At 56.0% G+C, this 57,402-nt stretch carries 52 protein-coding genes, 1 tRNA gene and 1 CRISPR repeat array (1 of these 54 only partly in view); of the genes, 21 read left to right on the top strand and 32 right to left on the bottom strand.

Annotated features, from left to right (window positions below):
- The 10 genes from QZ292_RS00605 to QZ292_RS00560 all read right to left on the bottom strand — a co-directional run.
- Positions 1-1,682: the 5' portion of a hypothetical protein gene (locus QZ292_RS00605; RefSeq protein WP_294596312.1), read on the bottom strand. The gene continues 1,060 nt to the left of window position 1, outside the view; 1,682 of the gene's 2,742 nt are visible here — the first part of the coding sequence; its start codon is at positions 1,680-1,682; its stop codon lies beyond the left edge, outside the window.
- Positions 1,675-2,583 (bottom strand): hypothetical protein, encoded by a 909-nt coding sequence (locus tag QZ292_RS00600; protein WP_294596308.1) that lies wholly within the window; start codon positions 2,581-2,583, stop codon positions 1,675-1,677. Before QZ292_RS00600 ends, QZ292_RS00605 begins: the two co-directional genes overlap by 8 nt.
- Positions 2,573-7,519, bottom strand: coding sequence for a phage tail tape measure protein (locus QZ292_RS00595; protein ID WP_294596305.1), 4,947 nt, complete (start codon positions 7,517-7,519; stop codon positions 2,573-2,575). The genes QZ292_RS00600 and QZ292_RS00595 overlap by 11 nt, the downstream gene beginning before the upstream one ends.
- Before the next feature lie 209 nt (positions 7,520-7,728).
- On the bottom strand, positions 7,729-8,064 hold the full coding sequence (locus QZ292_RS00590) for a hypothetical protein (protein WP_294596302.1): 336 nt from the start codon (positions 8,062-8,064) through the stop codon (positions 7,729-7,731).
- Positions 8,065-8,214: 150 nt separating this feature from the next.
- A complete protein-coding gene (locus QZ292_RS00585) occupies positions 8,215-8,802 on the bottom strand; it encodes a hypothetical protein (protein WP_294596299.1) in 588 nt (195 codons plus the stop codon).
- Between the two features lies 1 nt (position 8,803).
- Positions 8,804-9,298 (bottom strand): hypothetical protein, encoded by a 495-nt coding sequence (locus tag QZ292_RS00580; RefSeq protein ID WP_294596297.1) that lies wholly within the window; start codon positions 9,296-9,298, stop codon positions 8,804-8,806.
- Positions 9,298-9,597: a structural protein P5 gene (locus QZ292_RS00575; RefSeq protein ID WP_363324061.1), complete on the bottom strand. Its 300-nt coding sequence runs from the start codon at positions 9,595-9,597 to the stop codon at positions 9,298-9,300. Before QZ292_RS00575 ends, QZ292_RS00580 begins: the two co-directional genes overlap by 1 nt.
- Before the next feature lie 13 nt (positions 9,598-9,610).
- Entirely contained in the window at positions 9,611-10,000 is a 390-nt protein-coding gene (locus QZ292_RS00570; protein WP_294596293.1) for a hypothetical protein, read from the bottom strand.
- A 4-nt stretch (positions 10,001-10,004) separates the two neighbouring features.
- A complete protein-coding gene (locus QZ292_RS00565) occupies positions 10,005-11,039 on the bottom strand; it encodes a carbohydrate-binding protein (protein ID WP_294596290.1) in 1,035 nt (344 codons plus the stop codon).
- Between the two features lie 21 nt (positions 11,040-11,060).
- Positions 11,061-12,164 (bottom strand): head maturation protease, ClpP-related, encoded by a 1,104-nt coding sequence (locus tag QZ292_RS00560; RefSeq protein ID WP_294596289.1) that lies wholly within the window; start codon positions 12,162-12,164, stop codon positions 11,061-11,063.
- 119 nt (positions 12,165-12,283) lie between these two features.
- Between QZ292_RS00560 and QZ292_RS00555 the strand changes: the two genes are divergently transcribed.
- The 6 genes from QZ292_RS00555 to QZ292_RS00530 all read left to right on the top strand — a co-directional run bounded on the left by QZ292_RS00555 (position 12,284) and on the right by QZ292_RS00530 (position 18,292).
- Entirely contained in the window at positions 12,284-12,724 is a 441-nt protein-coding gene (locus tag QZ292_RS00555; protein WP_294596287.1) for a helix-turn-helix domain-containing protein, read from the top strand.
- Positions 12,721-14,247, top strand: a complete 1,527-nt coding sequence (locus QZ292_RS00550; RefSeq protein WP_294596285.1) for a hypothetical protein — start codon at positions 12,721-12,723, stop codon at positions 14,245-14,247. The genes QZ292_RS00555 and QZ292_RS00550 overlap by 4 nt, the downstream gene beginning before the upstream one ends.
- A gap of 2 nt (positions 14,248-14,249) precedes the next feature.
- Positions 14,250-14,663, top strand: a complete 414-nt coding sequence (locus QZ292_RS00545; protein WP_294596283.1) for a phage protein Gp36 family protein — start codon at positions 14,250-14,252, stop codon at positions 14,661-14,663.
- A gap of 20 nt (positions 14,664-14,683) precedes the next feature.
- Positions 14,684-17,185, top strand: coding sequence for a DUF935 family protein (locus tag QZ292_RS00540; RefSeq protein ID WP_294596282.1), 2,502 nt, complete (start codon positions 14,684-14,686; stop codon positions 17,183-17,185).
- A gap of 80 nt (positions 17,186-17,265) precedes the next feature.
- The gene (locus tag QZ292_RS00535; protein WP_294596279.1) at positions 17,266-17,835 is read left to right on the top strand and encodes a phage virion morphogenesis protein; all 570 of its coding nucleotides are present in this window, start codon (positions 17,266-17,268) and stop codon (positions 17,833-17,835) included.
- 13 nt (positions 17,836-17,848) lie between these two features.
- The gene (locus QZ292_RS00530; RefSeq protein WP_294596277.1) at positions 17,849-18,292 is read left to right on the top strand and encodes a hypothetical protein; all 444 of its coding nucleotides are present in this window, start codon (positions 17,849-17,851) and stop codon (positions 18,290-18,292) included.
- A gap of 1 nt (position 18,293) precedes the next feature.
- Here QZ292_RS00530 and QZ292_RS00525 read toward each other — a convergent pair whose 3' ends face one another.
- From QZ292_RS00525 to QZ292_RS00475, 12 genes are all read right to left on the bottom strand, one after another.
- Positions 18,294-18,596, bottom strand: a complete 303-nt coding sequence (locus tag QZ292_RS00525) for a hypothetical protein (protein ID WP_294596274.1) — start codon at positions 18,594-18,596, stop codon at positions 18,294-18,296.
- Positions 18,597-18,926: 330 nt separating this feature from the next.
- Positions 18,927-19,427, bottom strand: a complete 501-nt coding sequence (locus tag QZ292_RS00520; RefSeq protein ID WP_294596271.1) for a hypothetical protein — start codon at positions 19,425-19,427, stop codon at positions 18,927-18,929.
- Positions 19,428-19,439: 12 nt separating this feature from the next.
- The gene (locus QZ292_RS00515; protein ID WP_294596370.1) at positions 19,440-19,874 is read right to left on the bottom strand and encodes a hypothetical protein; all 435 of its coding nucleotides are present in this window, start codon (positions 19,872-19,874) and stop codon (positions 19,440-19,442) included.
- 82 nt (positions 19,875-19,956) lie between these two features.
- Positions 19,957-20,442: a DNA N-6-adenine-methyltransferase gene (locus QZ292_RS00510; RefSeq protein ID WP_294596268.1), complete on the bottom strand. Its 486-nt coding sequence runs from the start codon at positions 20,440-20,442 to the stop codon at positions 19,957-19,959.
- A 128-nt stretch (positions 20,443-20,570) separates the two neighbouring features.
- A complete protein-coding gene (locus tag QZ292_RS00505; RefSeq protein ID WP_294596266.1) occupies positions 20,571-20,750 on the bottom strand; it encodes a hypothetical protein in 180 nt (59 codons plus the stop codon).
- 9 nt (positions 20,751-20,759) lie between these two features.
- Positions 20,760-20,933, bottom strand: coding sequence for an SEC-C metal-binding domain-containing protein (locus tag QZ292_RS10370; RefSeq protein WP_363324062.1), 174 nt, complete (start codon positions 20,931-20,933; stop codon positions 20,760-20,762).
- Entirely contained in the window at positions 20,934-21,326 is a 393-nt protein-coding gene (locus QZ292_RS00500; protein WP_294596263.1) for a hypothetical protein, read from the bottom strand. It abuts the gene before it with no gap.
- 229 nt (positions 21,327-21,555) lie between these two features.
- A complete protein-coding gene (locus QZ292_RS00495) occupies positions 21,556-22,131 on the bottom strand; it encodes a hypothetical protein (RefSeq protein ID WP_294596261.1) in 576 nt (191 codons plus the stop codon).
- 19 nt (positions 22,132-22,150) lie between these two features.
- On the bottom strand, positions 22,151-23,038 hold the full coding sequence (locus QZ292_RS00490) for an ATP-binding protein (RefSeq protein WP_294596258.1): 888 nt from the start codon (positions 23,036-23,038) through the stop codon (positions 22,151-22,153).
- 18 nt (positions 23,039-23,056) lie between these two features.
- The gene (locus QZ292_RS00485; protein ID WP_294596255.1) at positions 23,057-25,006 is read right to left on the bottom strand and encodes a Mu transposase C-terminal domain-containing protein; all 1,950 of its coding nucleotides are present in this window, start codon (positions 25,004-25,006) and stop codon (positions 23,057-23,059) included.
- Positions 25,007-25,077: 71 nt separating this feature from the next.
- Positions 25,078-25,278: a hypothetical protein gene (locus QZ292_RS00480; RefSeq protein WP_294596252.1), complete on the bottom strand. Its 201-nt coding sequence runs from the start codon at positions 25,276-25,278 to the stop codon at positions 25,078-25,080.
- Positions 25,279-25,291: 13 nt separating this feature from the next.
- Positions 25,292-25,504 (bottom strand): hypothetical protein, encoded by a 213-nt coding sequence (locus tag QZ292_RS00475; protein ID WP_294596249.1) that lies wholly within the window; start codon positions 25,502-25,504, stop codon positions 25,292-25,294.
- A 120-nt stretch (positions 25,505-25,624) separates the two neighbouring features.
- On the opposite strand from QZ292_RS00475, the gene QZ292_RS00470 reads away from it, so the two are divergent.
- The 7 genes from QZ292_RS00470 to cas2 all read left to right on the top strand — a co-directional run bounded on the left by QZ292_RS00470 (position 25,625) and on the right by cas2 (position 32,972).
- Positions 25,625-26,413, top strand: a complete 789-nt coding sequence (locus QZ292_RS00470; protein WP_294596246.1) for a S24 family peptidase — start codon at positions 25,625-25,627, stop codon at positions 26,411-26,413.
- A 654-nt stretch (positions 26,414-27,067) separates the two neighbouring features.
- Complete coding sequence (cas3, locus tag QZ292_RS00465; protein WP_294596242.1) at positions 27,068-28,717, top strand: CRISPR-associated helicase Cas3'; 1,650 nt, start codon at positions 27,068-27,070, stop codon at positions 28,715-28,717.
- A gap of 9 nt (positions 28,718-28,726) precedes the next feature.
- Positions 28,727-30,010 (top strand): hypothetical protein, encoded by a 1,284-nt coding sequence (locus tag QZ292_RS00460; RefSeq protein ID WP_294596239.1) that lies wholly within the window; start codon positions 28,727-28,729, stop codon positions 30,008-30,010.
- A gap of 32 nt (positions 30,011-30,042) precedes the next feature.
- Positions 30,043-31,110 carry a CRISPR-associated protein Cas7 gene (locus QZ292_RS00455; RefSeq protein ID WP_294596236.1) on the top strand — a complete coding sequence of 356 codons (1,068 nt, stop codon included), beginning with the start codon at positions 30,043-30,045 and terminating at the stop codon, positions 31,108-31,110.
- 25 nt (positions 31,111-31,135) lie between these two features.
- Entirely contained in the window at positions 31,136-31,687 is a 552-nt protein-coding gene (locus QZ292_RS00450; RefSeq protein ID WP_294596233.1) for a CRISPR-associated protein Cas4, read from the top strand.
- On the top strand, positions 31,684-32,700 hold the full coding sequence (cas1b, locus tag QZ292_RS00445; protein ID WP_294596231.1) for a type I-B CRISPR-associated endonuclease Cas1b: 1,017 nt from the start codon (positions 31,684-31,686) through the stop codon (positions 32,698-32,700). The genes QZ292_RS00450 and cas1b overlap by 4 nt, the downstream gene beginning before the upstream one ends.
- 8 nt (positions 32,701-32,708) lie before the next feature.
- Entirely contained in the window at positions 32,709-32,972 is a 264-nt protein-coding gene (gene cas2, locus QZ292_RS00440; RefSeq protein WP_294596229.1) for a CRISPR-associated endonuclease Cas2, read from the top strand.
- Between the two features lie 210 nt (positions 32,973-33,182).
- Positions 33,183-36,354: a CRISPR direct-repeat array (repeat unit 30 nt; unit sequence CTCCCAATCCTACAATAGTTGAATTGAAAT).
- A gap of 139 nt (positions 36,355-36,493) precedes the next feature.
- Here the strand turns inward: cas2 and QZ292_RS00435 are convergent.
- Positions 36,494-37,828: a DcaP family trimeric outer membrane transporter gene (locus tag QZ292_RS00435; RefSeq protein WP_294596226.1), complete on the bottom strand. Its 1,335-nt coding sequence runs from the start codon at positions 37,826-37,828 to the stop codon at positions 36,494-36,496.
- 162 nt (positions 37,829-37,990) lie between these two features.
- Between QZ292_RS00435 and QZ292_RS00430 the strand changes: the two genes are divergently transcribed.
- Positions 37,991-38,884 carry an RluA family pseudouridine synthase gene (locus QZ292_RS00430; RefSeq protein ID WP_294596223.1) on the top strand — a complete coding sequence of 298 codons (894 nt, stop codon included), beginning with the start codon at positions 37,991-37,993 and terminating at the stop codon, positions 38,882-38,884.
- Positions 38,885-38,971: 87 nt separating this feature from the next.
- Here QZ292_RS00430 and QZ292_RS00425 read toward each other — a convergent pair whose 3' ends face one another.
- The gene (locus QZ292_RS00425) at positions 38,972-40,099 is read right to left on the bottom strand and encodes a DUF4861 family protein (RefSeq protein ID WP_294596220.1); all 1,128 of its coding nucleotides are present in this window, start codon (positions 40,097-40,099) and stop codon (positions 38,972-38,974) included.
- A gap of 255 nt (positions 40,100-40,354) precedes the next feature.
- On the opposite strand from QZ292_RS00425, the gene QZ292_RS00420 reads away from it, so the two are divergent.
- Genes QZ292_RS00420 through QZ292_RS00410 form a run of 3 tightly spaced genes read left to right on the top strand, consistent with a single transcriptional unit; the run spans position 40,355 to position 44,783 of the window.
- Entirely contained in the window at positions 40,355-41,560 is a 1,206-nt protein-coding gene (locus QZ292_RS00420) for a glycoside hydrolase family 88 protein (protein WP_294596367.1), read from the top strand.
- Positions 41,561-41,573: 13 nt separating this feature from the next.
- On the top strand, positions 41,574-43,520 hold the full coding sequence (locus tag QZ292_RS00415; protein WP_294596217.1) for a heparinase II/III family protein: 1,947 nt from the start codon (positions 41,574-41,576) through the stop codon (positions 43,518-43,520).
- Positions 43,521-43,538: 18 nt separating this feature from the next.
- Positions 43,539-44,783 carry a DUF2264 domain-containing protein gene (locus QZ292_RS00410; RefSeq protein ID WP_294596214.1) on the top strand — a complete coding sequence of 415 codons (1,245 nt, stop codon included), beginning with the start codon at positions 43,539-43,541 and terminating at the stop codon, positions 44,781-44,783.
- 69 nt (positions 44,784-44,852) lie between these two features.
- Here the strand turns inward: QZ292_RS00410 and QZ292_RS00405 are convergent, their stop codons facing one another.
- Genes QZ292_RS00405 through QZ292_RS00395 form a run of 3 tightly spaced genes read right to left on the bottom strand, consistent with a single transcriptional unit; the run spans position 44,853 to position 46,777 of the window.
- Entirely contained in the window at positions 44,853-45,299 is a 447-nt protein-coding gene (locus QZ292_RS00405) for a PepSY-like domain-containing protein (RefSeq protein WP_294596210.1), read from the bottom strand.
- A 51-nt stretch (positions 45,300-45,350) separates the two neighbouring features.
- Positions 45,351-45,878, bottom strand: coding sequence for a hypothetical protein (locus tag QZ292_RS00400; RefSeq protein WP_294596207.1), 528 nt, complete (start codon positions 45,876-45,878; stop codon positions 45,351-45,353).
- Positions 45,875-46,777: a helix-turn-helix domain-containing protein gene (locus tag QZ292_RS00395; RefSeq protein ID WP_294596204.1), complete on the bottom strand. Its 903-nt coding sequence runs from the start codon at positions 46,775-46,777 to the stop codon at positions 45,875-45,877. The genes QZ292_RS00400 and QZ292_RS00395 overlap by 4 nt, the downstream gene beginning before the upstream one ends.
- 182 nt (positions 46,778-46,959) lie before the next feature.
- On the opposite strand from QZ292_RS00395, the gene QZ292_RS00390 reads away from it, so the two are divergent.
- The 3 genes from QZ292_RS00390 (at position 46,960) to QZ292_RS00380 (ending at position 50,240) form a co-directional block, all read left to right on the top strand.
- Positions 46,960-47,772, top strand: a complete 813-nt coding sequence (locus QZ292_RS00390; protein ID WP_363324059.1) for a carboxymuconolactone decarboxylase family protein — start codon at positions 46,960-46,962, stop codon at positions 47,770-47,772.
- Positions 47,773-47,814: 42 nt separating this feature from the next.
- Positions 47,815-48,270, top strand: coding sequence for a flavodoxin (locus tag QZ292_RS00385; protein ID WP_294596364.1), 456 nt, complete (start codon positions 47,815-47,817; stop codon positions 48,268-48,270).
- A gap of 176 nt (positions 48,271-48,446) precedes the next feature.
- Entirely contained in the window at positions 48,447-50,240 is a 1,794-nt protein-coding gene (locus tag QZ292_RS00380) for a DUF262 domain-containing HNH endonuclease family protein (protein WP_294596198.1), read from the top strand.
- A gap of 102 nt (positions 50,241-50,342) precedes the next feature.
- Here QZ292_RS00380 and htpG read toward each other — a convergent pair whose 3' ends face one another.
- The 4 genes from htpG to QZ292_RS00360 form a co-directional block, all read right to left on the bottom strand.
- On the bottom strand, positions 50,343-52,418 hold the full coding sequence (gene htpG / locus QZ292_RS00375; protein WP_294596196.1) for a molecular chaperone HtpG: 2,076 nt from the start codon (positions 52,416-52,418) through the stop codon (positions 50,343-50,345).
- Between the two features lie 115 nt (positions 52,419-52,533).
- Positions 52,534-53,535, bottom strand: a complete 1,002-nt coding sequence (locus QZ292_RS00370; RefSeq protein ID WP_294596193.1) for an adenosine kinase — start codon at positions 53,533-53,535, stop codon at positions 52,534-52,536.
- 56 nt (positions 53,536-53,591) lie between these two features.
- The gene (locus tag QZ292_RS00365; protein WP_294596191.1) at positions 53,592-56,075 is read right to left on the bottom strand and encodes an alpha-N-acetylglucosaminidase; all 2,484 of its coding nucleotides are present in this window, start codon (positions 56,073-56,075) and stop codon (positions 53,592-53,594) included.
- A 13-nt stretch (positions 56,076-56,088) separates the two neighbouring features.
- A complete protein-coding gene (locus QZ292_RS00360) occupies positions 56,089-56,691 on the bottom strand; it encodes a M15 family metallopeptidase (RefSeq protein ID WP_294596189.1) in 603 nt (200 codons plus the stop codon).
- A 109-nt stretch (positions 56,692-56,800) separates the two neighbouring features.
- Here QZ292_RS00360 and QZ292_RS00355 point away from each other — a divergent pair.
- Positions 56,801-56,875 (top strand) — tRNA-Pro (locus tag QZ292_RS00355).
- A gap of 141 nt (positions 56,876-57,016) precedes the next feature.
- Here the strand turns inward: QZ292_RS00355 and QZ292_RS00350 are convergent.
- The coding region (locus tag QZ292_RS00350) for a hypothetical protein (protein ID WP_294596187.1) at positions 57,017-57,402 on the bottom strand (386 nt) is incomplete at its 5' end.

Here is a 57,402-nt window from a genome sequence, read left to right as displayed (position 1 = left end):
TACAGGTAGTAGGGCAAGTCGCTTTCGAGCGTCAGGTTCACCCCGCCGAGCTGCCAGACCCCCTCCGTAGCCCCTTTGTACACCGCGTGCTGCAATGTTCCTCCGGTCGCACTGAATAGATTACGCGTGTTGTTCTGGTTCACCGCGAAGGTGGAGGTGAGGGCGAACTGTCCGGCTAAGTTGCCCACCAGCAGCAGTTCGGTCCGCAGGGCGTCGATCAGCCGGGCCAGCTCTTCGGCGTCGCGCCACGCCCGGCGGGAAAAGGTCCGGGACTCGCGGTGGACGTTGTTCACCTCGTGGGTCACGTCCCGGATGTCGTTCTCGATCTTCTCGGCATAGGAGGAATAGAGCACGGTGTCGGACAGGGTGATCTCCAGCCGGTGCGGGTCGTAGAGCGGGTAGGTGATCTGCGTTACACGGATCGAAGTCCCGGCGGCTTGTGGAGTCCCACAGACCACAACGCTGTCGCCCGGATGGAGCTGGATGCCGTGCTGCCGCACATAGCGCGGGTCTACGGCGAGCGTATAAGCGTACCGCTTCTCGCACCGTCGTTCCAGCTCTTTCTGCGTGGCTTCCCGCAACTCCTCTTCGGCCGCTTGGACATACGCCTCTGGCATAATGATATTTAGCAGCACGTACCCGTCACCCGCGTGCGGCTGGCGGGTGGCCGAAGGGAGCGAATAACCGTTGTCTTCTGAGACGTTGAACTGCAATAAGCCCGTTGTATGGTCGTAATGGGAAATCGTGAACCCCTCGCCGGTCAGTTCGCCGGAAGTGAACTTGATTTGCGCTTCGTCTTCGCTCAGACAGTCGTTCAGGTCGAACGGCAGGGAGACCTGCACAGACCATCCGGTCGCTTTGTTCACGTCGTCCGGTACGGTCACGGAAGTTAGGGTTGCATCCTTCAGACGCGGAAAAATCTCCTCAAACGTCGCTATATCTTCGCGAATGCCGTACTTATCGGTGTTCTTCTCCAGGTATCGGTCGGCGAAAACAAGGGTGTCCGGCATCGGAGTATCGGTTTCTCGATAGCGCGGCGGGAGGTTCTGGGCGGCACCGCGACCGTACAGGCGTGTCGCGACGCTGGCGTTGGTCACGCCGGCCTTGTCCAGGGAGTAGAGCCCCTGGCCGCAGCCGTAGGCAAAACGATAGGAGGTATCCACGCCGATGCGGCGCTGGACGTTGATCGTCTTGTTCTCGACCTCCCACTGCATCTTGAACGCTTCGCATATCTGTGTCAGCGCGTCGAGGCAGTAAGTGTCGGCAAATTCGAGCAGCTGCGAACCGTTCTCGTCGATCGTACCCAGCTTGAACTCCGGGTCGATCGCCTGAACGGACTTCAACAGGGCCTCCAGATGTTCCCGCACGCTGCCGAAGTAGGCGAACGAGGTCGCCCCCTCGTCCTTGTGCAGGATGTGGCTGAGGCGGTGGTAGGGGGCGTAGAAACGGAGGTTATAGGTGTAAACGCCGGCGGTGTGCTTGTAATCGGGCTCCTCGAAGAGCGAATAACGGACCTCCTGCCATTCGACATAGTCGCCGGCCCGCAGGTCAAGCGGCGAGGCGACGGCCACGTCGTAGGTGATTGTCTGTTCGGCCATCAGTTTTTGCGACAGCTCCAGTTTCGTACCGGCCGGGAGGTGGTACAACTCGGCTCCGGCACGCCATATCGTTAGGTTATCCATGTTCAACTTCGGTTAATTTGACGTTCAATTTTGCATAGATGCGTTCGCGTTTCTGGATTCCGGTCAGCGTGAAACCATTACGGGCAAAACAATCTATCTCCCGGCCGTGGCGATGCAACGTTCGTAGGCCTGCGGAGCCGAACAGCCAGTATAACGACCGGACGCGGCGGTCGAAATCGCTCATGTCGTCGGCGACCAGTACGCCGGCGAGGGTTAGTTCGCGCGCTTCGCGACCCCCTGGGGCGACGATCGTTGCTCCGCGGGCCGGCTGCGTTACTCGGAGTGATCGCACGGTCGGTACGACTCCTTCGCCGGTCATCCCGCTCGGTATGAAGCCAAAGGACTCCCAGGACCAGAGGTCGATCTGCGGTTCGACGGCCCGCCCCTCCTCGACGGCATACCAAGGGGCCTCGTCCAACCAGGTTCCGAGCGTGTTCCATACGCCGGTGGCCAGTATCCACTGCACGGGTGGGCGGCCCGAAAGGTCCGGCGCCGGTTCGGTGAACGAGAGCGTGATCCGGGCCACCCGGCCGCCACGGATGTCCGCCTTCATCTCGGCGCTGCGGCTGACCGTACGTACGGCCCAGTCGCAGCGGAGCTCGAACGTGGCGGGCAACGATTCGACGAAGGCGCGGAAGGCCTCCAGCCGATTCCAAAATACCGTCCGATCCGATGCAGATATACTGCCGACCAACTTGATGGTACGTGCCTCGAAAAGCATATCCGCTTCTTCGACATAAGGCTCGATACCGTTCGTCTCCTGCCAGGTGTACGAGGTGTCGCCGCTGCGGGCGGGCATATCCCACGCGCCGGAAAGGGCGAGATTGCTGCCTGTCGCATGACCCGGTACGAATCCGAACGCCGAAAGAGGCTCTCCGTTCAGGTAATACTCACTTGGCATAGATACCCCCTCCCTTTTTGATGCTCTGCAACTCGTCGATCACGTCGTCCAGTTTCGCGGCCAGCGGCTGGGTGTGCTCGGCTGTGCGACGGGTATTCTCTTCGATCGCTGCTTGGTAACGCAATATCTCGGCCACGTCGGCGAGACTGTCGCGCAGAGTCTGCAATTGGTCTGCCGTCATGCCACGAATCTCGGCTACCTTATCATAGGTCACGCGAAACAGCCCTTCCAGTTTGGTGGCGGTCTCCTCCGTGATCTTCTCGCTGATCTCGCCCCGCAATCCGTCGGCCGTTGCGACAGCGGGATCGATACCAGCCATCTCGTACGCCGCTTTCCGCCGATCTTGTGCATCCCGGTAGATGTCCTCGTATTCCTTACGGAGGGCTTCTCGTTCGGAATCGGACAGCGTGCCGTCTTCCATGGCTGCACTGAGGTTTTCGTACCACTTTTTCAGTCGTCCGTCCAATCCGGAAGCGATCACCCGGTTGATGGCGTGCATCATGGTGGTTTGGAAGTTCCCGGCGACATCGTCGAACGTGGCGTCCAGGTCGTCCAAAAAATCCAGCAGTTCGTCGCGGGCATCGTCGAGCGTGAATCCGGTCAGAGCTTCCGCTGTCGCTTCGCCTAATTCGTTCATTTTTTCCTCACACTCGATGAGCGTATCGAGATACTTTCGTGTATCTTCATCGAGCTTGGCCCACACTTCGGGTAGTTCATGCTTGAAACGCTCGATCTCCGAGGCCTCCAAGTCGAAGAGGCCCTCCATTCGACCCGAACCGCGCAACTGGTTCCAGTCGAATCCAGCGGCTTCGATTTCATCTTTGTAGCCGCGGAGTTTCTTCTCGGTTTTATACCCATAACTATGCTTGTTTTTTGCTCTCGATGCGAGATAAGCCTTACCGAGATTTCGGGTCGCCTCTTCCTGTTTCTTGATTGCTTCGACACCGGCCTCGGAAGCCATCAGCGCCTGCACGCCCGTCATCACCTCCAGCAGTTCTTTCTGTTTGTCGATTAGGTCGTCCGTGGCATCCATATAAGCCTCATAAGACTTTATCGTCTCTTCCGACAGTTCGTGGTCTTTCGTGAAGAGTTGGGCAATCTTGGTGGCGAGTTGCAGTGCGGCGCTGATGACGGCCAGGATAACCGAGGCACTTTCGACGCCTTTGATAGCTGTTGTCGCAGCGGTCGATGTACTCTCCACGGCATCCGCAGAACTCGTCGCAGCCGTCATGATGCTGTCGATCAGGCTCAGCGTACAGGTCGCAATCTCTCCAGCCAGTTTGACGGCTTCTCCGGCCGTCCCGCCGATTGCCTCGCCGATTTCGTCGAACTCGCCGCAGACCCCTTTCAACACTTTTTGCAACTCTGCCCATTTTTTGATGGTGCCCGACGATGGCGGAGTGGTTGCGTCTTTGGTATTGTTGTTCCCTTGCCGACGTTTCAGGGCATTCTGGGCGGCGTCCAGTTTTTTCTGCTGTTCGGCACGTTTGGCCGGGTCGCCGTCCTTTCCCAGTTTATTCAGTTCGCTCTGAGCGGTCTCGATCAGCGTGAGGAGTTCGTCTGTACTCTTATAGATCAACGAATCGACAAAGGCGGTAAAAGAGTCTTTCGTGATACCTAAGCGATCTTCCAACTCTTGCAGTTCGGTATCCCGGATACGCCTCCGCTGTTCCACCTCGTCCTCTGCATCTCCATGCGGTTTCGACTTGCGTAAACGGGCGACTTCAGCCTCGAACTCCTCTTCGATCCGGGTCCTCTCCTCCAGGTAGGCACGATAACGTTCGACCTCGGCATCAAGTTCTGCTTTGGCTTCGGCATCGTCTATCCGAATGCTCAAATCGACATATTGCATCCCGTCGATATTGCCCGCCAGCAAATCTTCCCAAGCCTTGTCGCGCATATCCTGGTAAGTTTTTTCGCGCGCTTTTGCTTTTCGTTGCTCTTCCGTCAGGAACACATCGGACAACTGGCGATACTCTTCAGCCGTTTGTCGAGCATACTCCTGCTCGATTTTGGCCCGATCGGCGATGCGTTTCTGCTCGGCTGCGGCAGCCAGCGAGTCATAGGCTTCGAGTTGGCTGTCGGTCGCTCCCTTGCTTTGAGCCGAGGCCTTGTCTTTGGCGATTTTGGCCTGCGTCTGCCGATATTCGAGGTCGATTTCGGCCAGGCGCTTGGCTTTGCCGTCGCGCATGGCGGCGATACGTTGTGCCTGGGCGTCGATCTCTGCCTGCGTTATCGCTTGTCCCAGTTCCTGCTGTTTTTTGAGTGTCTCCGAAGTCTGCTTGGAAGTAGTACCGGTGTAAGTCTCAAGTTGGTCTTGCAGTGCTTTCAGGCGCGTTGCCGCTTGAGTGATCTGGGCTTCCGAAGCTGTCGAATCGGCACCCCGGAGTTTTTGCAATTCGGCCTGTGCCTCCTCGATTTCAGCCCGCAACGTGGCCACACGGGTCGATACTGTTTCTGCCTGCTCGGCCGTATCGCTGGTAGCCGATGCGGTCGTAGCCGTAAAAACTTCGTCCGCAATCTGCTTAACTCCGGAAAGTTCGTCCAGGGCAGACAGATAATCATCGAAATAACTTTTGTCGGCAAGTAGACCATGATATACTGTGCGGAAAGGAAGTCCGTAGTTTTCCAGTATTTCCCCCACGTCTATCCGCCGATCTCGTTTCGATTTCGTCGTATCCGACATGGCCTTAGTGACTTCGGCCATGATAGAATTGACCTGATCCGGAAATTGCTTCAGAAAATCATCGCTGTACGCCTTGGTTACGTTTTCACGCAATCCTTCCAGGGCCTTTCCCATAGCTCCGGCCGCGCGGTTCGAGGCGTCTTCGACGAACGAGGCTTTCGCACGTGCCGTAGCACTCTCGATAGCGGCATTTTTGATAGCTACGTAGGCTCCCTCAACGTCTTTCAACTGGCGTACCTCTTCGCCGAGGCTATTCAAATACGATCCGTATCCGCGAAGGATCGCATCTTTTGCATCGGCGTATTCCTGGGTCCCCTTCTCCGCTTTTCGCAGCGCGTCGAACAGTTCGTCTATCTTGGCTATTTCGCGACTCATTTCAGCCTGGTGCTTGGCCAATGCGTCGCTGAGAGCCGATACGCCGGATGCCGCCTCTTCCGTGTCGTCGCCGAAGAGCGACATGGCTGCGGCTGCGGTAGTGACGACCGTAATGATCGCTCCGATCGGGTTGGATAAAAATGCGGCTTTTAAGGACTTGAACGCACGGGTCAGTCGTGTCGTTGCAACCGTAAAGAGATTTTTTGATCGTGTGGCTGCCTTGTCGGTTGCCTCGGCTACGCGAGTTTGCAGGGTGTTGGCTGCCGTAGCTGCCGTTGCCGCTTTCGTCCGTGCGACGGAGTAGGTTTGAGCGGCGGATTTTTTGGCAATCGCGGCTTCGTGGCGCTCCTGCTGAGCTGTGGCCAGCTTCTGCTGGGCCGCTTCGATTCGTGCGGCATCTCCGGATGCCTTAGCGGCTGCCAGTTCGGCTTCCGCATTGACGACCGCTTGCTTGGAAGCTAACGACCGTTTCAAGGCGGCCTGGTAGGACTGCGAAGCGGCTGCCTTTTCCGCCGCTGCCAGCTGCGCAGTGGTGCGAATCGCCTGTACCTCGGCGGCGATCTTCTCCCGTACGGCTGCCGACTGTTCTTTGGTCAGGCGGGACAAGTTCGTAATGCCGAGAGCCCGCTGCTGCTCTTTCGTCAGCAAAGTTGCCAGTTGGCGCGACTCTTCGTCGTATCGGGTGTTCTCCAGGGCACGCTTGGCGGCTGCAACCAGCAACAGCTGGGTCCGGTAAGTACCATAAGCAACGGACAGCGTCGTTACGGTGGCGATCAGGGCGCTGGCTGTGCCGTTGTCGAATGCTTCGTTCAACACACTCGCCACGTTCCCGACCAGTTGTAATGCACCGTCGCCGATTTCGGCAAAGGCTTTTAGCAGATTGTTTTTCAACAGGTCGATTTGCCGTTGCGGATCGGCCATCTGTTGGGTAAAAGCCCGTTCCGTCGCCCCGGCCGAACGAGTCATCTCGTCGAGATGGGCCGCTGCCGCTTCGGCGTTGATTCCGGTCAATCCGAGTACGCCGTTCACGGCCTCGATCTCCGGCACGAGCGCCCGCAGCTTCGATTCACTCCCGTCAGCCTTTTGGGCGATCAAGTCCATCGCTTCCTGAAAAGTGCGACCGGAATAAGCGCCGTCGCCCAGGACTTTCGACCCGGCGACGATAGCCTGTCGGATGCGCGTAACGGCTTGCGCCGTCGGAACCCCCGACTTCGTCAGTGTAGCGATCGCGGCCAGCACCTGATCCATCTCGACACCATAGGCGGCGGCCGTTGGGGTTACCTGGGCAATATACGCAGCCAGTTCGCCGAACGTTGTCTTCCCCAGCCGGACGGTGGTAAACATCATGTCGGACACTGCTCCAGCCTCTGCCGCATCTTTCTGATAAGCGTTCAGAATGGAGGTAATCCCGTCTGCTGCGGTGGCTGTGTCCGACACGCCGGCAATGGCGGCTTTGGCCGATTGCTCCAGAATGGTCATGCCGTCCGCTCCGTCGTGTCCGGCACTGACGATCTGATAGAGTGCCGAAGCGGCATCTCTGGCCATGATCGGAACCGTACCGGTCAGGGCCAATATCTTGGCCTTGTAGTCGTCCAAATGCGATTCGACTTCGTCCGATAGCGTAACTACCTCGGTCATCTTGCTGTTGAAATCACGCGCAAAGGTGTACACCTCGCGTCCGGCAGCAGCTAATGCCGTGACGATTCCCACCTGGCCGACCGTTTTCGTCAGGCGCTGGAAGTCGCTGTCGAGTTGCGATACGGCGGCCGAAGAGGTGTGTTCGGTGCCGCGGATCGCCGCGTCGATGCGGGCGGATTCGCGGGCGAACTCGTCCGAATTGAGCAAGTAACGTATATCGACTGTTTCGTCTGCCATGGGGGTTTACAAAGAGTTTGCGAGGTCTCGTAAATCATCGTCCGTAGCCTCTTCGGTCCGTTCGTCCCGGCGACCGGAAATATATTGAGGCGCATCGGCGAGCATCATACGGACGTTGATCCACGCGACCCGATACATGATATAATGATACGTCCAGCCGGTTTTCTCAGCGAGCATCGCCAGGATGCCCCACGGGCTATGCAGACCGGTTATTCGGCCTGCGTACTCGCCGCGGTCGTCGGGCTCAGATTGTCGGCCTTTAGCATCAATCTGATAGTACTGATAAAATCCGCTGCACCGGAGGTCAGGGTGAAGACCATCCACGCCTGGGCGAATTGCGTCGGTGTCAGAATCCGACCCAACCACCACGCATACAGCCGTGCCGGTATCCACCGGGGCGCGGCAACAACGGCCAGTACGCGCAGTGCCGCAGTGCCATGTTGCCGGACGATCCGAAAAGCACCTTCGAGCGTCACACCCTCCAAGATGGCCGAATCGAGCCCCATGGCGACGATCTTCCGGCTGATGCGTATCAGATCGGCCAAAACGGGCTGGCGTAAGACTATATCCCATTTGCGGAGGCCGAAAAGACGCAAAAAAAGAGGTGCGCGCACGCTTCGCACTCGCACCCCTCTTTCCAATAGTGCATCGGCGGCCCGCAGCTTCGTTTGCTGCTCATTCATTGCCAGCCTCCGTTAATATTGGTCCTCGTTGTCAAAAGACTGTTCCGTCTCGGCGTCGGGCTCTGGTTCCGGATTCGGCACCGTCGGCACGACGGACGTATCCGTGACGGTCATCTTTCGCATCCCGGCCACTTTCGGCGTCAGCACCGTCAGGGTGTGTTCCAGCAGCCCGTAGCCGTCTTTCTTGATTGCCCAGTTGATGCGGGTGGACATTTTGGCCCGGCCGATCTGTACGGAGAGTCCCGATTTCGTCGTGAAACGCACGGCGACCTCTTTTGCCGTGAAACTGTCCGGCGCAGCCCATTCGCTGCCGTCCTCAGACAACGTACCGCCGAGGGCCCGATGGCAACTCGTCGGATCGAGGTCGGAGGTCGAGAACTTGAGGGTCGTTTTGCCGGGAATTTGGACTTCGTCTTCCGGGTCGTCCAGCTCCTCGCATTCGCAAGAGACGGTCTCGCCCTCCTCCGTTTCGAGTGTGGCCGTGTCCTTGTAGGTTTTGCCGAGCGCAGCGTATGCTTCCGCTTCCGGCGCGGTCCCGTCTTCCGGCAGGACGGCGATTTGAATGCCCTCTTCGGTGAGACCGATCGCTTTTTTCTTCATGTTAAAGCAGTTTTAATAGTTTTCCAATAGTCAATCCTCGCCAGCCGAGGGCGATTTTGAGCAGCGTCCGGAGCAGGTAGAGTACTCCGATCCAGCAGAGCCAGCGTTGCCAACTCCGCAGGCGATATTCCGTTCGTTCTACCGGATAGGGAACCGGCACCGTTTCGCGTACGATCACGGTATCCGACCGGATGACCTCTCGCCAGCGTTCCCTAACGTCTGCACGGGCTCGTACCTGGAGCAGATTGTCCTCCAGTTCCAGCGTTTGAGCCATCAGCCGGCCATTCTCGGCCTCCAGCCGGGCGATGCGGACTCGGCCAAGGCTGTCGCATTCGAGCAGCGCAGCCAACAGCGCACTGTCGGCTTGGGTTCGCATCGTGTCGATAATCCGTTCCGTGCGGATGCTCGCACTGTCACGCGAGGCGGTGACGATACGGGCCATACGCGGTGCGCAGGAGGTCAGGACCAAAAGGCCCACAAAAATGACTCGAATCATCACGGCCGATATTTGATGAACAATTCCCACCCGGATTCTACGTCGGCCATCACGGCCGGAATGCCGTTTTCGACAAACGACATCGCAGCTATGATCGGCACCATAACCTCTTTGTTATCCGTGGAGATCGGGCTGTCCGGGGCCACCAGCGAACGTGTCGCGACAGTGTCGATATAGGCCGCGGTGTTGTTCTCCACAGGCGGCGCATAACGGACGATCATTTTTCGCAGGGTATCGCACCCGTGGCGGCGTTTGTAGGTATCGAGCAGTACGAACATGGCGCGATAGCCCCAAGCCATGCTCTCGAAAGTCTTAAATGCCGGGTCCGCACTCGCAGTCTCCCCCTTGTACCGGGTCGGGCTTTGGCGAATATTCCCCGGATTCCGGTTTTTCAATCCTCTTGACATCGTTGTATTTCTGTTGGTTGAACTCGTCCTGTTTAATCAGCACGGGACATTTGACCGAAGGTATGCGGCACAAAAAGGCGGCTTGGATAATCGCACTCTTGCGGTCGAGTGCATCGTCTTTCGCCTCCAGCTTCGCTTCGAGCCGATCGACCTTGCGATCCAGTCGTCGGATTTCCTCCTGCTGCATACCCACCAGTTTGGAGGTCTCGTCGATCCGTCGGCCGTTCTTGCCGAGTATCCAGCTGACAATCGCGACAGCGATCGGCGCAATGACATAGATTATCCAAGTCTCCATAGTGCTATTCGACTACCTCCCAGTTTTCGGCATCGGTCTCGAATGCGGCCGAGGCGGTGTGGTCTCCGGTACAGATATAAAGCAGTTCGCCGGAGGTTACGAAATCGCCCTCTTTGTATGCCTTTCCGGTTGCCCAGGCTTCGGACGGCACACCCTGCACGATGGCCAACACGCCTTTGTTGTCGGCGCGACGGATGCGGCCGCCCATACGGAGCAGGAATGAATAGATGTCGCCGAAATAGAGCGGATTACCTTCGTCGTCGAACAGTTTGACCTCTCCTTTTGCCCCCTCGACGCTGTCCTTGTGCCAGCAGAGCGCAGCGGCACAGGTGGCGGCGGCGAACTCTTCGGCTTTTTCAACGGCCCCCATACCGAGGTACGACAATACGTAGGCGCGGGACAGGAAGGTAAAGCCGTACAGCTTCCCGATCACGCCGTTCTTCTCGTCGTATGCCCGTGAGAAGTCGCGAGCCTGGTTCTCGGTCAGACTGTCGGTGAACTGGTCTTCCATGTCGGCATCGAGCATGATGTAGCGATCGGCCGTCGGAACACCGTCTCTGTTGAACTGTTTCTGAGCCCGTTTCAGGTCCTTGGTCGTGAATTTCAGCCGCGAACCGATCCCCATGTGTGCCGGTACGGCTTCGCCGCTGGTACGGATGATGCGCGAAGCGGGCGGTGCCCAGTTGAGCAGCATCAGGTCGCCGGCCAGCTCGTTGAGGGCATTCTGCGTTTCGGTCAGCACCGAGGCGCGTTTGTCATACGAGAGCTCGCACTGATCGGCATCCGGGATATGGACCGGATCGGTGGTGATCTCGTCCAGCGTGTAAGTAATGTCGGTGTCCTTGCGTCGCACCACTTTGGCCGGGAGATCGGTCCGGTTCTTCACCGCTTTCGGCGCGGCACCGGCCTGCGGAATGTGAACCACTTTCCCTTTCAGGACGTAATGGTCGGCATTCACGCATTTATCCATATGCGGATTAGCAGCAAAGATGCCCCCGACCAGGTGATCCTGCCAGATTTCTACTTGTAATTCAGCCATAATTTGTTGGTTGTTTTTCGGTTAGTCTTCGTTCGGGTGGAATCGTTCGTCGAACTTGGCCTTGTACTCGTCCGGATACTTGGTCTTCAATTCGCCCAGTCGTCCAGCCTTGTCGAGTTCGTCCCACGAGGCATCCAGAAGGGCTTTGTCCTGTTCTTTCTTGGACGACAGCCGGTTGTGTACCGGTTCACGTTCGGGGATAGCCTCGAATGCTTTGAGTGCGTTTTCCGGGTCTGTGTCGTACATGGCCGAAAATGTGGCGACTCCGCTTGCGTCGATCTTACCGGACTTGGCACCCGCCTCGAGCTGGGCCACGAATGCGGCTTTCTTCTCTGCCCGGATGCTGGCTTTGTAATCGTTCAGCTCTTTTTCTGCCTTCGTCCGTGCCTCTTCGGCTTCGACTTTGGCTTTTTCAGCAGCTACTTTCGACGCATGCAACGTTTCGATAGCCGCAGAGACCTCGGTGTCCGGCGCTTCGGCCTTGATGCCGAGCGAAGCGGCGGCTTTTTCAGATAGTTTGGTCATATTGTTTTGGATTTGGTGTTGTTCGTCGATGCGCACGCGGAGTTCGTCCGGTGCGAGATTCATAAGTGCCTTTTGGCGTGAACCGACGATCACGTCGCACAGGCCGGCCTCTTTTGCCTCCTTGGCCGAGAACCAAGTCTCCTCGCTCATCAGTCGCTCCACCTCGGCAGCGTCCTTACCCCGACGGCTCAGAATGCGCGTTAGGGTCTCTTTGGTCCGTGCCAGCTGCTTCTCCATCTTCGGGCTCAATTCGTCTGCCCCGGCGAAATAAGGATCGTGGATCATCAGCCGGGCGAAATCGTACATGTAGAGTTTGTCGCCACACACAGCGATCACGGCGGCCATACTGGCCGCCACGCCATCCACGTGTACATGGATCGGCGTTTGCATCGACAACATGGCCCCCACGATGCTGAGTCCCTGGGTCACATCGCCGCCGGGACTGTTGATCCGCAGACGGATCAGGTCGTACTGGTTGTCCAGCGAGGCCAGTTCCTGGGCGAAAAGGTCGCCGTCGATCTTCTCGCCGATAGCACCGTACAGGCGGATCGTCGCTTCTCGCCGCTCGCGGTCGATGATGTCTATATAGGCTTTTGACATTCGGTTCTTTTTTGTGCAAAATTCGCCTTCCTGAATGCCCACAACAAAAAGAGCATTAACGCTTTATATGATTTTTTCGGATGGATGCAGAGTACCGTTCCTTTGCATAAAAAAGAGACATGCAGTCGAGACAACAGAAAAAAGATTTCGCCAAAACGCTCTATCTATCCGAAAAAGGGATTACGCAGAAAGAGATTGCCGCGCGAGTCGGCGTTACGGAGGCGACCGTGAGCAAATGGGTGCGGGAGGAGCAGTGGGAACGGTTGAAAACCTCCCTGCTCGGCGGACGGGAAGACCTGTTGGGTTGGCTGCACCAACAGCTGAATGCAATTCGCGAAGCGGTCGAAGCGCGCGACGATGCCAACTACGTCACCAGCAAAGAGGCGGATACGATCACCAAACTGACGAATGCCATTAAAAAGCTGGAAACAGAAACGAATATCACCCATAAAGTGGAGGTCGGCCGCCAGTTCCTTACCTGGTTGCGCGAGACCGATCCGGATCGGGCCGTGGAGTTTTTGCCGCTCTATGACGCATTTATAAAGGAGGCGTTACGATGACTGCCGACGAAAAGAGAGCATACGAAGAGTGGTACGCCTTTCAGCGATCGTTCAACAGCGGTCTCGAAGTCGATCCGAACGAAACCCGCTCGGACCGTCGCCGCCGGATCAAAACCTTGGAAAAGGAACCGGAGACATGGTTCAGTTACTATTTCCCGCGATTCTATACGGCGGCCCCAGCTCCGTTCCACACGGCTGCCACACGTCGAGTGTTGGCAAATCCGGAGTGGTACGAGGTGCGCGCCTGGTCGCGCGAACTGGCCAAGTCGGCCCGCACGATGATGGAGGTGTGCTACTTGGTGCTGACCGGCCGGAAACGGACGGTCATCCTGACCTCCAACACACAGAACAACGCCGAACGGCTGTTAGCTCCCTACCGGGCGTTTTTCGAGAGCAACGAGCGCGTCATGCACGACTACGGCGTACAGCGGAACCTCGGTCTATGGACCGCAGAAGAGTTTACCCTCCGTAACGGAGCGGCTTTCCGAGCGGTCGGGGCCGGACAAAGTCCGCGCGGTTCGCGGAACAACGAATGCCGTCCGGACGTGTTGCTGGTCGATGATTTCGACACGGACGAAGAGTGCCGGAATCCGGAGGTGCTGAAAAAGAAGTGGGATTGGTTCGAGCAGGCTCTCTATCCGACCCGCTCGATTTCCACTCCTCTGACCGTGATCTTCTGCGGAAACGTCATAGCCGAGGATTGCTGCATCCGGCGGGCAATGGACAGGGCCGACCACACGGACATCATCAACATCCGCGACAAGCACGGCCGGTCTACGTGGCCCGACAAAAATACCGAGAAGATGATCGACCGGGTGCTGTCGAAAATCTCGTATAAAGCTCAACAGGGCGAATACTACAACAACCCGATTACGGAAGGAAATACGTTCGGCGAATTGACGTGGGGCCAAGTTCCGCCCCTGGATCGGTTCCGGTTTTTGATCGCCTATGCCGACCCGTCCCCGTCGAACAATGCCCGGCAGCGGAGTTCCTCGACCAAAGCGCTCGTCCTGTTGGGTTTCTGTCGAGGGAGGTACTACGTAATCAAATGTTTCGTAGACAATGCCAGCACGGATACGTTCGTCCAGTGGTTTTTCGACCTGCGGGACTGGATCGGCGATCGTTGTCCGCCTGTCTACTGGTATATCGAAAACAACACCCTGCAAGACCCGTTTTACACACAAGTCTACGTCCCGGCCTTTGCGGCAAAAGGCCGTCGGACGGGTGCCTATATAGGCATCACGCCGGACACCCGGCGCAAGGGCGAAAAGTTTGCCCGTATCGAGTCAGGACTGGAGCCGCTCGTACGGCTCGGACAACTGGTCTTCAATATTGACGAACAGGGTAATCCCCACATGCAACGACTCAAAGAGCAGTTTCGGCTCTTCGGACCCAAACTGTCGGCTCCGGCCGACGGTGTGGATGCCGTCGAGGGCGGTATCTACATCGTCCGGGAAAAGCAGGTTACCCTCGAACAACCGATTATTTCCATACCGAGAACCCGAAATTCCAAACGATACTGACCATGTTTCTGACACCGGACGACTTGCGGACACACCTGCGGGAAGAGCACGCCGAACTGATCTCCCGCGCTGACGAGACAATCATCACCGCAGCCCTGTCGGGCGCGATAGCGGAGGCGCGAGGCTATCTGACCGCTTACGACACCGAGACCATTTTTGCCGCCACGGGCGAGGCTCGCGACCCGCTGCTGTTGATCTTTTGCAAAGACATCGCCGTATATCACCTCATCAACCTGTGTGCAGCCGGGAATTACTACGATCGCCGCCAGGCGCGCTACGAGCGTGCGGTGGCATGGCTCCGAGGGGTACAAAAAGGGGAGATCGTACCCGACTTGCCGAAAAAGAATCCAGACGAGGGCGTTTCGTCGGGACCGTTCTATTTCAGCAGCAATCCGAAACGGACGACACACTTTTAACGCTTTTCAAATACCGATCCATGGAGAATAAACAAGAGCAGGAACTGGTAATTAACCAGATCACCATCAAGGCTCCGAACCGCACAAACCTCGACATCGATAACGTTCAGCGTGCCTTGCGCTCGGCCGACCGGGGCAAACGTCAGCAGTTATATAACCTGTACGCCGAACTGATGCGCGACAACGTACTCCGTGATGCCGTTCGTAAGCGCGTCTCGGCTATCACGAACGCGGAACTTGTTTTCACGCGCGACAACAAACCGGAAGAGACGATCGACCGAATGATGGATAGCTCCGGCTTCGAGTCGGTTCTCACGGAGATCATGCAGGCCCGATTTCTGGGAATCACGGTTACGGAAATGGAGTTTGTCGAAGACCGAATCATTCCGCACCCGATACCATCGAAACATATTCGGCCTCAGTTCGGCGAGATTGCCCTGGAGGAGAACGACGAGCGGGGCATTCCGTATCGCGAAGACGACTTTTTTCTGGAGGTCGGCGAGGCGGACGACCTCGGCCTGCTGCTCAACGTAGCACCGTTCGTGCTTTACAAACGGAACAACTTCGGCGACTGGGCGCAATATGCTGAAATTTTCGGTATGCCGATGCGCACGGCCTATTACGAAACGTTCGACGACAGTGCTCGCCTGGAATTGCAGAAAGCGCTGGAAGCAGCAGGCGGCGCATTGGTCAATATCCTGCCGAAAGGTTCGGATTTCAAAGTAGAACCCGGAGCGGCCAGCGGCGACGGCGGTGTGTACGACATGCTACGGAAAGCCTGCAACGAAGAGATTCTGATCGGCATCCTCGGTCAGACACTGACCACGATTCAGGGTGACAAAGGGGCGCGCTCATTGGGCGAGGTACACATGCAGGTACAGGAAGATTTGCATAACGCAGACCGTCGGTTCGTGCAACGGGTCCTCAATACGCAACTCCTGCCGCTTCTCGAAAAACGAGGGTTTCCAGTCTCCGGAGGGTGCTTTGCGTTCGTCGAACAGGGCGAAAACTTAGGGGCGGCCGATCGACTGAGCCTTGTCGAGCGGGCAGCGAAGTTATCTGTGCCGGTCCCGACCAGTCACGTTTACAAAATTACTGGCATTCCCCAACCCGAAGCGGACGAAGAGGTGGTGGAACCGAACGGAACGGGTTTTGTCGAACCGCCGGACACCGACGATCCGACCGGGACGAACGGTGCGCGGAATTTCTTGGAAAGGGTCTTCGGTTTTTTCGCCGAAGCCCCCGTTACGGGGGCGACCACTGGCGAGCGTAACGACCTGGGAGAGATGGCGGGCGACGGCTTCGACCGCCGACTCGCCAAACGCGTAGCGCGCGGAGAGGCCCGGTATTTCGACCGAGAACTATTCGATCATACGGCCGACCGACTCCTGCATGCCTTTCACACCGGTTGGCGGAAAGGAGGTATCGGACTGCGGAATAGTATCGAATACGGTACCGCGGACGACGTAGTCCTGACGGCCATGGAGACAAACCTCTACCACTTCTCGGCAGCCAAAACGCTGACCGAGATTCAGCAGCTCAACCAAGCCTACCGGGCGAGCCGCAGTTTCGAGGACTACATGGAACGGGCGGCGAAAATCACGGACACGTTCAATCGTCGCTGGGCGCAAACCGAATACGATACGGCCGATCAGGTCGCCGAAAGCACCTCGACCTATTACCGTCTATTGAGCCAAAACATGCTATTTCCTTATTGGGAATATCGGACGGTCGGCGACGACAAAGTACGGCCCGAACATGCGGCCTTGAACGGACTCGTGTTACCGACCAACGACCCCCGGTGGGGAAAGATATACCCGCCCAACGGCTGGAACTGCCGTTGTTACGTGCTTCCGCGGATGCGGCACGAAACGGAAGGAATCAATCTGCCCGATATGCAACGCCGGGCAGATGCCTATTTCGAGACCGGCGAGTTCAAAACCGCAGCGGCCCAGGGTTTCGGGGTGAACCGGGCCGAACTGCGCGAGGTCTTCACGACGAACCAGCAATATATCCGCAAATTCCCGAACCGGGCGGCCAAATATCTGAACCGACTTGGTGCGGTCGATTATGGGTTGCCGACGATGGCGAAACGACAAACGACGGCTACGAGTGACATGCCACGTTTTACGGGTACGGCCGAGGAGTGGTTTGCCGCCCGTCAGCGGGACGGCGTCGTCATGCTGACCGATCGATCCGGACGAAAGGTGTTCTTATCTGAAAAGAGCTTCCGGACGCATACGACCGGCAGTCATGCCGCACGGGTAGAATACCTGCAAGCCCTACCGGAAACGCTGAACGATCCGGACGAAGTGTGGATTAATGCGGAGAGAGGGAAAAGTGTTTACGACAACTATACCTTGATCCGCTATTACCGGGATGAAGTGATCGTCGTGTGTTGTAAAATAGCCGGTGGTCGAATCAATGAAGTGCGAACGTGGTTCCCGCTGGCCGGCAAGAAGTCCGTTCAGCAGCACCACCGCCGGGGACTCCTGGTGTACAATAAAAAAGCCTCCGAATAGAGGGAGGCTCTTGTGAGTTAATAATTCCCTACGCTGGTTCACCAGCCGTCTCAAGCGTCCGACCACTCACGAGGCACGCCATGAGCACTTACACCCGCAGGGAGATTACTTACCACAAATATACGAAGAGAATGGGAGATTTCGAGACTTTACGCAAAAAAATCGCCGCCGCCTCGGAACGTATCCGTCAGGACGGGACACGGATCATAGCCGAAACAGCCACGGAATTTTACAAACAGCGTTTCACGACTAAAGAATGGGAAGGCGTACCGTGGGCCGTAGCTAAAAATCCGTCTTCGCGCGGGTCGCTGATGGTGCGATCCGGAGCGTTGGTCTCCACGATCCGACCGGCGCGTGTAACGCCTTCCGAAGCGACGATCCGGGCCGGTAGTCCGCGCGTCCCCTATGCCCGCATCCACAACGAAGGGGGAACGATCGAGCAGAAACCGACACCGAAACAGCAGCGGTTCTTTTGGGCAAAAGCCTACGCAGCGGGTGAAACGACCGACGGGAGCGGCCTCGGTCGCTGGGGGCGTGCGGCAGTCGCCAAGCAGTTGCACATAACGATTCCTCAACGAAAATTCATCGGCAAATCCGTTGCCTTGAACCGTCGAATTGTCGAACGGCTTCGGGCTTTGGTTTCACTTTAACCCGAATTAAACCATGAAAAAATTCTATTTGAAAATCGCCGACCGATTGGCGAAAGCAGTACCGGAACTCCGGCTGATCGATCTCGACAAGGGACAGACCGACAACCCGGAGACTCGGCAAGGAATGGACTATCCGGCGGCCCTGATCGACATCGAGTTCCCGAGTTGCGAAGACACAGGAGGCCGCGATCAGCAATGCCGGGCAACGATTACCGTGCGTGTTGTCGAATTGGCCATCACGGACGAGACGAACCACCTCACTCCGCGCGTATGGCGCGAACGGTCGTTGGCGATATTGGACACCGTGCAAGCCGTTGTCCAGGCGTTGCAGGGATTCGATTGCGGATTTTCGAGCAACCTGTCACGGATGACACAACAGGCCGAACGGCGGGACGATGCACTGAAAGTTTACCGGATCGTGTTCACGGCAACGTTCGACGAGGAGTTCGACGAGTAATTTATATCTCCTCTCCGTTTTTCCGATCCAGCACAGCAATCAGTTTGCGGACGGTTTCCTCTTGCTCGGCATAATAGGCATGGCATTGTGCCCGAATCAGATATTCGCGTTCTTTGTCGATGTTTCCCAGAGCGTGCTCCTCTTTGGCGAGATTCGCATACCGGAAATATTCGCTGTCTTTATCCGCCAATCGGGCCTTGATTTTACGCACGTCGCCGACCAACTGAAAGAATGCAACCAGCAGGACGACCCAAAGAACCAAACTGCCGACGGCTACGATTGCCATAAACAACTCGCTCATCATAATTGTTTTTCGCAAATATAAGAAAAGCCCGCACTATTTCGGCGGGCTTTTCTCTGTTTGTGTTTGTTCGGCCTCCAACATCCGAAGGGCCTGTAAACTGCTGATATAGGTTTGATAACATACACCGTAAATCGGCCTTATGTACGTGCGCCAAATCGCCTTTTTACACTTGCGATGGTTCTCCGGCTCGTAGTATTGCTCCGTAATCTCTCGCATCCGTCGTGCTCGATCGAAATATCCTTTTTTGTTATATGCCATGTTCCCGTTTTGATTATCTTTGTGTCGAGCGGCCAAACTCGACGCCTCGGACAATCCTTTGTTCGGGGCTTTTTAGTTTACGGTACCGCAGTCGGTCGGGGCCAGCACAACCACCGCAGCAGGAGAGGCGGTCGTCTGCCGTGGAGCATTATAGAACCAGCCGGAGGAACGCATGGCGCGGAGCTTGCGGGCGAATCGTTCCAGTTCCTCGTCGGTCAGCCGGTTCAGCGTGGCCCCGGCGTGGTGTTCGACGAAAGCGTTCAACACCGCCCAGTCGTTCGGCAGTCCGAGGCCGCGCAGTTTGATGTTCGCCGGGTCGGGACTCTTTGTCATCAGCGCGAGGCACTGCGACCGCAGGCGGCGGGTCTCGTTCGACACCTGCCTCGGGGCGACCTCCGGAACCGCTTCGCCAGCTAACGAACCGACCAAGTGCCGCAGTTGCGGCGCGGTCAGATCGGCCGTACTATCGACGCCATATCCGGCGTACATGGCTCGTTTGGTCTCTTCGTCCACGCCCTGTTCTTTCAGTAGAATGTGCAACTTAGCCAGCAGGCTATCACGGTAGGTCTTCATAGCTGGAAAGTGTTATCGGTCTGTTCTATCGTTCAAGTCATCGAGTTCTGCCATATCAGTAACTATTCGCTCGTATATTTTATACATCAACTCAGGCTCTTGTGGTTCCGGGATATAAACCCAGACAGGTTTGCCCGTCCCAGCCATCCACCCAGCCTCAGTATGTGCCGACCGCCCACAAGGACAAACCAACACGCAGGCGTCGGCCCATTGCATCGCACCAAAATCCGAACCGAAACCTCTCTCTGCATTCGGGTGAGAAAGGGCCTTTTTATATTCTTCCATTGTCCAGCTTTGCCAGTTTGGGGCAACTTCCGACCAAGAGAACCCTCCGTATGGCACCGGGTTGCGAAAGTCATACACTTCGTGTCCTAATTGTCTGAGATGGGCGACAACTTCCGTGTAATATCGGTTGCGCCAACTGCTTGCTACGTAGATTTTCATAATTCCAGTTTCAGTTTTCAGTTGTTGTTTATCCGCCGCAGGGCGACCTGCCCGCAACTCATGCCGTCGAATAGACTTAAGACTTTCATCGTTCTACTCGTAATAGCGTGCCTTTCAGTCCACTATTCAATATTTTCTCGGCGTTTTCTGCCCCGAATGCCACCAACACCGAACCACACCCCGGTGATCCGCCACGTGTGCCATCCGGTCGGTAAAAACGCACTCGTTCACGCAAAAAATACACACCATCCGCATTGGGAAATATCACCTCGTGAAACATCTTAGTGTCGCAGCGATCGAAAAGCAACGCAATTCCATTTCCATGCTCTGCCAGACGCTTTACGAATTGAAGTACCAGCGGATGCGAATACGGAGGATTCAACCATACGCGCCCGAACCACTCCTGCAACAAGCCGTTCTCTTGTTTGTTGAAATGTTTAGCTGCCGTATCCCACAATCTCGCCATCGGAGCGCACGGATCGAGGTCGAACGGCCCGAGGACATCGATTATTTCACGCGGCGTGTACCATTCGTCTGTCGTATTTTTCGACTTTTGAAACCGTGTATCCATATTTTGCTTTTAGCCCCCGGCGAGGGAGTCGAACCCTCAGCCTGCCACCACCGTCTGATGCCGGGGAGAGTCCCGCCGCGCGCTATGGGTGCAGGCGCACGCGGTGGGAGGTGTGCTGAAAACAGAGGCTATTCCGCCCGCTCCAAGCCGACAAAGACGTAACCTATCGGCGTCGCGGCTATGGCGTAATGTTCGACCTCGTCCACGTCGTAACCGGCCGGAACGCGACCTGTTACCCGTTTGTAATCGCCCTCGCGTTCGAGGAAAGGATTCGCCCCCTCTTTTTGATAAATGGCTGTGATCTTCATGGTTGGTTCTCATTTAACCGCTTTCGCGGAGTAATATTTAGTCTTCGTTCCACAGCAATGTTTCGCTTTTTTTCCTGAGCCACAAGGACACGGGGTATTTCGACCGATCTTGTTGCTGACCACCAAATCGTATCCCTGTTTCGGTCGGATACAGGTTACGTGACGTGTTGTTGTGCTTTTCATTTAGATTACTGCGAACTTGTCTTCGCGGACGATCTCGATTCCGCGAGCTTTGAGAATCTGGCGCACGGCCTTGTCCTGACTTTGGAAGAGCACGCCGAAGTCGCACGCCACCTTGACGTAGGCCGCAGGCAGCGCTGCGGCCAGTTCTGCGCGGGCAGCCGTCGAAAGCGGCTTGCCCTCTTTGACCGGCTTCGCGGTTCCCGCCTTGATGGCTATAATACCCGAATCGAGAGCCAGCCGCCCGTCGGCGAACTCGCCCAGGTGTTCGAGCCCGTAAGCCTCGACGACCGCCTCCGCGTCTTTGATACGCCCGGTCAGTTCCGAGGCCTGGATTTTCAACTGCCGCACCGTCTGTACGGCTGCCTCTGCCTGTTCTTTTGTTACTTTTTTCATCGTTAAAACATGTTTGAAAGGTTGTTAAATGTTCTCCGGCTTGCTTCCTCGTCGAGGGCGGCGATCTGTGCTTCGCAATCTGCGACAGCTGTCTTGTAGCCCGCCAACCGTGTGTCGCTCATGTATCCGCCGCTTTCCCGAAGCGTCCGACGGTAGTCTTGTAGTCGTTCGAGACACCGCGATCGTTCCCGACCTATCTCTGTTAAGGTTTTCATAGTCGTGTCGTATTTTATTCCGGATTGATTCGAGCAGCCATCTCGTCGCTGATCGTATAGGGCATTCCGCCGCCGTAGCGACTGATCGCGTAGGCCGTAAAACCCGAAACCCGTATTTTGATATTGGCGTTGAACTTGACCTGCGTTGCGATTCGTCCGGCCGGTTCTCGTCCGTCGGCGTGCGAGACGAAGACGAAGAGCTTTTTCGGAAACCGTTCGAGCAGCTCTTTGTAGGCCTCGAACGTCATTCCCGTATACTGCAACGAATCGACGATGACGACATTCCGACTTTTGGGTCTTGCGAGCCGTTCGGTCAGTTCGGCGATCGGTTCGTTGTCCAGCAGCAAAACCCGACTCCCGACTTCGACCATTCCCTCCCGCACGCACGCCGCCCGTATCGACTCGGAGATTCCCTCCTCCAGCGAGTCGTACAACACAGACTCATACTTGGAGAGTTCTTTGGCGAGCTGGAGCGCAAACGAGGTTTTGCCTTGCGCCGAGTCGCCCCAGATCAGGATGCTGCCCCGCAGCTCGGGCTGCCCCAGCAGCTCCCGCCACCTCCCCTCCAGGGGGATTCGCGGGAACCGCATCGTCAGCAGTTGTCCGATATTAACCGCGCGCGCCATTGTCTAACTGGAGAGCTATGATCGACCGTTTCACCCGACGCAGATCGCCCTCCGCGTCGTTCGTAATTTCCGCCACCTCGGCCGCATCCGTGATGCCGTTTGCCTGACAGATCGCCCGCACGTCTGCCGCATCGGCCCGGTGGATGCGGACGCAACGGTTCCCGACCCGCGAGAAGATTTCGCGATACCCGCGATACCCTCGTTTCGCTCCGTTCGTCAGCCGCATCTCCAGGTAGTCGGTCGCCATCAGCACCAACGCACACCGGTCTTCGAGGTCGTTGAACAAATCGATAAATTTCAGGAATACCTCGTTGTGCAGCTTGTCGGCCTCGTCGATTATCAGGGCCGGGCGAGCCTTCCGTCGCAACGTCTCGACCACTACGGCGTACATCGCCTCGTTGTCGTTATCCGACGCAGCCGAACTCTTGCCAAGCACCCGCAGTACCTCTTTCAGGAAGGCTTTGAGTTTCCACCCCTCCTTACAGGTTACACAGAATACCAGGCTACCGTTTTCGGCCGCATAGCGTCGAGCGGTGTAGCTTTTGCCTGTCCCGGCGTCCGCAACGATCGCCATCGCCATGGACCTACGCCGGGCATCCTCGAACGTGGTCATCAACTCGTTGTAGGGCCGTGTCGAAACGCCATGCCACTCCTCGCCGCCACTCGTGTCGGAGGCATAATCCCACAGTTGGCCACTGAGGTTCAGCCACATTTTCTCGGCGATCCGTTCCCATTTGCCGTTCAGAATTTGGGAAATCGTTCCGGCACTCACCCCGGCGAGGATAGCTGCCGCCTGGTTCTGTCCGCCGACCTGTTCCGTATAACGTTCCAGGCGGTCTCGAATCTCCTGTTTCTGTTCTTTCGTCATCATTGTGTATTTGGATTTTGATTAATATTTTCTCCGGATCGATCCTCCGTCCACATGGTCGTCGTTCAGTGTCAGCCGATTGACGATCTCCGATGCCCCGAAACGGGCCTCCTTGACCATTACTCCGGCCTGCAAGAGGCTCTGCGCATCGGTTCCGATCCGTTCCAGGAGCGCGCGCCGCTCTTCGCGCGATTGCCGGTTCTGGTCGCGGAGTCGTTTTTTGCGCTCCAGCACGGCGTTCAGTCGTTCACGATCGCCCGGCTGCATGTCGGCCAGAGCCATCGGCAGCGGCACGTTCTCCGGGGCGATGAAACGTAACCGGTCGCCCTCGACCAGCACCCGCGAGAGGTCTGCCGGGTCGTACGTGATCCGGACTTTTCGGCCGACCGCCTGCCGATAGATTGTCTCCGGCACGTCGTACGTGCGGCGTATCTCGCCGATCGTCACCGTGATGCCGCTGTTTCGCACCGTGTTTTTGTACTCGTGCCGATGGCCGAAGCGTTGCAGATAGACCTCTTCGGAGATCCGTTTCGCCCGGTCGGCCCCCATTGCTCGAAAACCATCGAGCCACACTTGCTCGCGTGACCGGCCGCTCCCTTTCCATTCCAGTGTCCGCATCGAGGCGATGAATCGGGCGATCAGCGCCGGAGCCTCCGCGATCGACGGTCTCCGTTTGAGATTGGTCTGTGCGAAATCGCTGTTGTGTTTCTCGCGTGCCGTAATGTTGTGGCCCGCGTAGTTGTTGTAATGTTTCAGGGCGTTGTGCCACTCGGTGCCGAATGACCGTTCGATCACTTTCGCACGGGCCAGTCCGGCGGTCGGTGGGGTGAACGTGGCCAGCGACTCGAAAAAGCCGAGCAGGTTGTCCGACCTCAGCCCCCAACGGTCGGCCACCGTCTGGTGCCAGAGGTAGTATCCGCCGGTCAGTTCGCGGATGTGGCGCATAGCGTTGCGGTAGGCTTCCCGAATCAATTCGTTGGTCACCTGGTCGCCGAACGCATAGCCCAGGATGTAATCGCAGTGGGCATCCAATACGACGTATAGTTTGAAACGATAGTAGTTGTCCCGCCCGTTTTTGAAGTAGAGATCGAGGTCGTTGTCGTCCGAATTGACCAACAGCAGCGGAGCGGTCGGCCGAATACGGTGCACGATCGGGTCGAACTCGTCGGCCCACGCCTTGGAGCCGCGGCGCGAGACATCGATCTCCACGGCATGTTCGGTCATGTAGTTGAGTACCGTTCGCGGGGTGATGGTCGGCGCTCGGTGCGAGGCTGCCCAGAGGTTGTAGGTCTCGGCCGCGACGGTGGCGGGCAGCTGGTTGCCGTGGCTGAGGATGTCGAGCAGGACAGCCCGATCTACCCGGTCTTTGACCTTGGCGCGGTTCCGGTTGCCGAATCCGGCGTGAATCAGGGCCGTATACCCTTCGGCCTGGTACCGCTGGTATTTTCGTTTGAGGGTGATGGCCGTTTTCGGCAGGTTGTTCGGGTAGTCGGCCCGAATGCCGTCCACCAGTTTCAGTATCTTTTCCCAACGCCCGGCCATCGACAGCCGGGCAGCCTTGCGTGCCGCCGTCATCACTTCCAGTGTTTCCCGAACGGCGTTCAGAATCATCGCGTCGTTGCAGTAACTGACAATCGCCTCGTCCGGGAGCTTCCGCCCGCCGTCGTAGGTGTAGGCCGTGAAGACGTTGTAGGCTTCGGTATCCTCGCGCAACCGTTCGGCGAACGGGGCAAACTTCCTCCGGGCATGCGGGTCTCCGTGCCGGGCCTCCCACGCCTCGCGGTAGCGCACCGGCAGACTGTCATACTCCACCAGTGCCGGACTGCCATAACAGGCACGGCGCAGAACGCGCATTTTTCCACGGTGGGCCAGTGCCGTATAAGTGCCGACAGGCATCACCCCGTTCGGATTTTTATCCGAGAGGATCAGCTCGCCGCCTGTAATGCAGAGTATGTTACCTAAATATTCCATGAGTTATTCGTAGTTCCCGCCCCGATCTCGCTCCGGGCGACGGCCTTGTGCCGTGGCGGGATGCCTCTCATTCAATCGAGCTCGATTTCGATCACATCCAGTAGATTGCTCGTTCGCATGCTATTGACAGACAGTTGCGCACTCGCAACACCGTTATCTTTCATCCACTGCCTGGCGCGATTGATAGCCGCCTGTTTATTACTTCCATCCGGGATGCAGGCCCCCAAATCGTTATATTCGTTATCCAGCAGCTCGAAATAATACCGTCTCATCGTTGTATCGTGTTTAGTTAATCGCTCCTGTTTGTTCGGAGACAGAGACTGCCTCGTACAATTGTCCGCCCCGTTCGAGGGCTGCCGCTCGCAGCCGTTTGGCTAAGTCCGAATGCCCCTCGAAGTTCAAGGCCTTGTAAGCCATTCGCGGCGTTACCTCGAAATCGAGCGCCAACCGAAGGCGTCCGCCCAGCGGCATAATGATTCGTTGTCTGGCTTCTTTCATTGTTTGATTATTTGAGTATCTTTACACCGTTCCGGTGCGGAATCTGAATGCAATATTACGAGAGATATTTCAATCATGCAAATAAATAAGAGAGATTTTTCGATTCTAAAAGCTCGTATTTTGGAATACCTTGAATACAAGGGTATTACAAAATACCAATGTTATAAAACTTGTGGTATATCGAACGGCATTTTGACTCAACCCAATGGTTTGTCTGAAGATAATACGATTAAATTTCTCTCGTATTATTCCGATGTAAATCCCGAATGGTTCTTTACCGGCCAGGGTGAAATGTTAAAAAGCGAAGGACCGGCACCAACGCTCATTCCGAAGTCTACAGCTGTGCAAATGGAACCACCTTCGGACGATCATACCGCTGTCCCGGTTGTCGAAATGGAAGCTGCCGCGGGGTTCGGTGCTTCGAATGCGGAGTACATGGACCGGTCGCAAATGATTTATTTACCGAAAGGAATGTTGCGTGGACGGGCCGATCGGCTGTGTATTAAGGTCGTAGGAGATTCCATGTCGCCGACTCTCTATAATAATAGTCGGGTTATTGTGCGACGGCTGCACGAGAGCGAGTGGGAACACGTACGCAACCAGGAGATTTATGTCGTAACGAATCGAGAGGGGAGTACGTTCATTAAGAGGATCGAAAACAAACTGCATCATAACGGTACAATTACCCTGCTGTCCGACAATGCCGACCAGCGGCTATACAAGCCGATCTCGCTGCCGGAAGAGGAGATTTTCGCCATTTGGGCAGTCGAACTCTTCTTGGTACGAACGCTCGGCGAACCGTCCGATCCGATCGGCATGGCGAACGAGATGCAGACGATGAAAAAACAGATTTCCGACCTTTCGACCGTTGTCGGCAAACTCGTTCAAAAAGTGGGAAAAGACAGCTAAACCGGCGCACACATCTGTTTTATTCTGCTATAATGCGACATATCAATACTTTGTCGCATTTTTATGCTTACACTCGGTCAAACAGACGGTATTATCCCCCTGCCTATCCCTCGGAAACACCCTTTTAGCTTTACTTTTTCGGCACTATCCCCCTTTCAGTCGGTATATTTTTGACCGAATTTGCAATAGCAACTGCAATAGCATCTGCAATACCAACTCCAATTTTTGAAAAAATCGGACTGGAATCGGCAGGGTGTCAAATGGGCTTCAAAGGGTGGTAAAGAGGCGATAAAATCGCCCGTTTTGGAGCCTTGTTTTTGTCATTGTGGCAGAGTTGGAGGCGAGGGGTAAAAAGAGTGCTATTTTGCGCCGCTATTGGGGTTGCTGTATATTATGATGTCACCGCGGCGCGCGTTTTTTGAAAGAAAATCATACTTTCGATATGAGTTTAGGAATGTCGGTTATATAAGCAACAAAAAAGGCGGCCATTTTGCCGCCCTGAATGATACTGAAATTATACCGAATTATACTTTTCGTTTATTCAACCTATCGCCTGCTGCTCTCTTGTAACTCTCTTATATATTTGTCATTACTGTCTTTTTCTTCTATCCTCCCCCTTGTACTTTTCGTTTTTCCCCCCTTAGTCGGGAGCGGATGCGGCGGAAAGAGTGGTCGCTCTGGCGGGGCGTTCTGATGGCGGCCGACGGGATGGCCTCGGCGCTGGCGGAGGGGGGAGCGGCGGAGCGGATCGATGCCGGACGGCTTTTCCGGGTGCCGGATTTGAGCTATTACGCTTCGCGGCGAAACGAGCTGTATCCGCTCTCCCTGACGGATGCGGCGGATGCGAGGCCGCATACAATGGTGACGGCGCCTACGGGGGCGGGCAAAACCGATTTCCTGCTGCGCAGGTGTCGAGGACGGGTCTTCTATACGCTGCCGTTTCAGGCCTCGATCAATGCGATGTACGATCGGATTCGGCACGATCTGGAGGGAACGGGAGCGGACGTGAGGCTGTTGCACGCCTCGTCGATGCTGAGGGACGAGGGCGGAGCGTGGGAAGAACGGATCCTGCAGCGGCATCCGGGAGCGGCGGTCAAGGTGATGACGCCGCACCAGATGGCTTCCGTGGCCTTCGGAGTCAAGGGATACGAGGCGATGCTGGCCGATTTGCGGGGTTGTGACGTGATTTTGGATGAAATTCATACGTACGGCGATGAAATCCAGTCGATTGTGCTGAAAATCGCAGAGGTGCTGCTTTCGGTCGGGTGTCGTGTGCATGTGGGGACGGCGACGATGCCGCGGGCGTTGTATGACCGGATGCTGGCTCTGCTGGGTGGGCCGGAGCGGGTTTGCGAGGTGCGGTTGCCGGCGGAGGTGCTGGATACGTTCGACCGCCACCGGGTCTATAAACTGGCGGACTGGGAGGCGGCCGGGCCGGTGGTGCGGGAGGCGGTGGAGCGGGGTGAAAAGGTGCTGGCGGTCTGCAACCGGGTGGCGCGGGCGCAGGAACTTTACAGCCGGCTGGCGGAGGAGTACGGGGCGGAGGTGCCGGTGATGCTGATTCACAGCCGCTTTAAACGGGGCGATCGGGCGGGACTCGAAAAGAGGCTGGTCGGGGAGCTGAACCGGCTGCCGGCGGGCGAGGGCTGTATCGTGGTGGCCACGCAGGTGGTGGAGGTCAGTCTGGACATCAGTTTCGATGTGATGGTGACCGAGTGTGCGCCGCTGGATGCGCTGGTGCAGCGTTTCGGACGCATCAACCGGCGGCGGACGCCCGAAACGCAGGGGAACTTCCGGCCGGTGTATGTGGTGGCGCCTCCGGACGGGGTGCGGGATGCGGCGCCTTATGACAAAGCTGTGCTGGAGCGGAGTTTCGACCTGTTGCCGGACGGCGACCTCTTTCGGGAGCGGGATGTGCAGCAGAGGCTGGATGCGCTCTATGAGGCTATACCGGCGCGGGCGGAGGAGTTGGGTTTTCTGGCGGCCTATCGTGACGGACGGTGGTGCATCGGCGGGCTGATCCATCATGCGAAGTCGGTGTTGTGGGAGAAGTTGAATGTCGATTCGGTGGCCTGCATCGTCGAGGGTGATGTCGGGCGGTATCGGACAGCGTCGGCGGCGGAGCGGCTGGCGATGGAGATTCCGGTCTCCTTCCGGACGGTGCGGTATAGCGGCCTGAACCGTTTGCCGGAGTGTGGCAGCGAGCCGTATGTGGTTCCGGATCGGGCTTATTCGCCGGAGACGGGTTTCTTGTCCGAGTTCGCCCGGCCGGAATTCGAGGATGTGACGAATCGTTTTTTGTAGTTTGGAATTATGATAACATCGTATATAGGAGGCCTCTTTCTGGAGGCGTACAACGCCCGCGAGGGGACGGACTACAACGCGGAACGCTTTTTTACGGAGGTGCTCCATCCGCTCTTTTTCGACCACGAGAAATATATGTTGTGGCCGACCAACTCGCCGTTTGTGCAGGGGGTGAAGAAAGACCGGCCTTTCACGGCCGCGCAGCGGAAAGAGAAGCTGGACGAGTTGCACAGGAAGATCCGGGAGGAGACGGAAGCGGATGCCAGTATGGCGTTGGGTTATCCGGCGGCAGGGATGACGGGCACGACGTCGGGACAGGTGACCGACATGGTGCTGCCGCTGGAGCCGGAGGATTACTACCTCTCGTGGATCGGGGCGGCGTTGGGTGTCGGTGTGGCGGGCGGCTGGGCAATTCTGTTCGACCGGGCGGAGATTCTGCTTGCCGTTTTCGACGGGTGGAAATATTACCGGGAGCTGCTGAACAGCGTCTCGCGGGCCGAGGGAAACAAGGCCTTGACGTGGAACGGCTGCTGGGTGCGGCATCGCTTCAGCGAGGAGTTCGATCCGGACTATCCGACCGATAATTTCCTGCCTCACGAGAAGGTGGCGGGAGGGGTATCGGTCGGCTTCGAAACGGAGGGATGGGCGGATATTCTGCAGGAGATTGCCCGCCATTTCCCGCAGGAGCGGCTGATGGGATATATCTGGAAGTCGGGACAGACCAACGAGACGATCGGATTTATCCCGTTCGAACTGCCGGAGATCGTGCGCCCCATCGATTTATACGTCCGGCTGTTCGGCATCGAGTCGGCCCGAAAGGCGAAAGCCCTCTTCGGAACGGCCTGGGGGTTCGAACGGTGCTGTCAGCAGGGGAGCATCGGCATCCGGGCCATGGAACCCAAAGGACTGAGGGAGATTATGGAGGGCCGCAAGGCGTTGAAATACAAACCGGACGACGAACAGAACAAAATCACTTTTCAAACCTACTTAACCTGGATACTGGCTATGCTGAATAATGAAGACTTGCGGACAGTTGCCCGTGAACTCGCTGTGGAATTGCATACTTATGTGCTCGAAAGCAAACAGGGGAAAACCGATCGGGGAAATCAAATCGAGAATCTCCTGAAAGCCCGCCACCGGACGGCGTTTAACGATGCGATTCTGCCGGTGGTCGGTGTGCTGGGCGAGCATTCGAAACTATACGAGGTCTACACCCTGATCAACGGGAATATGCCGGCCGATAATGTGCCGTATTTTCTCGGACTGCTGCGGGTCGAGTACGCCGTGTTGTAAAAAAGAGAAACCAATAAAAATCCTATAGAACGATGAATCCGTATATCTACCTGCGCGTGTTGCGCCATGCCGACCATACCGTTTTCTGTGTGCAGGACGGTCAGAAGTCTTATTACGATCCTACTTTCGGCCGCCGGATGGCCTACTCCAGCGGACAACAGGTGAAACGTTCCGTCCTGGAAGCGCTGACCGACGCGTTGAATGTCCCGATGGCGCCCATTACGTTCAACTACGAGATCAATAAGGCCGGCAAGATGACCAATAAGGAGCCGTGGTCGCCGTGCGATCCCCACTATGTGGATCAGCTGATCGGCGGCTGGATGCGGGCCGCGTCGGAGAACTATACCGTGAAGCGGCGCAGCCCGCTGTCGATTTCGGCCATGCGGCCGCTGCACCCGCTGTTGGGCGGGCTGGAGATGGAGGCCGAGAACCTGACCTTCGACCGGAGCGACCGGCCGGAAAACCATCCGGTGATCGTCCGGATGGAGGGCCAGAAGGAGCCGATGACCGGAGAGCAGATCGACAAATGGTTGAACGAGAATTGCCGGACGCTGCCCCGGCGCCATTGGATTCCCGATAACCGGCGGGCCAGCGGGCTCTTTGTGTTCGACGTGGCGATCGATCTCAGGAGGCTCTTTTGCGTATCGACCAACCCGCACGAACCGGAGCTGACGCCCGAGATGATCGAGGCGTTGAAAAACGAAGGGTGGATCGAGAGCGAAAATACGTTCGGACACTGTCTGGTCATGCCGAAAGAGAAACGCGACGAGGTGATTCCGGCTCTGGCGCACGCGCTGCTGAACTGGCGGATCACCTCCAATCAGGCCCGGACGTTCAGCCTGATGGAGACGCTGGCCGTGGCGATCAGCGACAATGCCAATACGCTGGCCGGTGCCATTCGGACAAAGCTGATCGACGACGGGGGCGACCGTCCGAAAGCGAAGCCGATCGTGGACGATTCGGTCGGAGCGGATGTGTTCGTCACGCTGCCGGCAGCCGGCTACTTCGCCACCTCAATCGAGAGTGCCGACGCGCTGGCGGCTGCGGAGCGCGATCTGACCGAACGGATGCAGGCATTCGACTACGAGCGTCAGAAGTAGGCCGGAGAACGGTTGTCCAGGGCGTATGAAGTACGGCGGAGGTCATTTCAATTACCTGCTGGTCTGCCCGCGTAAACTGTGGCTTTACGCGGGCGGGGTGGGTATGGAGCATACCTCGGAACGGGTGGCCGAAGGGAAATTGCTGCACGCGACGGCCTATCCGTCGCGTCCGGGGCGGTACGAAGAGCTGGAGGTGGGGCCGGTGAAGATCGATTTTTACGACTCCCGGCAGGGGGTGATTCACGAGATCAAATTGTCCGACCGGATGGAGGAGGCTCATATCTGGCAGGTCAGATATTATCAGCTGGTATTGGAACAGATCGGGATAACGGGGGTGCGGGCGGTGGTGGAATATCCGTCGATCCGCCATACGGAGCAGTTGGAGGAGCTGACGGACGAGGATCGGGCGCGGCTGGGCGAGATGGAGAGCCGGATCGACCGGATCGTCGAGTCGGAGCAGTGTCCGCCGATTCCTCCGAAACAGAAGGGGATTTGTCGCCGATGCAGCTATTTCGACTTCTGTTATGTCGGTGAGACGGTTCCGGAAGAGGATTCGGATCGGGAGGACTCGCTATGAAACGAAATTATTATCTCTTCAATCCGGGCGTACTGACCCGGCAGGACAATACGCTGAAGTTCACGCCCCGGGTGACGGACGAGGAGGGGGTGGTGCGGGAGGGAACGCCGCGCTTTATTCCGGTGGAGACAGCCGAGGATTTCTACGTCTTCGGTTCGCTGGATGCGCCGAGTTCGCTCTACAATTTCCTGGGACAGAACGATGTGGCGGTTCACTTTTTCGACTATTACGAAAATTACACCGGGTCGTTCATGCCGCGCGATTCGTTGCTGTCCGGGCGCATGATTCTGGCTCAGGCGGCCGCTTATCAGGCTCCGAAACGGCGGCTGGAGATTGCGCGCCGCTTTATCGAGGGGGCGGCTTTCAACATGCTCAAGAATTTGCAGTATTACAACCGTCGCGGGAAGGATACGCAGCCGATGATGGAGGCGATCGAGGGGCATGCGGCGCAGATTCCGCGGGTCGGTGCGGTGGATGAGCTGATGGGAATCGAGGGAAATATCCGACAGGCCTATTACCAGGCCTTCGATCTGATACTGAATGATTTCGAGATGGGTGTCCGGACGAAACAGCCGCCGCAGAACGAGGTGAACGCTCTGATTTCGTTCGGCAATATGATGTGTTATGCACAATGTTTGCGGGCGATCCACCAGACGCAACTCAATCCGACGATCAGTTATCTGCACTCGCCGGGTGAACGTCGGTTTTCGCTCTCGCTGGATATTTCGGAGATTTTCAAACCGATTGTCGTGGATCGTGTGATATTCAACGTGTTGAATAAAAGACAGATTCAGGAGAAACACTTTGACCGCTCGTTGAATCGGTGCGTGTTGAACCGGTCGGGTCGGGAGATTTTTGTGAAGGCGTTGGAGGAGCGTTTCCTGGAGACGATCCAGCATCGGAAATTGGGCCGGAAGGTGAGTTATCGGTATCTGATCCGGCTGGAGTGTTACAAACTGACGAAGCATTTGTTAGGGATGGAGGAGTACAAACCGTTTAAAATGTATTGGTAGGGAGCGCGATGTATGTGATTTTGGTTTATGATTGCGGCGAGAAGCGGGTGGGAAAGATGTTGAAGTTGTGCCGGCGTTATTTGTCGTGGATTCAGAACTCGGTGTTCGAGGGCGAGATCACGGCGGTGAAGCTGCGGGAGCTGGAGCTGCAGGCGAGGGAGATTATGGATCCGGAGGAGGACAGCCTGATTATCTTCGAAAGCCGGAACGAAAAGTGGCTGGACAAACGGATTATAGGGTGCGAACGGGCGTCGGTGGACAATTTCCTGTAGTTGTCGTTCGGAGGGTGTGGCTTGCTGTACTGTGGGGCGATGTGTCGCGTCGTGTTCTTTGACGTGTTGAAAATCAGATAATTTACCGGAGTTGTCGATCCCCGTGTGTTTTCGCGGGATTGGAGGTCGACAACTTTCGGATGCCGAAAAAACGTTTGGTACATTTCTAATCGTTTGATTTTTAGTGTATTGATTCTCCGTTTTTCACGGCTCCCAATCCTACAATAGTTGAATTGAAATAAGCGAGAACAATCAAAGAGGCAATCGCAACTTCCCCTCCCAATCCTACAATAGTTGAATTGAAATTTCTGTCTCGGTATCAATAGCCGTGCGCAACCCCTGTCTCCCAATCCTACAATAGTTGAATTGAAATGGAAAAATCGAAGGTCGAGATCGAGGACTTCTTCCGAACTCCCAATCCTACAATAGTTGAATTGAAATACGAACGGTCGATGGCTCCTTTGCCCGACCGCGCCTCCCAATCCTACAATAGTTGAATTGAAATTTGAGCAGCTCGTGGTCCTCGCCCGCCGCGTCTACTCCCAATCCTACAATAGTTGAATTGAAATGACGGGGCCGCGGGGGCCACAAGGGGCTACCGGAGCTCCCAATCCTACAATAGTTGAATTGAAATGAAGCCGCCCCGCGGCAGGTGTCGAACGAAACCCCTCCCAATCCTACAATAGTTGAATTGAAATGCGTATGAGTGTAGTGCACACCTACGGGGGCGTTCTCCCAATCCTACAATAGTTGAATTGAAATCTCGAAATCGCGTTGCATACGCTCGACACGGAGAACCCTCCCAATCCTACAATAGTTGAATTGAAATTATCGTCTTCGCTGAGCAGTAGCAGGCCGCGCTCCGCTCCCAATCCTACAATAGTTGAATTGAAATCAAAATGCCGCGACATAGCAAAGGAATTGAAACACTCCCAATCCTACAATAGTTGAATTGAAATAACTTCGTTTTAATCCACTCGGCGTCAACATGGTAGTCTCCCAATCCTACAATAGTTGAATTGAAATGTCTACTACCTGCCGAATGCGCTTCGGATTGCGGACTCCCAATCCTACAATAGTTGAATTGAAATCTTGATCTGCGAGAGATTTTTGGGGTCGATGATCCTCCCAATCCTACAATAGTTGAATTGAAATGATGCGGCCCTGACCGGCGTCGATCAGTTTCCGCCTCCCAATCCTACAATAGTTGAATTGAAATTGGGATCTGATGCGGACGCTGCAACAACTGACTTACTCCCAATCCTACAATAGTTGAATTGAAATGATAATCTAACAAATTGGCAGCTGCCATATCGGCTTCCTCCCAATCCTACAATAGTTGAATTGAAATCTGGATTCGCTCGTGATTGTGATGAATGCGGATCCTCCCAATCCTACAATAGTTGAATTGAAATGAGCAGGGGACGGAACAGGCCCCGAACCCGGAGGCCTCCCAATCCTACAATAGTTGAATTGAAATTGCTTTGGGGGGAACCTTATTTGGTGATAACCAACTCCCAATCCTACAATAGTTGAATTGAAATTTGTTTTCACACAAGCCGCAATCGCCGAAGCGAGAACTCCCAATCCTACAATAGTTGAATTGAAATTGCTGTTCGATGGGGAACTCAACCGAGTCGCCGATCTCCCAATCCTACAATAGTTGAATTGAAATTGTGGTGAATGTCTTGTTTGTCGCGAAGCTGTTCACTCCCAATCCTACAATAGTTGAATTGAAATTTCGGTAATCGTGTTCGTTGCTATTCTCGTCGACACTCCCAATCCTACAATAGTTGAATTGAAATTTTACACCTTGACCGGAAAGCAAAGCGCCATCAGCCTCCCAATCCTACAATAGTTGAATTGAAATCTGGATGCGGGAGGACATGGAAGAGCTGAATCGGCCTCCCAATCCTACAATAGTTGAATTGAAATGATGGTGTTTCTTGAAGCGGATTTGGACATGGCCCTCCCAATCCTACAATAGTTGAATTGAAATTCCCTCTGCGGCTGCGGGACGAGGAGGATGGCAGCAGAGCTCCCAATCCTACAATAGTTGAATTGAAATCACTCTTTCCCGATTTTGACCAGCGGAGCCGGGTTCCTCCCAATCCTACAATAGTTGAATTGAAATGCTGTCTCCTCGCGTGTCTCCCGGCTGGATGGGGCGGCTCCCAATCCTACAATAGTTGAATTGAAATAAAAATCGTCGTCGCTGCGGTAGACGGGTTGATTCTCCCAATCCTACAATAGTTGAATTGAAATAAAAATCGTCGTCGCTGCGGTAGACGGGTTGATTCTCCCAATCCTACAATAGTTGAATTGAAATCTGACAGTTTCTGCAACACCGGCTACTGCAACTGTATCTCCCAATCCTACAATAGTTGAATTGAAATTGGCTATATCCACTTTTCTATCAAACAGCACCTCTACTCCCAATCCTACAATAGTTGAATTGAAATTCCGTACATGGCCCCCAACCGGGCAGGCTGTCCCAACTCCCAATCCTACAATAGTTGAATTGAAATCGATAGGGAGCGACAACCTGAACATAACGGGTCTCCTTCCAATCTTACAATAGTTGAATTGAAATTCGGATGGACGATTTGATAAAAGACGTGGTGATCCTTCCAATCTTACAATAGTTGAATTGAAATCTGAATTTGATTTCTCGTTTCATGTCGTTATTCTCCTCCTAATCCTACAATAGTTGAATTGAAATGTGCTGTGGTGTTCTCTTTGCCCACAATCGACAGCGTCCTCCTAATCCTACAATAGTTGAATTGAAATGGGTATTAAGCCTCTCGCTGGTTCTGCTGGTCTTTCTCCTAATCCTACAATAGTTGAATTGAAATGTACTCTTGGTACTCAAATTTTGAATCAGGTAATCAACTCCTAATCCTACAATAGTTGAATTGAAATGACAATCACTTGGATGTTAGTCCTTTGTCTCGTTCCTTCCAATCTTACAATAGTTGAATTGAAATTAAATCGACATACAGGCATTATGCTCATTTACGAAAAACTTCCAATCTTACAATAGTTGAATTGAAATCATTTTATACAAAGAGTTTCCGTTGCTGGAGGCCTCTTCCAATCTTACAATAGTTGAATTGAAATGACTTTCAGTCGATTACTGTCGCGACTTTCCCCGATTCTTCCAATCTTACAATAGTTGAATTGAAATCAGGATGCGGAGGATTGTTAATAAAATACTGGTGCTTCCAATCTTTACAATAGTTGAATTGAAATATCTCCTCTTTCAGGTTGAGAAGCAGGCGGCCGTTCTTCTAATCCTACAATAGTTGAATGGAAATTTTTTAAACTTCGGCTTCTGCGGCGGCTTCTGGGCCTCCCAATCCTACAATAGTTGAATGGAAATATCGGCAATTACTTGTCGCAGTACTTCGCAAACCTCTGCACAATGCGTAATCGTATAATCGTTGAGTTCGTTATAAAAACAAACGGGGAGACGCCGAAGCAGCTCCCCGTTGCCGGATTTACGGTATGGAAATTCTCCGTTAGAAGTTGAACTGTACCATCATCTGGGCCCGGTTCGCATGCGCTTTGGCATGATCCGCATTCTTGCGCGTGCCGTAGAGGTATTCTGCGCCGACGCTGAAGGCCGGAGTGATGTGGTAGAACAGGTTCCCCACGATGTATTGCGACAACCGGTAAGTGTCCGGAGCCTGTGCAAAGTAGTTGTTGCGGTTCCATACGCTCACCTGGCTGTACGCCGCATTCATCTGCCAGCTCGGGCTGAAGTTCATCTGGACTCCGGCCATCCAGCCCATCGCCGGCAAAGTCTGCAACCGGCCCGTCTTCCGCGGATTCGACACCAGGTCGTAGCCGTTGCCGTTCAAGTCCTGGATGTAATTTTCAATCCCTTCGCCGTAGACCACCTGTCCGAAAACGTTTGCCGAGCGACTCAGCGCGATCCGGCCGCTCAGCATCGCTCCCCAGCCCACTTTGGTGATCGTGTTCAGATTGACGTTGTCGTAGTAGTTCATTGCCCGGATGATCCCCGAAGCGCGCAGGTGACTCCTGCCCTTGGCCCAATTGTACTGGAAATAGACCGGGAAGTCCGGAATCCGTTGAGGAACCACATAGGCCGCTTCGCCCGGAGTCGTGGCACTCACCACCGGCATTTCGGCCGCTACGGCGAACTCCCAGCTCGGGCTGATCTGCAGGTGGTAGCGAACCATCAGATTCCGCTGGTAAGTATAGGCGTTCGGCCCCTGGAAGTCGATCGTGGTCGGTGCCGCGTTGAGGTCGGCGAACGTGGTGGTGCGCTGACCGAACGTCAGCCCTTTGAACGATACGTAGGCTTCGCGCAGCCGGAGGACGTTGTCTCCGCCGCGGAAGTCAGTCTCGATGTAAGTCTCGATATTGCCCAGCGCCTTGGTGTGCACGATGGTCTTGAAGAAGAGCCGCGAGGTGCTGGCATCCATCCGGAAGCGCTGTTTGTTGGACGGCGTCTGGATCATCGGGATGTCGTACGTCACGAAGTCCTTGTTCTGGATGACGTTGCTCCAGTCGTAAGTCGTGCGGAAGCTGACGAAGCCCCCGATCCCGAAGACCGCCTTGTTGGCCCGGTCCGAAATGATGAAATTCGGCACGCCCGACTGCTGGAACCCCGGTTTGACGGTTTGGGCGTAGATGTCGATCGCCCGGCCTTTGAGCATCCAGACGTCGTCCGTCTGCGGATCGGCGCCGATGATCCAGACCGTGTTGCGTTTGTCGCGCGGGTGGCGCCGGGGCGTTTCGTCCGAGACGGCGGCGTTGTCGCCGGCCCAGGCGCCGACCGAGCCGAGGCCGAGAGCGGCGGTGGTCAGCCAGGTGTAGATTCTTTTCATAAAATAGGTTTTTGATTGGTGAATAAAATGTGATAGGTGGATAAAAACCTCTTTCGGCAGGGACAATTTTTGTGCCAAAGCGACATGCGGGGAGCTCGGACGACGGAGTTTTCCGGTCGGGAGCGGTAGATTTTGTGCCGTGAAATCCCTATTTTTGTCGCCATGAAAGCAAAATCGCAGCAGGCCGCAGGCCGGATACAGATTCCGGTGGAGGAGAACGGGACGTTGTTGTCGTTTCTGTTCGCTTATTTTTCGGAGCGGAGCCGGACGACGGTGAAATCCTATCTGGCTCACCGGCAGGTGGCGGTGAACGGGTGTATCACGACTCAGTTCGACACGCCGCTTGTGCCGGGCGACCGGGTGGAGGTCGATTTCGGGCGGGTGCGCGAGGGGGTGACGCATCCGAAACTGCGGATTGTGTACGAGGACGACGACCTGATCGTGGTCGAGAAGCGGAACGGGCTGCTCTCGGTGGCGACCGACAAGCAGATCATGCAGACGGCCTACAGTATCCTGAGCGAGCATGTGAAACAGGAGGATCCGCGGAACAAGATATTCGTCCTGCACCGTCTGGATCGGGAGACCTCCGGGCTGATGATGTTCGCCAAAAGCGAGGAGGTGAAGACCCGGGTGCAGAGCCGCTGGACGGAGACGGTCGTGGAACGGAAATACTTTGCGGTGGTCGAGGGCAGAGTGGAGCAGGACGAAGGGGTGATCTCGACCTATCTGACCGAGAGCAAGGCGATGAAGGTCTATGTGACGAACCGCGAGGAGGGACGGAAGGCGAATACGGCGTTTCGGGTATTGAAGTACTCGGCGCGGAACGATGTGACGCTGCTGGAACTGGAGTTGGAGACAGGGCGTAAGAATCAGATCCGGGCACACATGGAGTATATCGGCCATCCGATCGTCGGGGATAAGAAGTACGGCTCGCGGCGGGCGCTGATCGGCCGGGTGGCTTTGCATGCCGGTGTGCTGAGCTTTATCCATCCGCGGACGGGGAAACGGCACGACTTCTCGACGCCGGTTCCGAGGAAGTTCTCGGAGCTGTTTTAGCCGGTGCGCGGGCGGATAAACCACCGGGGGCCGAACCTTTTTCATGCAGGTTCGGCCCCCGGTGGTTTGTAGCGGAGTGGTTGGCTTTTACTTGAATGTCACGACCAGCGGATGCTCCGTCTTGGCCGTCTCGTCCAGAATCAGTTGGGCCATCGCTTCCGACGTCGGTGCGTCGCGCTTGCTCCATGCAGCGCCTGCCCGATAGGTGAACGGCTTGCCCTGTGGAATGACGGTGCTCGCCAGAAGGTGTCCTAATCGCGTCTCCACCTTGATTTCGCACGGAAAGATAATGCCGATTCCCGTGTGTCCGTTATCCGGCTCGTTGTCCGTGTTGAGCGGTTCCCAATAGCCGACCTTCCGGATCGGTTTGTCCAGCAGGTCGATGACCCGTCCGCCCGGGCCGCGCAGCACGACTCCCGCCGCTACCCGTAGCGCATCGAAATCGCCGGTATACTCTTCCGTAATCCGGTTGAACGGGGTATGGGCGTCGAGCGAGATCGTCCGCCGCTCGGTGACCGTCAATGTGTCGACCGTAAACGGTGCGTAATCCAGCCGGAATGTCACCCGGATAGGCCCGTTGTCCAGCACTTTGTAACCGGTGAAGTTATTACCCAACCACAATTTCCCGCCTTCGTACGGCGCCATGGCGCCCGCTCCCAGCGTCCGGCCGACTTTGTAGCAGTCGAGTCCCTCGCCCCGGTCGGTGTGGTAGTCGTAACCCGGCCGGTACCACCGGTTGATGATCAGGCTGTCGGTGTGTTTCAGCCAGACGTCGATTCCGTTGCTGATCTCGCCCGTCCGTTCCAAGGCCGGCCCGTACATCCGGTAGGCGATCCGGTCGTTCTCCCAGGCGAAGTCGTCCATCCGTTCCGGCACGAATCGTCCGTATACCTGTGCCGGAAAATCTTCCCGCATGCCGCTTTCCAGCCGGTAGGTCGCCGAACTGCGCGGCCCGACCGTCGCCTGGAAAATCAGCGAGCGCGGTTCCACACCGCCGTAATAGAGCACCTGAGACGGCAGCTGTTCGCCTTTCGGCCCGGTCACGACGATGTCTTCCGGCGTGATGCCCGGCAACCGTTTCTGTACCTCTTTCCAGTCGAGTTCGACCGTTTCGTCGACTCTGGTGATCTTTAGCGGGTTGGTTACTTTGACCCGGACGCCTCCGCACGAGAGGCAGAGCACGAGGGCGCTCAAAAGCGGGAGCAGTTTTTTCATAGGGGGTGTTTGTCTGAAGTTTTTGCGCAATGCAACGGAATCATCCTCACAAATGTAATAAAAAATCGGCTTGAAACATCGGCTCTTTAGCGGGCGAATCGGCCGGTTGTGCTTTTAGGAGCCGGAGCCGGGCGGAAGACGGATTTAAATTTCGTATTTTTGCTCCTCCTGTCCGGAACGCTGTCGTGCGGTGCTGCCGGAGGAGAGAACTGACGACAACCAAACTCTTTCAAAGCAATGATAAAAGTAAATCTCATGCCGACTGCGATCGGTTGGGCTGCCGGGAGCCTTTTGCTGGCCGGCATCTCCCCGGAACCGGCGGTCGGGAAAAACCGGAGTGTCGCACCCGTGATTACTGAAAATGTGGAATTCGCCGCCCGGCAGACCCGCTTGATGGTGGATACGATGGATACGTTCCGCCACATTCCCAGTCCGCGCACGACCGATGAAAACGGCCGGCTGGTGTTCACCACGCTGGACGACTGGACGAGCGGATTTTTTCCCGGAACGCTGTGGTACCTCTACGAACTGACGGGCGACAGCGCATGGCTCCGTCCGGCCGTGCACTATACCGAGGGGATGGAGCGGATCAAATACTATCGGGGGAATCACGATATCGGTTTCATGATCTTCTGCTCGTTCGGCAACGGGCTGCGGCTGACGGGGAAGGAGGCCTATAAGGATGTGATCGTGACGGCGGCTCGGACGCTGAGCGAACGCTATCGCCCCGGAGCGGGTGTCATTCAGTCGTGGCCGCAGTGGAGGGGCTGGGATTGCCCGGTGATTATCGACAACATGATGAACCTGGAGCTGCTGTTCGAGGCGACGCGGATGAGCGGCGACTCGTCGTTCTGGAAGATCGCTGTGTCGCATGCCGACCAGACTCTGAAGTGCCATTACCGGCCGGATATGAGCTGCTACCACGTGGTGGACTACGATTCGAAAACCGGCGAGGTGCGCAGCCGGGTGACGGCGCAGGGCTATGCCGACTCGTCGGCCTGGGCGCGCGGACAGGCGTGGGGGCTGTACGGCTACACGCTGTGCTACCGCTATACGCACGATCCGAAATACCTGAAACAGGCGGAGGATATCGCGAAGTTCATCTTTACGAATAAGAACCTGCCGGAAGATTTGATTCCCTATTGGGATTACGATGTGCCGAACATTGAGCAGGAGCCGCGCGACGCTTCGGCAGCGGCGGTGACGGCTTCGGCGCTTTATGAGCTCTCGACCTATGTGGGGCGCAAGCAGGGTAAAACGTATAAAAAACTGGCCGACCGGATCGTCGAAACGCTCGGTTCGCCGGCTTATCGGGCCGAATTGGGCGAGAATGGCTATTTCGTCCTGATGCACTCGACGGGTAACAAACCGGGGCCGTCGGAGGTGGATGTGCCGCTGGTCTATGCGGACTATTACTTCCTCGAAGCGCTGAAACGGAAACGGGATTTGGAAAACAAATAATCGCCGGACGGAGATGAAACGGACAAATCGGTTGCTGATGGTGCTGCTGACGGCTCTGTTCGGGGCGGCACCCTTTTTTATAGAGGCGGCTCCGGCGGTGAAGGCCAAACTCGATCTTTTGCAGAAAGCCGCTGTGCGGTACGACATCGACTCGCTGTGCCGCGAGGCTTATACCCCTTATCCCGCGTATACCGACCGCACGTTTTGGCAATCGCTGCCCGAAGCCGTGAAGCGGCAGGCGGTGGCGCAGGCGGAGGCCCGGCTAGACTATGTATGGCGCAGTGTAACGGTCACTTCGTACCTCGATTTCGCCCGCCGGGGGATCCGGGTGCCGAACGATCAGCATATCGGCGAACGGTACAATGCCTTGGCCGACCTGATGTTAGGTGAACTGGTCGAAGGTCGGGGACGTTTCGTGGATCAGATCGCCGACGGCGTGTGGTCGCTCTGCGAGCAGAGCACGTGGGTGGCGACGGCGCATATCTACTGGCAGCTCAGCGGAACCGCCGTGCCGGATATCGATCATCGCACGATCGACCTCAGCGGCGGGATGACCGCCAACACGCTGGCCTGGGCCTACTATTTCTTCAAAGAGGAGCTGGGCAAATTGTCGCCGACGATTCCGCAGCGGCTGCGGGCCGAATTGAACCGCCATACGCTGGATGTCTATCTCGACCGCAACGACATGTTCTGGCTCGGTTTCCGCGAGGGGGCGCAGGTCAACAACTGGAACCCGTGGTGCAACTTCAACGTGCTGACCGCCGCGCTGCTCGTCGAGGAGGATCCGGAGCGACGGGCGGCCATCGTGCGGAAGACGATGCGGTCGGTCGATCAGTTCAAGCCCGACGGCGGGTGCGAGGAGGGGCCTTCCTATTGGGGGCATGCGGCGGGGATGCTGAATAACTATCTCGAAGTGCTGAAAGGCTATTCGCACGGGCGGATCGACCTCTTCGGCGAGCAGCGGATCAAAAACATCGGCCTCTACATCGCCAATGCCCATATCGACAGCCTCTATTTCGTCAACTTTGCCGATGCCGAGGCCAAGGCTTCGCCGGGGGCGTCGACTGTCTTCCGTTACGGGCGGAACATCGGCGACAGTACGATGTTCCGCTTCGGCTCCTATCTGGGGGCATTGACCGGTTTCTCGGAAAATCCGCTCAGCGGGACGATGGACAATCGGCTCAAGACCGCATTCGTTTATGACGATATGCAACGGACGCGACCGGCGGCGCCGCTCTACCGGTCGGTGTGGATGGACGGCATCGAGGTGGCGGTGGCGCGAACCGAAGGCGGGAGTGCCGAGGGGTTGACGCTGGCGGCCAAGGGGGGATACAATGCCGAGAGCCACAACCACAACGACGTGGGGAGCTTTATCCTCTATGTGGACGGGCAGCCGATGATGGTGGATGCCGGTGTCGGGACTTATACCGCCGCGACCTTCGACCACCGGCGCTATACGATCTGGACAATGCAGTCCGAGTACCACAACCTGCCGGTTGTCAACGGTTTCGGACAGAAGGAGGGTGGAAAATACCGTTCGCGGAGTGTGAAACATACGGATAACGGGCGGGGGATGTCGTTCTCGCTGGATATAGCGGGAGCTTATCCGGCGGAGGCGGCGTGCCGCAGCTGGGTGCGCGACTATCGTTTCGACCGGCAGAAAAATAGAGTGACGCTGACCGATACGTACGATTTGTCGGAGGTGAAGGGGCCGGTGGAGTTGAATTTTCTGACCTGTGGGACGGCGACGTCGGGTCGTGGGGGAGTCGAAATCAAGAGCGGGGGTAAGATTTTGCGAATGATATTCGACCTGTCGAAATATGACCTGACGACCGAGGCGGTGGAGCTGACTGACCCGCGGTTGTCGAAGATTTGGGGCGAACGACTGACGCTCGTCAAGTTGAAAGTCAAGAATCCGAAGCGGAAAGATACCTTGCAGGTGACTTTTTTACAGCAATAATTTGTGAACATGAAATCGATGAAACGTTTATTGGCGGTCGCGCTGGTTGCGGTATGTATTCTGCCGGACAGCTTTGCCGCCCGGAAAAAACAGGCTGAACAGCCGAAATCGGATCGCGAAGTGTGGGCCGAGACGGCCTATAAAATCGCTTATCCGGTGTTGTCGAATCTGGCGGCGGGGACGCTGCATGCGAATATGCCGGTCGAACAGCGCGGGCCGTCGCATCCGGAGTACGGAGCGTACGGCGACCGGACGAAGTATGCCTATCTGGAGGCGTTGGGGCGGACGATTTGCGGGATTGCGCCGTGGCTGGAACTACCTGTGGATACGACGACCCGTGACGGGCGTATGCGCAAGGAGCTGCTCGATCTTTCGATCCGGGGATTGCGGAATGCGATGGATACCGCTTCGGCGGACTATATCAGTTTTGCGGTGGGATATCAGGCGTTGGTCGATGCGGCTCATCTGGCGCAGGGGCTGATGCGCGCGCCGAAAAATCTGTGGGGCGGTTTGGATCAGGCGACCCGGGAACGCATTATCTACGAGATGAAACAGACGCGGAAGGTGCGGCCGAATGTCAGCAATTGGCTGATGTTCACGGCGCAGATCGAAGCTTTTTTGCGTTCGGTGGGCGAGGAGTACGACCAGGTGCGGGTAGACTATCCGGTGCGGCAGATGAATGCCTGGTATAAGGGAGACGGGGTCTACGGCGACGGCGAACCGTTCCACTGGGACTACTACAACAGTTTCGTGATTCAGCCGATGTTGATCGATGTGCTGGGAGTGATGGGCGACGGATTTCCGGGCTTGCGCGAACGGGTGTTGAAGCGGGCGGCGCGCTATGCCGAGGTCACGGAGCGGATGATTTCGCCCGAGGGGACGATTCCGCCGCTGGGGCGGTCGTTGCAGTACCGGACGGCGGCGTTGCAGGTACTTTCGCAAATGGCTTTGCAGGATCGGTTGCCGAAGAGTCTCGCCAAAGGACAGGTGCGGGCGGCGATGACGGCGGTGATCCGGCGCTTTTTCGAACAGCCCGGGACTTTCGATGACGAGGGGTGGCTGCGAATCGGCTTCTGCGGCGCGCAACCGGAGATCGGAGAGGCGTACACCTGTACGGGGAGCCTCTATCTCTGCCTGACCGGCTTTTTGGCGTTGGGCTTGCCGGAGGACGATCCGTTCTGGACGGCGCCGGGCGAGCCTTGGACGTCGCAACGGGCCTGGAGCGGCGAGTCGTTTCCGCAGGATCACTCGATCGGGGAGTGAAAAACGACGCGGGCACTTTTCCGTCAGGAAGGTGCCCGCGCTGCGTTCGGGTGTTTGGCCGGTGTCCAGTTATCGTTCTTCCCGAACGAAAACGCCTTCGGTGGTGTAATACAGTTCCATCCCGTTGCCGATTCCGATTTCATATCCGCCCGGCTCTTTTTCGATTTCGTGTATCCGGGCTTCCGGGTAACGTCCGGCCAGATCGCTGAGAATGGCCGGCGGAACAATCCCGTCCGGAACGATGCCGAACGGACGGTCGACGTGCTGCCACTCGCCGGCGGCGTCGAAGTCGATCTCCGTGCCGTCGGACAGACGGACTTCGTAGGAGATGATGCCGTTGTCCTTCTCTTGCCGGGTCCGGTTCACGGTCTGATCCGGGAAGTGGGTCCCGATGAACTGGCGGGCTGTCTGAGGCAGTTTGTCGAAAGCGATCGTTTTTTCGTCGTCGCAGCTTTGCAGTCCGGTCAGGGCTCCGAACAGGAGCAGGCAGAGGGTCAGGAAAGATCTTTTTTTCATGACGATATCGATTGGTTTACAGTAAGCGTAGCAAATATCGGGCCACTCTGTCTATTCGTTCGATACCATCTGCAGATAACGGTCGATCGCCTCTTCCTGTGTCAGATCCACGCAATAAAGTCGCTCCCAGTCGGCCAGCAGGACGGGAGCGAGCGCACCCAAAGTCTTCAGTATGCGCTCCAGAAGCCGTTGATCCGACTTTCCGCGCGTCCAGAAAGGCTTCAGCCACAGATCTTTGATGAGGCCCACTGGGTCGGCCTGCCAGAATAAGGCGATTTGTTTGGTTCCCCGGGCCTGCATTTCTATGCCGGGGAAGTAATAGCTGTGGGAGATGATCTGATCGAACGGCGGTAAGAAAGCCAACGCATCGGCGATCCGCTCTTGCGTCAATCCGAGTGAACTCAGCGGCTGCATCTTCGAGTGGTCGATCACGTACACGTCGGTAAAACCGTACGGGGTGCGGTGTTCTTCGTCGAAGCCGCAGATCTGCTTCGTCTGCTCCAGACACTGCTTTTGCGCAGTTAACGATAAAATTTCGCACCGGCCGAAATCATCTTCATAAAAATGGATGGTTCTCATGCTTGGTCGAATGTTCGGAATTCGTTGGGGGTCATGCCGGTCAGCCGCTTGAACATCCGGCTCAGGTGTTGCGGATATTGGAATCCGAGTTCATAGGCGATCTGGCTCATGGTCTTGCCGGACGAGAGCAGCAGCTCTTTGACCTGATCGACCAGCCGGCTCTGGATGTGTTCCGAAGCGGTTTTTCCGGTCAGTTTCCGGATCAGGTCGCCGAAGTAGTTGGGCGACAGGCAGACTTTGTCGGCAAAATATTTGACCGAAGGGAGACCTTCGTTTTGCGGCGCGTCGGTGTCGAAATATTTGTCCAGCAGCTGCTCGAAACGGGTGATGACGTCGTTGTTCACCTCGCCGCGTGTCATGAACTGCCGGTCGTAGAAACGCATGCAGTAATCGAGCAGCAGACCGATGTTGGAGGTGATGAGCCGCCGGCTGTGCTTGTCGATCGCGTGGTCGAGCTCGCGGTCGATTTTCTGCATCGTGTCGAGAATCGTCTGCCGCTCCTCTTCCGAGAGGTGCAGCGCTTCGTTGGTCTCGTATGAGAAGAAGGAGTATCGTTTGATCTCCTGTCCGAGCGGGGTGCCGCGGATCAGGTCGGGGTGGAAGAGCACTCCGTAGGCCGAGGGCCGGACATTCGGCTGGCGGGTCACTTCGGCGACCTGGCCCGGAGCGAAACAGACGATCGTACCGTCCTGATAGTCGTAGGTTCTCCGTCCGTACTGGATGTTGCCGCATTTCACCTGCTTCAGAAAGAGGGCGTACAGGCCGTAACTGAACCGGATGTGGCCGGGCCACTGCGTGGCTTTCGAGAGATCGACCACCGAAACCAGCGGATGGCGGGTCTTCAGACCGAAACACTTGTTGTAGGCATCTATCGTGTCGATTTTCGTCGTCTCTTTCATGGCTGTCCGGAGTAAGTTTTTCCAAAATTAGCACTATTTCGGGTTCGCGGCAACGGCTGGACGACTGAAACCGGAATCGGGGTAAAAGGAACCGGATTTCGGATATGGTGGCGGGGAAAAGAATGAGGTACTTTTGCTCTCGGTAAAAACTCGAATCGGTGATGAATAAAAAGCAAATACTGATGGCGCTTGTCGTATGCGCCGCACATATTTCAATCGTTATGGCACAGGAAAAGATTGTACAGACGGCCGGGCGCACGCAGCTCGGCGAGTTCGCTCCCAAGTTTGCGGAGCTCAACGACGATGTCCTCTTCGGCGAGGTGTGGAGCCGTACCGACAGGCTCGGTCTTCGCGACCGCAGTCTGGTGACGATCACCTCGCTGATCAGTCAGGGCATCACCGACAGCTCGCTGGGCTTCCACCTTCAGGAGGCGAAAAAGAACGGTATTACCCGTACCGAGATCGCTGAAATCATTACGCATATCGGCTTCTATGCCGGATGGCCCAAGGCATGGGCGGCCTTCCGTCTGGCCAAAGAGGTCTGGGCCGAAGACACAACCGGCGAAGATGCCAAGGCGGCCTTCCAGCGCCAGATGATCTTCCCCATCGGCGAACCGAACACGGCTTATGCGAAGTATTTCACGGGTAATAGCTATCTCGCCCGCATCTCGTCGGAACAGGTTCCCATTGCCAACGTGACCTTCGAGCCTCGCTGCCGCAACAACTGGCATATCCACCGGGCGACGAAGGGCGGTGGACAGATGCTGATCGGTGTAGCCGGTCGCGGCTGGTATCAGGAGGAGGGGAAACCGACTGTAGAAATTCTTCCCGGCACGGTGATCCATATTCCGGCGAATGTGAAGCACTGGCACGGTGCGGCGGCCGACAGCTGGTTCGCGCACCTGGCGTTTGAGATCCCGGGTGAAAACGCCTCCAACGAGTGGCTCGAACCGGTAACCGATGCGGAGTATGATCGACTCGAACAAACGAAATAGAAGATGAAACGAATTGTTTGGACTTTAATCAGCTTTTTTGTTATGACTGTTGTGGGACAAAATGCGACGGGAAAGACGCTTGTGGTCTATTTTTCGGCTACCGGAACGACGGCTCGCGCGGCGCAGCGGATCGCCCGGGAAACGAAGGCCGATCTGTATGAGATTCGGCCGGTGAAGGCTTATACGGCGGCCGATCTGGATTGGCGGAATGCCCGGTCGCGCAGCTCGGTGGAGATGAACGATCCGAAATCGAGGCCGGCTATCGCGCTTCCTGCGGCTCAGGTCGCCGAGTATGAGGTGATCTATCTCGGCTATCCGATCTGGTGGGATATGGCGCCGCGGGCGGTTCAGACGTTTATCGAGAGCCACGATCTGAAGGGAAAAAAGATCATTCCGTTCGCCACGTCGGGGAGCAGCGGCATCGCCAACAGTGTTTCGGCGTTGCGGAAGACGTATCCCGATTTGAATTGGCAGGCGGGCCGGCTGATGAATCGCTGAGCGAATGATCGCGAATCAGGTGCCAGGGGGAGGGAGGATATTCTGCGGAATATCCTCCCTCTCTTGTCGATTGGTAACAAGTAAAGAATGGCTTATACGAAAATAAAAGCGAGTGGAAAAACAATAGAATTGCAATTTATTTTGTAGATTTGAGTCACTGACAAGTGTAAATTTATATGGCAACCACCTCTATCCAGGTTAATAAGCAAAGCGTGAAGGATTTGCTTCGCAGTGCTCGCGATCATAGTTTTCTCATTCCTGAATACCAACGGCCCTATGCTTGGAGCGATGATGAAATCGATACCTTATACAGCGATATATGGGAATTTTCGGTCTCGACGAATAGAGATACGAAAGCGACTTATTTTTTAGGAAGCATCGTCTCTTATGAAAATGAGCAAGGAGAGTGGGAGGTTATCGACGGACAACAACGTATCACCTCCTTGTTTTTGTTGTTGCGTGCGATTTATGCCCATCTGCAGGCGACGCCGAAAAAAGGGGACGAAGAAAATCATTTTATCGGAGAAATCGAAAAAACGATTTGGGTGACCAATCGTCTGACCAGCAAAGTGGATTATTCCCGGATATTGCTGCATTCGGATGTCATCAGTGATAAGGGAAACGAGATATTGCGTAATATCCTTATAACGGGGCGTACGGCTGACGGGGCCAACGATAATTATTCGCGGAATTACAATAAATTTAAAGAACTGTTTCGCATCTCGAATATGCAATCGGGCATGCAGATCTATAATTTTGTGGATGTGCTGCTCAATCAGGCCATTTTTCTTCCTATTACTGCAGACACTCAAGATACGGCTCTGACGATTTTTTCCACGCTCAATAATCGCGGTCTTCCTCTTTCGGATGCCGATATTTTCAAAGCCAAGATATATAATCACCTGAGCGATGAACTCAAAGCCGAGTTTATCGATTCCTGGCGGTTTCTTGAGGAGCAATCGGATCAGGTGGGGCTGACGATTCAAAATTTGTTTTATTACCACATGTTCTATCTCCGGGCATTGGACGGGGATATCGATACGACGACTCCGGGTGTCAGGAAATATTTTCTGGAGAAACAGGCCGCTCGATTATATATCCCCCATCTGCTGGATGATCTGAAAACCATACTCAATATTTTTAGAGTTCTTACCTTGCACTCCGAAATCGAAGGTGAACCTTGGAGTCTGAACCGGGAAATTCGGCAAACACTCGATATTCTTTCAGCTTATAACAACGAATTCTGGAAATATCCGACGATTATCTATTATCTCAGATATCGGAACGACAAAGATTTCGAACAGAACTTTCTCCGTTTCTTGCGGCGTCATGCTATGGTGCTGATCTCAAAATTCCTTGAAGTTCCGTCGATTAATAGCGTCAAGGGAGATATTATTAAATTGAATGTTGCCATAATTAACAATCCCAGACCGGAATTCAATGCGATTTGTGCCGACCTCGATACGCTCAAAGAACGTGTAATCATGCCACACCGTAGTGTGATCCGGATGTTGCTGAAAACTTTGGCATACAGGACACAGAACGGACTGCTCCCCGACAAATGGGAGATCGAGCATATCTTTCCTCAGAAATGGGATACGTCACGCTATCCTGATCGGCCAAAAGAAGAGGTCGATGAACTGATTGAACATATCGGGAATAAGTTACCTCTGGAAAAACCGTTAAACATCGGGGCCAGCAACGGGTATTATGCTAAAAAAATCGAAAAATATGCAGAATCCAAAATCGCTATGGCGCGTGAACTAACCGGCCGGACGGATTGGCAACTGGATGATATTTCGAAGCGAGATGAAGCTCTCTTTAAACAATTGAAAGTCGTTTTATCGAAATGGTACACCGATTATGAGCGGTTTAAACGCGACGAGGAGTCAAATCCTACGGAGACTCTGGACTTGAATAAATTATCGAAAGAGGAGTTGATCGAGCTGCTTCAACAACGAGGTTCTTAAGATAAAAATTCATAAACACACCAGAGGGGCGTCCATATGGACGCCCCTCTGGTGGCAATAAGAGACCCAAATTGAGGTTTCGGTGTGTTCGGTTTATAACCTTTATTCGGCTTTTTCCGCCGACTTACCGACCACTTCCACGCTCCGGCGAATGAATTTCGTCAATGCCTCGCCCTTCAGCATCCCGTTGGCCAGCAGGGCCAGATCGACCAACTGTCCCACGATCACATTCTCAGCCCCGGTCTTGCGCAACAGTTCGCGCCGCTGGCCCGCGATTTCGTCGATTTTCGATTGGATCGAAGCCCGCTTGTCTTTCTCTTCCTGCGAAATCTCCTCCTCTTTCTTGTCCTTGAGCAGCGCATCCAGTGCACTCTTTTCGTCTTCCGCCGCCTTGAGGTTCTTGTCCAGCGGCGCCAAAGCTTCGCCTGCCGCGTTCTGCGTCTCTCCCAACACCTCGATCACTAACGGATGGTTGCCGTTCACCACGACATTGTAGCTGTCCGGCAGTTCGCCGTAGAAACTGTACATCCCGCCGCCGATTTTCGACATATCTTTCATCCGGCGCATGAACTCGCCCTGGGTGATCACGATCGGTGCGGCGGCCGGATCCATCGCCTCGAACTGGACGTGGAAGTGGCTCTTGTCGTCCGCCGGCAGCTGCGATTCGAACACCGGAGCCAACAGCTCCTGTTGCGCCGTCGTCAGCGCCATCGCCAACTGTTCCTTCTTCTCGATCAGCTTTTCGACCGTGTCGGCATCGACGCGCGTAAACCGCCAGTCGCTGTGCTTGTTTTCGAGGAACCCGATGAAGTGCGCCTCCAGCGGGCTGTCCATCACCAATACATCGTATCCCTTGTTTCGTGCCGCCTCGATAAAGCTGTGCTGGGCCACCGGATCGTTGCTGTACAGGTGGACGATCTTGCCGTTTTTGTCCGTCTGACTGCCTTTGATCACCTCCGCATATTCGTCGAGGGTGAAATATTTCCCCTCCGTATTTTTCAGCAGGGTAAATTCCCCGGCCCGTTCGCCGAACTTCTCTTCGCTGACGATCCCGTACTGGATGAAGAGTTTCAGGTCATCCCACTTCGCCTCGTAGTCCTGCCGGCCGTTTTTGAAGAGGTCGGCCAGCCGATCCGCCACCTTCTTGGTGATGTAGCCCGAAATCTTCTTCACGTTGCTGTCGCTCTGGAGGTAGCTCCGCGACACGTTCAGCGGAATGTCCGGCGAGTCGATCACCCCGTGCAGCAAGGTCAGGAAGTCCGGTACGATTCCCTCCACCGAATCGGTCACATAGACCTGGTTCGAGTAGAGCTGGATCTTGTTTTTCTGCACCTCGAAGTTGTTTTTAATCTTCGGGAAGTAGAGAATCCCCGTCAGGTTGAACGGGTAATCGACATTCAGATGGATGTGGAACAACGGATCCTCCGCCATCGGATAGAGCCGGCGATAGAATTCGTCGTACTGTTCCGCCGTAATCTCCGTCGGCTTCTGCATCCACAACGGATGGGTGTCGTTGATGATGTTGTCGCGGTCGGTATCGACCTGTTTGCCGTCTTTCCACTCCTGCACCTTGCCGAATGCAATCGGCACCGGCAGGAACGAGCAATATTTCTTCAATAAAGCCTCGATCCGTGCCCGTTCGGCAAACTCCGCGCTGTCGTCGGCCAGATAGAGCACGATTTCGGTTCCCCGCTCCGCCTTTTCGGCCGGTTCGAGCGTATAGTTCGGCGTGCCGTCGCACGTCCACTTCACCGCCTGCGCCCCCTCTTTGTATGATTTGGTGATGACCTCGACCTTCGACGCCACCATAAAAGCCGAATAGAAGCCCAGACCGAAGTGGCCGATAATGCCCGTCTGGTTTTCATACTTCTTCATGAACTCCTCGGCCCCGGAGAAAGCGATCTGGTTGATGTATTTGTCGACCTCCTCTTCGGTCATCCCGATCCCGTGATCCGAGACGGTCAGTTTTTTGCCTTTTTCGTCCAGCTCTACGCGAATGGTCAGGTCGCCCAACTCGCCGTTGAATTCGCCCATCGAGCTCAGTGCCTTGAGCTTGGTCGTCGCATCGACAGCGTTGGAGATCAGCTCGCGCAGGAAAATCTCGTGGTCGGAGTAGAGGAATTTCTTAATAATCGGAAAAATGTTCTCGGTCGTTACGCCGATTTTACCTTGTTGCATATCTCGATAGAGTTTTTGATTGCTGATGGGTTAAAACATAACTTTTCGATTCCGTACAACTCCTGTGCCAACCTCCGGGACGGCAGATTTTGCGGACAAAATGTCAGTCGGGGTGTCAGCCCACGACACGTTCGCCGGCTTCGATCCGCCGCACCCACGGCCGAATCTCGTCCCAGGTCGCCGCAGGCAGATCGGCACCGACGACTTCGATGCTCTTGCTGGAGACTACGGCTCCCAGCTCGCCGCACTGCCGGAGCGAAAGGCCGCGTGTCCAGCCGTACAGAAATGCGGCGGCATACAGGTCGCCTGCTCCGGTCTTGTCCACCGGACGGGCTTCGATAATCCCGATCCGATGGCGTTCCGCACCTCGGGCGATCCACGATCCTTCGGGCCCCACTTTGACCACGACCGTCCCGCATCGTCCGGCCAGCTGTTCGAGCGCCCGTTCAGGCCGGTCGGTGTCGGTCAATGCGGCCGCCTCGTCTTCGTTGGCAAACAACAGATCGACATACCGGTCGATCAGCCGGTCGGCAAACGCCCGGAACTCGCGAATCACGGTAAAGCTGGCGGCATCCAGCGCCACCAGCAGCCCTGCTTCGCGCGCGGCCCGCATGGCCGGCTCGATCACGTCGGGACAGTTGAGCAGATAGCCTTCGACGAAAAAGACCTCCCGTCCCTGTAAATATCGACTTGTCAGGTGGCGCGTGTCGACCTCCAGCGCCGCCCCCAGATAGGTCAGCATGGTGCGTTCGCCGTCGGGCAGAATCAACGAGATGCATTTCCCGGATGGGGTTGTGTCGGATATCCCGACGAGCGATTCGACGCCTTTCTCTCGTTGGCACCGGCGGAAGGCTTCACCTGTCGCGTCAGGGCCGACATGACCGATAAAGGCTGTTTTCGCGCCCAATATCGCTGCTCCGGCCACCATGTTGGCGGCCGAACCGCCTGCCGCCAGCTTGTGCGGCAAAGGGGCGATTCGCTCCATCAAGCGATGATGCTGTTCGTTGTCGATCAGATACATGCCGCCCCGTTCGATGCCGAGGTCATGCAGAATCGTGTCGTCGGGAATCTGCACCAGAATGTCGGTCAGTGCATTCCCCATTCCTATAATTGCCATGTCAGTGTAGTGGTTCTTTTTGTAAATCGGCCGCAAAGGTACGATTTATCAGGCGTTTATTCATCCAAAACCAGTGTCGCCAAGCCTGCTCCGTTGCTGCGAAGGATGATTTTTACGCGGCAGATGTTGTTGCCGGTGGCATGGGAGGGGACGGTGAAACGGAACGTATTCTCGCCATCGGCACGGATCGGGCCGATGGTCTGTCCGTCGAGTTCGAGGGTCAGTTGGACGGCCGTGAGCGTCGTCTCGTGCGAGAGGGGTTGCAGCAGGATGCCGGTGAGGCGTTTCAGATAGGTGGCGGGCAGGTTCCAGACGAAGGTGCGATTGTCCGTTCCGCTCACCTCATCGGCCGCCCAGGTGCCGATCGTGTGTCCGTCGGTGGTTTGTGCGGTGATCTGTCGGGTCTCGGCGATCAGCTGGCAGGCTGCTGCCACGGGGTTGTCGTAGGGTTCGACGGCCGAAAGCCCGCGTTGGTTCTCTACCCAGTCGCGTTCCCAGGCGGCGAAGTCGAACGGCTCGCTGCTGCGACGGCTGGCAAAGTAGTGTTGCCATCGGGGCAGGTAGTAGTCGCGAATCAGACCGGACCAGATGCGGGCGGAGTAGTCGTCGATGGGCGGGCCCCAGATGGTGACGATGCGGCGGGCGTTTTTTTCGTAGTAATGACGGAGCGAATCGGTGGTGCCGTATGCCTTGGCAAAGTCGAGCCACCGTTCGAGTCGCAGGGTCGGATGGGATTTCAGCAGACGGTCCATGCCGAGCATGATGTGGGTGAACTGTTTTTCGAGCCGATCGGCTTCTTCCGTGTTGTGGAGTATGTAGGCATGGTCGATGGCCTGGATCAGCAGCTCGGCTTTGCCGCCGAGGTAGATGGTTGCGTATTCGATCAGGTCAATGCGGTACAGGGGGCTCTCCTGCAGTTCGTCGGCTGCGGCAAACTGTTCGATGGCGCGGAAGAAGGCCGGCGAAGCGTTGATGCTCCCCTTGCTGACGCTGCCGGGGCGGAATTGCCAGTTGTAGCGCGGGTGGTCGGTGAAGGTGTTGTAGACGGAGGCCAGCAGATTGTTCCATGCCGAATCCACGAGGGCGGGGCAGCTGCCGTACCGGTTGGCGGAGTAGTCGTGGAGCCACTGGCGGATATCGATGCTGTCGCTGCGCCAGGAGGCGTCGGCGACGAGTTCGTAGATCACTTCGTTGTTCTCGATGCCTTCGGGAGCCATGCCGATAGCCGTGAGCCGGCCGCGGTTGGGCGATTGCAGGGCTGCCAGGTGGCCGTTGGCGTAGAAGTCGAGCACGCCGGTCAGGCCGGTTTTTCCGCCCATGTTCGGAATGATGCTATAGACCCACGGTTTGTCGATGAAACCTTTGTAGAACTCCCAGTTGGGGGTGCTGTGCCAGAAGTGTATGTTGTAGTCGACGGCCAGGTCGAGCAGCAGCATCTTGTCGTTGGGTATCTTCGACAGCAGGGCGGCGAGGGTCTCGTAGTCCCAGATGTCGCGCTGGTAGCCGAACATCCATCCCTGCATGACCCATACGGCATTGGGATTGCCGGCCTTGATGGCCTGATATACCTTGTCGCCGTAGGAGGCGAGCAGGGTGTGGCGTTCCGGGGTGCCCTTGGGCGGGAAGGGGATCTCCATCTCGTTGAAGCTGTCGGCGATGTAGTATTCGCAGGGGCCGAACTCGGCTTCCCACTCTTCGATGAACATCTGTCCGATGCGGCTGAAAAGCTCCTGCTCGGGGTCGAGCATCCAGTTGCGAAAGGCGCCGCCCCAGTGGGTTTCGGTCAGTTTGGCGTCGGGGTAGTGCTGCAGGATGGACTCGGGGACGAATCCGGCGAAGGCGGGGCAGATCGGTTTCATGCCGAGGGTACGCATCCGATCGAGGATTTTGTGCTGCAGTTCGACCTGCGTGGTGTGCCACGATTCGGGCAGCGGAGTGTCGAGGCCGCTGATGTTGCCCATGCGCATCCAGGGCAGGTGGGCGGGGCCTACGAAATAGGCGTTGATTTCGTCATCGGTCAGACCGAGCTTTTTCCACACACGGGCCGAGATGGCTTCGTTGGCCACCAGTGCCAGCGGCATGTCGATCCCGTGCAGGGCCATCCAGTCGATCTCCTGTTCCCAGCGCTCCCAGTCCCAGTAGGGCATGGTGTAACCGTAGGTGACGGCATTGAAATAGTAGTGGTGTTCGACGGGCGATACGACACGTCGCGCGGGCTGGTCGGTCAGCTGTTCGGGCATCTCGTTTCGCTGGCCGCTCCAACTGCGAATGCCGGCACCCTGTGATTTGACGAGATCGTAGTAGCCGCGGCACAACGCTACGCCGCTGCTGCCTTTAATTTCGGCCCGGCCGTTGCGGATAATGATTTCGTACTGGTCCTTGCCGTCGCATTTCTCGATAAGTTCCAGTTTGACGTCGGTTTTACCGTCGTTGAAGCGTTCGATGACGGCTGAGGCTTCCCGAATGGCCGGATCCTGACAGCCGTGCACGGTGACCGCAGTGACAAGCGTCAGGGTTAGCTTGAGCAGAGGATGTTTCATTGTGTCTGTTGAGTTACGGTTTTTCGAAGTGCATGCGGTCTTTTACGGAGGCCCATCGTCCTCCCCACTGCCATCCGAAACGACGGAAGAGCCGCACGACCGCAGATGTATCGCTCAGCGTCCCCGGCTTCTGTAAATCATACCGCGCCCCGGCGGGAATCGTTCGCCCGCTGCGCAGCAGGGCCGGATTCTGATACGGATTGATGTCGATCGCCCGTCCGTAGGAGTGGGCGGAGAGTTGCCGGGTATTGAACGTGGTTTTGGGCCGGTAATGGAACCCGTATGTATTATTCAGGGTGTCCATCGAGGTGCCGTTATTGGGTCGGTCGAATCGGACAGGAATCACGCTGCCGACGGGAAAACCGGACTCTTTGATGAAGCGGAAAACTTGTCGGACTTCATCGGTAAGTTCCCGGTGGACGACGATTTGTCCGCGATGCAACCGCCGGTCGAAAGAGTAGTATTCCACATCTACCAAGGCGAGAGTCTGCCGAATGCTGTCCGGTGCGGTCGTTCCGGCCAACGCCTCTTCGAGGGTTTGTCGCGAGTCGACGACCACGCTGTCGGCCGGTTCGGCTCCGAAGCTCGCCAAGGCCAGCAGTGCAGCTATAAACATGGCTCTGAGATTGCGAATTTTCGGTTAAAGATAGAGCTTTTTCACGGTGCGAGTGATTTTAATTTTTGAGAATCGCGAAAATGGTGTATTTTTGTGCTCGGTTAATGAGCGGGGTGTAGCTCAGCCCGGTTAGAGTACTCGTCTGGGGGGCGAGTGGTCGCAAGTTCGAATCTTGTCACCCCGACACCGACAGAAAGCCTTGAGAACCATCAAATTGGTTCTCAAGGCTTTCTTCTTATTAGTCTGAGGGGGGATGAGAGGAACTCTCGAATGATTGTAGGGCTTCGGTCAAAGCGTTCTCTCGGTCGACCACTGTTCAAACAGGTCAAAAGCCTTGCAAAGTGTGTCGGTGAAAAAGTGTATTTGGAAAATAAGCGATCAAATAAAGTGTCTTAGATTTTGTTTGTATGTAATTAATTTGTATCTTTATACTTAGAGAAAGCTCTGCGTTTGCTGCTGTTCCCGCAATTGGTGCGGGGTGACGGGACAGAAACGCAAGGGCTTTTTCTTTGTTTATATATGTCGCCAGTCCTTGTTCGATCCAGTTTAATACGGAATCGTCCGCTTTGCCGAATACGGATGATACGACATTGAAATCGATGTCAGCATCTTTCCCGAGATCTATGGTAACGAGGAAATTCCCATTCTCTGTTTTCAGTTCAGTCAGTATGGATCGGTTTCCTTTCCGGTCTTTGTTTCGGAACACCGCGA

This window comes from uncultured Rikenella sp. (assembly GCF_910577125.1).
GTDB lineage: Bacteria > Bacteroidota > Bacteroidia > Bacteroidales > Rikenellaceae > Rikenella.
The sequence above is the reverse complement of the archived record's forward strand: the minus strand, read 5'-3'. Positions and strand labels throughout refer to the sequence as shown.

Excerpts from the sequence above, each read along its gene's own strand:
- QZ292_RS00575 (WP_363324061.1), bottom strand. The coding sequence starts at position 9,597 with ATGGCTTGGGGCTATCGCGCCATGTTCGTACTGCTCGATACCTACAAA.
- QZ292_RS10370 (WP_363324062.1), bottom strand. The coding sequence starts at position 20,933 with ATGAAAAGCACAACAACACGTCACGTAACCTGTATCCGACCGAAACAG.
- QZ292_RS00365 (WP_294596191.1), bottom strand. The coding sequence starts at position 56,075 with ATGAAACATCCTCTGCTCAAGCTAACCCTGACGCTTGTCACTGCGGTC.
- QZ292_RS00400 (WP_294596207.1), bottom strand. The coding sequence starts at position 45,878 with ATGAGAACCATCCATTTTTATGAAGATGATTTCGGCCGGTGCGAAATT.
- QZ292_RS00410 (WP_294596214.1), top strand. The coding sequence starts at position 43,539 with ATGAAACGTTTATTGGCGGTCGCGCTGGTTGCGGTATGTATTCTGCCG.
- QZ292_RS00500 (WP_294596263.1), bottom strand. The coding sequence starts at position 21,326 with ATGAAAAAAGTAACAAAAGAACAGGCAGAGGCAGCCGTACAGACGGTG.
- QZ292_RS00395 (WP_294596204.1), bottom strand. The coding sequence starts at position 46,777 with ATGAAAGAGACGACGAAAATCGACACGATAGATGCCTACAACAAGTGT.
- QZ292_RS00580 (WP_294596297.1), bottom strand. The coding sequence starts at position 9,298 with ATGATTCGAGTCATTTTTGTGGGCCTTTTGGTCCTGACCTCCTGCGCA.
- QZ292_RS00450 (WP_294596233.1), top strand. The coding sequence starts at position 31,136 with ATGAAGTACGGCGGAGGTCATTTCAATTACCTGCTGGTCTGCCCGCGT.
- QZ292_RS00600 (WP_294596308.1), bottom strand. The coding sequence starts at position 2,583 with ATGCCAAGTGAGTATTACCTGAACGGAGAGCCTCTTTCGGCGTTCGGA.
- QZ292_RS00570 (WP_294596293.1), bottom strand. The coding sequence starts at position 10,000 with ATGGAGACTTGGATAATCTATGTCATTGCGCCGATCGCTGTCGCGATT.
- QZ292_RS00555 (WP_294596287.1), top strand. The coding sequence starts at position 12,284 with ATGCAGTCGAGACAACAGAAAAAAGATTTCGCCAAAACGCTCTATCTA.
- QZ292_RS00405 (WP_294596210.1), bottom strand. The coding sequence starts at position 45,299 with ATGAAAAAAAGATCTTTCCTGACCCTCTGCCTGCTCCTGTTCGGAGCC.
- QZ292_RS00475 (WP_294596249.1), bottom strand. The coding sequence starts at position 25,504 with ATGAAAGAAGCCAGACAACGAATCATTATGCCGCTGGGCGGACGCCTT.
- QZ292_RS00525 (WP_294596274.1), bottom strand. The coding sequence starts at position 18,596 with ATGATGAGCGAGTTGTTTATGGCAATCGTAGCCGTCGGCAGTTTGGTT.
- QZ292_RS00540 (WP_294596282.1), top strand. The coding sequence starts at position 14,684 with ATGGAGAATAAACAAGAGCAGGAACTGGTAATTAACCAGATCACCATC.
- QZ292_RS00585 (WP_294596299.1), bottom strand. The coding sequence starts at position 8,802 with ATGAAGAAAAAAGCGATCGGTCTCACCGAAGAGGGCATTCAAATCGCC.
- QZ292_RS00490 (WP_294596258.1), bottom strand. The coding sequence starts at position 23,038 with ATGATGACGAAAGAACAGAAACAGGAGATTCGAGACCGCCTGGAACGT.
- QZ292_RS00390 (WP_363324059.1), top strand. The coding sequence starts at position 46,960 with ATGGCGCTTGTCGTATGCGCCGCACATATTTCAATCGTTATGGCACAG.
- QZ292_RS00560 (WP_294596289.1), bottom strand. The coding sequence starts at position 12,164 with ATGTCAAAAGCCTATATAGACATCATCGACCGCGAGCGGCGAGAAGCG.
- QZ292_RS00550 (WP_294596285.1), top strand. The coding sequence starts at position 12,721 with ATGACTGCCGACGAAAAGAGAGCATACGAAGAGTGGTACGCCTTTCAG.
- QZ292_RS00380 (WP_294596198.1), top strand. The coding sequence starts at position 48,447 with ATGGCAACCACCTCTATCCAGGTTAATAAGCAAAGCGTGAAGGATTTG.
- QZ292_RS00435 (WP_294596226.1), bottom strand. The coding sequence starts at position 37,828 with ATGAAAAGAATCTACACCTGGCTGACCACCGCCGCTCTCGGCCTCGGC.
- QZ292_RS00595 (WP_294596305.1), bottom strand. The coding sequence starts at position 7,519 with ATGGCAGACGAAACAGTCGATATACGTTACTTGCTCAATTCGGACGAG.
- QZ292_RS00505 (WP_294596266.1), bottom strand. The coding sequence starts at position 20,750 with ATGAAGATCACAGCCATTTATCAAAAAGAGGGGGCGAATCCTTTCCTC.
- QZ292_RS00415 (WP_294596217.1), top strand. The coding sequence starts at position 41,574 with ATGAAACGGACAAATCGGTTGCTGATGGTGCTGCTGACGGCTCTGTTC.
- QZ292_RS00385 (WP_294596364.1), top strand. The coding sequence starts at position 47,815 with ATGACTGTTGTGGGACAAAATGCGACGGGAAAGACGCTTGTGGTCTAT.
- QZ292_RS00565 (WP_294596290.1), bottom strand. The coding sequence starts at position 11,039 with ATGGCTGAATTACAAGTAGAAATCTGGCAGGATCACCTGGTCGGGGGC.
- QZ292_RS00485 (WP_294596255.1), bottom strand. The coding sequence starts at position 25,006 with ATGGAATATTTAGGTAACATACTCTGCATTACAGGCGGCGAGCTGATC.
- QZ292_RS00520 (WP_294596271.1), bottom strand. The coding sequence starts at position 19,427 with ATGAAGACCTACCGTGATAGCCTGCTGGCTAAGTTGCACATTCTACTG.
- QZ292_RS00480 (WP_294596252.1), bottom strand. The coding sequence starts at position 25,278 with ATGAGACGGTATTATTTCGAGCTGCTGGATAACGAATATAACGATTTG.
- cas2 (WP_294596229.1), top strand. The coding sequence starts at position 32,709 with ATGTATGTGATTTTGGTTTATGATTGCGGCGAGAAGCGGGTGGGAAAG.
- QZ292_RS00510 (WP_294596268.1), bottom strand. The coding sequence starts at position 20,442 with ATGGATACACGGTTTCAAAAGTCGAAAAATACGACAGACGAATGGTAC.
- QZ292_RS00545 (WP_294596283.1), top strand. The coding sequence starts at position 14,250 with ATGTTTCTGACACCGGACGACTTGCGGACACACCTGCGGGAAGAGCAC.
- QZ292_RS00460 (WP_294596239.1), top strand. The coding sequence starts at position 28,727 with ATGATAACATCGTATATAGGAGGCCTCTTTCTGGAGGCGTACAACGCC.
- QZ292_RS00420 (WP_294596367.1), top strand. The coding sequence starts at position 40,355 with ATGCCGACTGCGATCGGTTGGGCTGCCGGGAGCCTTTTGCTGGCCGGC.
- QZ292_RS00530 (WP_294596277.1), top strand. The coding sequence starts at position 17,849 with ATGAAAAAATTCTATTTGAAAATCGCCGACCGATTGGCGAAAGCAGTA.
- QZ292_RS00535 (WP_294596279.1), top strand. The coding sequence starts at position 17,266 with ATGAGCACTTACACCCGCAGGGAGATTACTTACCACAAATATACGAAG.
- htpG (WP_294596196.1), bottom strand. The coding sequence starts at position 52,418 with ATGCAACAAGGTAAAATCGGCGTAACGACCGAGAACATTTTTCCGATT.
- QZ292_RS00425 (WP_294596220.1), bottom strand. The coding sequence starts at position 40,099 with ATGAAAAAACTGCTCCCGCTTTTGAGCGCCCTCGTGCTCTGCCTCTCG.
- QZ292_RS00430 (WP_294596223.1), top strand. The coding sequence starts at position 37,991 with ATGAAAGCAAAATCGCAGCAGGCCGCAGGCCGGATACAGATTCCGGTG.
- cas1b (WP_294596231.1), top strand. The coding sequence starts at position 31,684 with ATGAAACGAAATTATTATCTCTTCAATCCGGGCGTACTGACCCGGCAG.
- QZ292_RS00455 (WP_294596236.1), top strand. The coding sequence starts at position 30,043 with ATGAATCCGTATATCTACCTGCGCGTGTTGCGCCATGCCGACCATACC.
- QZ292_RS00370 (WP_294596193.1), bottom strand. The coding sequence starts at position 53,535 with ATGGCAATTATAGGAATGGGGAATGCACTGACCGACATTCTGGTGCAG.
- cas3 (WP_294596242.1), top strand. The coding sequence starts at position 27,068 with ATGCGGCGGAAAGAGTGGTCGCTCTGGCGGGGCGTTCTGATGGCGGCC.
- QZ292_RS00495 (WP_294596261.1), bottom strand. The coding sequence starts at position 22,131 with ATGCGGTTCCCGCGAATCCCCCTGGAGGGGAGGTGGCGGGAGCTGCTG.
- QZ292_RS00360 (WP_294596189.1), bottom strand. The coding sequence starts at position 56,691 with ATGTTTATAGCTGCACTGCTGGCCTTGGCGAGCTTCGGAGCCGAACCG.